Genomic DNA, 57671 nt, shown 5'->3' with positions numbered 1-57671 from the left:
GGACTTCCCCATGGATTCCGCCTCATCATACTTCTTCTCATTCAGCCCGTAAGCAAACCCCACGCGCAACCCGCTGTACCAATACAGGTTATCGATTCGGGTTGGGAAATACCTGTCGGCTCCCGCAGAAACATTATAGACGAATGTCCGCGTGTTGGGCACCGCACGGTAATCCGGTATTCCACCGTTTGCCACGTCGCCGGTACCCGGAACGCCGGTATAACCGGGGGTATATGCGAAATGAAGCCCTCCGCCCAGATTCAGTTTCCACGTGTCGCTTACAAACCAGCCGGCTTCGAAACCGACCTGCAGTTTTTTATCGCTCCAATTCGTGGAAAATGCAGCCGTTTCATAGCTATCGAGGGCGCCTTCCGGCGCCTCGATGCTTGCATAGCTGTTGTAACTCACGGTCGCCGAGAGCGTGACATTGCCTTTGGCAGGCCCGTTGCCTGTCTGGGCGAGCACCGTGAAACAAAACAGGGGCATGATGGCTGTCAGTAAAAATTTTATACTATTCATATTCTTAGTTTTAACTTCGTAATTATTGCCATCAACGGATTGTGTCATAGCTCGGCCAACGCATCTTCATATGCTTTCTTGGCGGCGTCGGCTGCTTTCTTGGCGGCGTCGACCACTTTCTCCTGAGCGTCTATTTCTGATGTAAGCGCTTCGATCAATTCTTCCTGAGAAGTGATACCGGAAATATCCGCGTTCGCATTTTCACGGTCTTTAATCCTTTGTTCCCGATCCGCTATTAAAGAATCAATATCACTTGCCCTGTCGTAAATATCCCATAATGCACTATATTCTGCAAATAATTTATTCACATCGGTCTGTGCTTTCTGCCATGCGAAATAGGCTTCCACCACATCGGCAAATTGTGCGTTGTATGTGTCAATAGCCGTTTTTATTTCAGCCAGCTTATCGGCATCGCTCAATACATCATAAGCATTTTGATAGCGATCCAATTGATCTTGGCAATATTGTAAATAAGAACCGGCATTTTCCAAAGAATTCTTCACATTATTTTCATTCTGGATGGCTATCTGATAGTCATTCTGTTTACTCCATTCGTCAGGAGTGCCTTTGGCGTCTTCCCACGCTTCTTTGGCTATTGCCGAATTTTCTATTGCCGTTTCGTATTCTCCTTCCCAGAATTCAAGCGTACTTTGAGCATCGTCCTTCCATGACTCTCTTTCGCGAATTTGTATTTCCAACTGGCGCAGATCTCCCACTTCCGGATAAATGATCTTATAATAATAATACGTCTGGTTCAAGTCCGCGTTTTCTATTTCGACCCATTTATATCCGAGGGAATTCGGAGTATAATCAGCTGAAGGGAAAGAGATGTATTGACTAAAAGTCCAATCATTGATGACATTATAAAAATCGGTATTGAAAACAGGCTGAAGTTTATCACCGGTTTTATTATCTAAATCATAGTATTCTTCACGCAATGAAGTAATATTTCCGTCATTCCAGGCTACAAGATATTCATTGTATTTGGCATTTGCAATTTCATATAGTTCCTGAGGATTGTCGTTATAATCGGCGTACTGTTTATACGTCTCAATTTGCGCTTTGGAAAAAGCTATATCCCTGTTATTCTGTTCGATGTTTTTCGCTTTTGATTCTTCCAGGCTGACCAGGTCATTTTCCGCTAATACTAAGTAACTTTTCATTCCAGAAAGAATTTGTTTAGCAGTATTTAACTCACTCACCTTTTGAGCATATTTGCCGGCCAAAATCTGCAACTTTTGTTTTTCCGCTTCGGCAATGTCATCCTTAAGTCCGGTTAATGCTTGCTGAGCTTCCAACAAAAGCTTTTCGGCTTTGGCCAGGTCAACCTGCAACTGGGTTTCTGCAAGTTGCAAATCATTGGCTATTCGTTTTAACTCAAGTTCATTCTCTTTCTGTTGTAAAACCTGAGCATCGAGCTGGCTTTGCAGTGCAACTTTCGCTTGTTCGTTTTCGGTTTCCTGCAGTTTGGCCTGCAATTTGATAATTTCAGTTTCAGCCGCGATTTTCAATGCGTTGGCCTTTTCGGCTTCCGCCTGCGCGTTTTTTAAGGCAACGTCAGCGGCAGCTAAAATCTTTGTCGCTTCGGCCTCAGCCGCCTTCATCGCTGCTTCCGATTTCAAGAGCTCCGATTTGGATTTTCGCAGTTCTTCCACCGAAAGTGATTCTTCATTTTCCACACACGATGTGAAAATAAATACTCCGAGCAGGAATGCTCCTAATAAAACTTTTCTTTTCATAAATCAAACAATTTTAATAAATTTGTAATACAATAATTTCTATTATTGATAAATAATGCATTGATTTTCCCCTATATATTTCCAACCTATCATACCGGATTGTTGATTTTTTATCCAATTTTGCTTTCCTTCCCCGCATCCTTGCGATGATATACGGGAGCAAAAGTTGTTTTTTCTTTTGCAAAAGTCGGCTGTTCACCCCTATTTTTTCTCACGGGTTCCCGTGATTTTTCACCTTTTTTGTTTTTAATAATGCAAAAGTAGAGAGAAACAAATTACAGCACAAGAGGCGAAAATACTGGAAATGAATATCCTGCAATTTGATATACATATCCTGCAAAATAGATGATTAACCGGTATATTTTTTCCGTATGTGTTGTTTTTCAAAAAAATGGCGTAAATTTGCAATTACAGGATTTCACATTACTTTATCTTCAAAAACAAATATTTCTGAATGGATCGAGCGCGTAAGAACAAAACGGAGCCCCCGTTTACAGGGAAAATTATTCTTTTCCTTATCGTCATTGCCGTTCTTTCGTGCAAGGAAAGGGATGCGCCGGTTATCGGAAAAGAGGATGCAAAGACGGATGCGATCCTATCGGAAGCCGTGGACTCACTTTAGAGCAACCTACCCCATGCGCGCCGCCTGCTGCAAAAAGCCATGGAAGAAGCGCCCGACAGCATCGGTTTCTACGAGGCACTTAACACTTACGGTTTGGCCTGGTTCGTGGCGGATCAACCCGACTCGGCGCGGATGGCTGCCGGCCGGGTACTGACATTTGCGGCACAACAAGAACCGTCTGACCGCATCCATCTCCTTACGGCAATGTCCTATAACTCCATGGGGAACTGCTACGGCCTCACCAGGCAACAAGATTCGGCGCTCTATTGTTTCATGCTGGCCTTACACTACTACGAACTGACGAGCGAGCGTGAAAAAGCCCCCGATGTCTGTATCAATATCGCCGATATGCACATGCGAAAAGGAGATTTCGCCAACAGCGCGTTCTATTACCGGAAAGCACTGTCCATCAGCGATTCACTGGGCATGACGGATCAAACCGGGTTCCCTGTCTATACAGGATTGGGACAACTATATATGGAATTACGGGACTTCGACCTCTCCGACCATTATTTCCGGCTTGCGGAAAATCAATATAAAAGGCAGACGCTGAATGAGCAATTCTTTTACTGCAATACCCGAGGAAATTATTACTTCTTTAAGGAAGAATACGGGAACGCCCTCCCTTGGTTCGAAAAAGGGAAAGCATTGGTCGTCCCCGGCGGATACCGGTTTTCCGAAAACCTGGTCAATGTGAACCTCGGGGAAATTTATTTCCACCTGGACAAGCCCGATTCGGTACGCTATTACCTGGACAAGGCGCATGCCTATTTCTCAGCCATCAATGAACAGACATTCCTTTACCATATCGGGACGATCAGGGCAGGCATGGCCTTGAAAGACAATGACCCGCGACTGGCGCGGCGTTACCTGCAAAACAGCGCCGCCACAGGGATAGAACCAAGCCTTACGGGCATTCGAAACAAGTATATACAAGATTATTTTGCCCGTACGGGCGACTTCAAACAAGCATACTCCTATCTGTTGAAAAACAGGGCGATGGACGATTCAATCCGTTCGGAACGGACCATGATGCGCATCGCCGAAATAGATATGCGCTATGGCCAGGATACCACCCTTATGAAAAAAGAAATGCTTATCCAAACCCAGGCATCCAATATAAGGTCGCTCCGGATGAGGAGCTTCGTATGGGTAACGGTCAGCCTGTTGATCGTGGCTATGGCGGTAATTGTGTCTCTGGTCATGAAAAAGCAGAAAGACCTGCAATCGATGATCTTTCATGACCAGATGACCAAACTCAAATTATCCAATATCCGCAACCGTATATCCCCCCATTTCGTATTCAACGTGCTCAACAGGGAAATAAGTTCCGCGGAAGACGCCGGACACTCCCACCTGAAGGGCCTGGTGATGTTGCTGCGAAGAAGCCTTGAACTGACCGCACAGACTTATGTGACGCTTGCACAGGAACTGGAGTTCGCCCGGGCATATATCAGTCTGGAGCAGGAAAGCCTCGGCGATGGCTTCCGGCTCGAATGGCACATCGATCCGCATATCGACACAACAGCCGTTTTCGTACCTCCGATGATCATCCAGATACCGGTGGAAAACGCCATCAAACATGCTTTACGCCAAAAAGAGGGAGAAAAAAGACTATCCGTCCGTGTGGAAAACGAAGGGAATGGCTTCCGCATCCTCATCCAGGATAACGGTCCCGGTTATTCGCCGGGGAAAAGGGACCCATCGGCGGGCACCGGTACCGGACTAAAAGTATTATACCAGAGTATAGACCTGTTCAACCACAAAAACAAGGAAAAGATACTCTTCCGCATCCTTCGTTCGGACGAAGAGGGGTTGGGTGGAACAAAGGTCTCGGTTTACATACCGAATAATTATAAGTTCGAAAACGTTTGAATAAAACAGTCAGATGACATGATACACAAAATGTACACCGTGGCGGTGGTCGATGATGAACCGGTCTGCATCCGGAACCTGCGCCAATCGTTGGCAGGCTTTCCCGAATTAACCCTCGTGGGGGAATCCCGGAAAGCGGAAGAGGGGATCAAGCTGGTACTGGAAAAAACCCCCGACCTGCTTTTCCTCGACGTGGAACTGCCTGAAATGAGCGGAGTGGAACTGTTACATAACTTGCAATACCGCATTACATGGCCTATGCAGGTGGTGTTTTATACATCCTACCAGAAATATTGGCTCGACGCCTTACGGGAATCCGCTTTCGATTACCTGCTTAAGCCCTATGGGCATGAAGAATTCTCATTGATCATCCGTCGTTTTTTTGAACACGCAACCAGACAAAAGAATCTACAGTTTTTCGACCGGAAATTTTCCGAATTGCTGCCGGCAAACCAGATCTTTATGGTGCCTGATGTTACAGGATACCAATTGCTCCGCATAAACCAGATCGGCTATTTCACTTATATCAATTCGCAACGTCAATGGAATGCTGCTTTGACCGACGGTAAACAGGTTTCGTTAAGAAGAAACACAAAGGCGGGCGATATATTGGAGGCTTCTTCTTCGTTCGTTCAGATCAACCAACGCCAAATCATCAACCTGAATTATCTTTGCACGATCAGGGGAACGAACTGCCACCTGGTCCCTCCGTTCGACGGGGAGGAAAACCTTTGCGTATCACGAAACTATATGAAGACTTTACAGGAAAAGTTTTATCAAATCTGAAACGAGCATCAATTGTCCCTCGTTACTTTTTCTCACGGTTTTGCGTGATTTTTAGCCTTTTATTTTATTTTCGCAATAGAAATTACAAAAAGCTTACGTTTCTTTCCCTATCTTTACAGCCTGGAAATAGGGGGTGAATAGCGGCCGCAACAAGCCGTAAACTATTTTTCACAAAAGTATTTGGATTAAAATGAATACGGATCAGAAGGAGTGCAGGATCTTATTGGTAGATGATCATGAGTTGATTCTTGATGGGCTTAGCCAGATATTAAAAAAAGCTTTTGCCCGGGGGGAAATTATCGGATTTTCAAACGCCTTGCAAGTGTTTGATGAGATAAAAAGAGGGACATACGACCTCTATATTATCGACTTACAATTGAAAGAGATGTCCGGCTTCGAACTGATCACCGCCATCCGTACGACACAACCCAATGCGCGTATTATCGTCGCCACTATGCACGAAGAGGTGTGGACCATCAACCGGCTGGCGGAAATGAACGTGGACGGTATCGTCCTGAAGAGTTCGGCATCCGGACATATCGTACAGGCGGTAAATACAGTATTGTCGGGCGACAGGTATCTTTGTCCCCGTTTTTCGCATTTAAAGAACCAGTATGTTTCGAAATATATGTCCCGGACAAAGAAAAAGACACCGCTCACCGCACAAGAGAAACTTATCCTCAAATATATTGTGGACGGACAAACTTCCCGCGAAATGGCCGAAACGCTTTCGTTGAGCGAGAACACAATAGAAACGCATCGAAAGAACCTGTTCGTCAAGCTCGATGTCCGCAACGCGGCGCAATTGGTGTCCGTGGCTTTATCAACCGGGATTGTGAATGATAAATTTCCAATTTGAAACAAATAAAATCATCATATCAAACGAGCACGATAACTGTTCTCACCCGAGTGCATGATTAAATGCGAGTTCCATACGACACCATTGAAAATAAATAATTTTAATCATATGAAACCGACATGATTAAAATAATCATTAAACACCCAAAGGGAATGATTATTTTAGTCATCAAAGGTTCCATATACCAACAAGAAAAAATAAAATAATCATATGAAACGAGCATGAGAATTGTTCTCACACAAGAACATGACTAAAAGCGAGTTCCATATGACACCATTGAAAATAAATAATTTTAGTCATATGAAAATCTTGTCAACTTTACTGTTTCTATTCCTTGCCATGTTCGTATTCCCGCAGGAGAAACCCACTTTAGATATTTTCCTGGAGCAAATTGCAGATAACAAATTGACAATGGATGAGAAATACGCGTTAATCCAGTCCACTGGTCATCTGGCGCTCACAGAGCAAATAACCATGAAAAAAGCCCTGTTGGAATGGGCGAAAAAAGAAAATGACAAAGCAAAATTGATTACGCTATACAGTATGCTGAACAATCTTTATCACAATTCCAAAGAGCATGAGATCGGGAAGATATATCTGGACAGTGCCATGTTGTACGTAGATAAGACCAACAATGTAGATGCCCTAGGAGCTTTATACTACCAACTGGGAAATTACTATTATACTGTTTCAGATATTACCACTGCCCATACACACTACTACAAAGCGATTGAATACTATGAGCAATCGGAAACCAAGCAGGTACTCCTTTCCATGATATATTACAGGGTCGGGAGTGAATATATTGAAAGGGAGGATACGCTTAGCGCCGGCAGAATAGTGCCTAAAATGCTCGCGATTGAATTGGATGAACCTTTCAAGATATATTATGACAATATCAATTCGTTTGCAGCTTCCTATTTTCATTTGAAAGCCGAAAAAGATCCGCTGAATATAGAAGCATATCTCGACTCATCATTATATTACTTAAGAAAGGCTGTCGATATATACCACAGTCATATTGACATTGCCCCAAATCCAGGTGGAGCCCGCAGGCTCGTATGCCAGAACTATTACAGAATAGCTAAAACCCTACAGGAACGGGGAGATATCGATGGAGCCTGGGAGAATTTAAAAAAAGGCGAACAATTGTTGGTAAACGATCCCTCGACAGAGTCCAAATATCTTGTGGCAAAAGGAATGTTACAGACGAAACGGGGGGAACTGGATGAGGCGGAAGTTTCATTGAAACAAGCGGAAGCATATCATGAAAGTGGTGAATTAAGTGCCCCTGGCCGGGAACTAAGCATTATATATGCCGGGTTAGCTAATCTTTATGCCGCAAAAAAGCAATATGGGGCAGCTTATGAGTACAAACAGAAAGAAAATAGGTTGATAACTCAAATCAACGATACGGAAAGATACAATATCATCAAGGAGTTGGAGACCAAGCATGAAGTGGAGAAAAAAGAAGAGAGTATCCGCCAGTTGACAGAGGTGAACGAGTATCAGCAAAAGGTGAAATGTAAAAGACAACTTAACAAAATAAAATCGGTCAAACAATTGGAGGGATAAATTTTTAGCCCTATATTTGCAGTATTAAAATCAATAATAATGCCGACATTATTTATTATTTTCGGGTTACGGTTTTACTTTTACGCAGACGAACACCTGCCAATACATATTCATATTGAAAATGGGGATGGCAGGGCAAAAATAAATATTGATCCCATTAAAACGGTGTATAACAAAGGAATAAAACCTCAAGATATAAAAAAAGCAATAAGGATTATTGAAACCTATCAAGATGAAATTATTGAAAAGTGGAATGAATTTCACGGGGAATGATCACTAAGAAATATAATAATGATGGAAACAATAAAAAATATATGGTTTGCCGATGGGCGTATTTATGTGCAGACTTCTGCGGGGGATACCTACAGTCGTCCGTTAGAAGCGTTTCCACAATTGAAAGATGCCACCGATAGCCAACGTAGCAATTTCCGTATAGGAAAATTTCTGGATGATGTGCGGTGGGAGGAACTGGACGAGGATATTCACATCAGCAGTTTTTTTGATACGGCAGAGCCGGATACTGACAACGAAATAGCACACATATTCAACCGTTTTCCACAGCTTAACGTGTCGGAAGTGGCACGCAGCATGGGGATAAATAAAAGCCTGTTGGCAAAATATATTTACGGCATAAAAAAACCATCAGCAGAACGCACCAGGCAGATAAAAGCCGCGCTGCATCTTCTGGGTAGAGAACTTACAGCCGTGTAAAAAAGAACTTTGTAACAGGCTTAAAGCTATTGGCATGCGCTATTGATCTGCTCGATATAGCTGAGCAACTCTTCCCTGCCCTGTCCTTTTTCGGATGAAGTGACAAAGACAGGCGGCAACTCCTCCCAGGTTTCCAGCAGCTTTTCCTTATAGGCGTCGATATTCAGTTGCAGACGCCCCGAACCAAGTTTATCGGCTTTGGTAAAGACGATGGCAAACGGTACGCCGTTCTCTCCCAGCCACTCCATAAACTCCAGATCTATCTTCTGCGGTTCGTGGCGTGAGTCTATCAGTACAAAAAGGTTGGTCATCGCTTCCCGCTCCAGGACATAATCCTCGATGATCTTACGGAGTTTATCCCGTCCCTCTTTTCCGCGGCGTGCATAACCGTACCCGGGTAAATCCACCAGATACCATTCATCATTAATCAGAAAATGGTTAATAAGCATCGTCTTCCCCGGAGTAGAAGACGTCATCGCCAGCCCTTTCCGGTTAGTCAACATATTGATCAATGACGACTTCCCCACATTCGACCGGCCGATAAACGCATACTCCGGCTTCCCGTCCTGTGGACATTTCCGGTAGTCGCTGTTACTTATCACGAATTCTGCACTTTTTATAATCATATTATTTTTTATTCAAAGATTCAAAAATTCAAAATTCAAAATTCAAGATTCAAGATTCAAAAATTCAAAATCGTTAAATCAACAAATCCCTTTTCATTTTTCATTCTTCACTCTTCATTCTTCACTCTTCATTCTTCACTCTTCATTTTTCATTCTTCATTCTTCACTCTTCATTCTTCACTCTTCATTCCCTACGTTCCACTCACTTTCCATTGTCAATTGTCCATTCCCCCTTCCCACCTTTTTTCACATGTGAAACCATCCAAAGCCCCAGTCCGGTGAATAGACCGTTCATCAGCAGCAGTTCATAACCTACCTGGTAACTGAATAGCTGTTGCATCACCATTTCAATGATAAAACAGAGTACGGGTGCGGCAATAGCCACATAGGGTACCCATCTGTCCACCGGCTTCACTTTACTGTATAACCCGAAGACATAGAGACCCAGCAATGGCCCGTATGTGTAAGAGGCCAATTTATAGATGGCAGTGATGATACTGTCCGACCCAATTGCTTCGATCAACAGTATGATAAGCACAAATGACGCACTAACCCCCACATGCACCATCCTTCTGGTACGGATATCCTTCTGTTCCTGTGCTTTTGTCTGAGAAACCGCCTTCATATTCAGGATATCCACACAGAATGACGTGGTAAGCGCCGTCAGTGCCGAGTCGGCACTTGAAAAGGCTGCGGCAACAATCCCTACAACAAAAATCCCCAACACCGTCTGACCCAGGTATTCACTGGCAATTACCGGTAAAATATTATCGGATACTTCCGGCAACACAATACCATTCTGTCCTGCATAGGTAATCAACAACACTCCTAAACAAAGAAAAAGGAAATTAATGGGTGCAAACGCCAACCCGTACGACACCACATTCTTCTGTGCATCCTTCAACGTGCGGATCGTCAGGTTCTTCTGCATCTGGTCCTGATCCAGTCCCGTCATCACGATAGTGATAAACATCCCGCTAAAGAACTGTTTGAAGAAATTCTGAGTGCTTGCCCAGTCGTCAAAGATAAAAATGCGTGAATGCGGACTATTCGAGATCGTCGTCACTACACCACTCAGATCCAGATTCAATCGCACAGCTATCTGCCAAACAATCAATATCAATGCTGTAATAAAAAGTATTGTCTGCAGCCAGTCTGTCCATATAATCGTCTTGATGCCGCTCTTGTGGCTGTAAAGCCAGATCACCAGAATAATCCCTATCACCGTCACCACGAAAGGAATTCCCCAGGCGTCAAACACCAGCGTCTGCAGGATAAAAGCCACCAGATAGAGTCGTGCCGCCGCACCCACGATTTTCGAGATCAGGAAAAACCATGCGCCCGTCTTATAGGATTTCGATCCGTACCGTTGATCCAGATAACCATAAATCGTGGTCAGGTTCAACCGGTAATAAAGTGGCAGCAACACATAGGCAATCACCAGATAGCCGAAGAAAAACCCGAACACCATCTGCATATACGACATATCCAGATTTCGCACCATCCCCGGCACTGAAACAAAAGTCACTCCCGAAATCGATGTGCCAACCATCGCGATAGCCACCACATACCATTTGGACGATTTATTGGCACGGAAGAAAGTATCATTGCCCGATCCTTTCCGGCTGGTGAGCCAGGAAATGAGCATCAACACGGCGAAATAAACGAAGATTACAATCAGGATAAAAGTGGATTGCATACAAAAAAGGTGTTGTTCCGAGATAAAATCGTGAATAGGAGTACAAATGTAAAAAACAAAGTGCTAAAGGGCAAATAAAAAGGGTTAAAACAAAATGAAGCGCCGGTTGTTTATAAAATAATATCCTCAGCGGTATCACGCAAGAGACGGCAGGTAGGTCCTGTATGAGTCGCTTGGAGATATATGGAAGGATGGTACAAAGTCAAATCATAATACAGATGGCAAAAGAAAAGATATGTCTCATTATTAACCCTATTTCAGGTACGGACTCCAAGAAAAACATCCCTGAGGAAGTAGCGGCAGCATTTGATCAACGGAAGTATGACCTCTTTATCCGTATCACCGGTTATCCCGATCATGCCACCGAGATAGCCCGCAAAGCAGCAAAGAAGAATTACAAATACGTACTTGTGGCCGGCGGCGACGGTACGGTCAATGAAGTAGCCAAATCGCTGGTGCATACCAATACCACGCTGGGAATTATTCCATCCGGATCGGGTAACGGGCTGGCCAGGGAACTGGGTATTCCACTGGATACCGAGAAGGCCATCAAGATCATCCTCCGGGAACATACGCGTACTATCGATTACGGCATGGCTAACGGCCATATCTTTTTCTGCACCTGCGGTTTCGGCTTCGATGCTTTTATCAGCGACCGGTTTGCAGAAGGCAAAAAGCGGGGCCCACTGGGTTACGTGCGTAATATCCTTGAGAGTGTGGTCGATTTCCGTTCGGAAGAGTACGAGATTACCACCGACAATGGAACTATAACCGAGCGCGCTTTCATACTGACATGTGCCAATGCATCGCAGTATGGCAACGACGCGCATATCGCACCGGGAGCCAGTATGGATGACGGCATGATGAATGTATCCATATTGAAACCTCTCAATGCCATCGAAGTACCTCAAACGACCATCCAGCTCTTTACGAACAATATCGACAAGAACAGTAAGATGACCTCTTTAATCACCCGCAACCTTCTTATTAAACGCTCCCGTGCCGGGATGATGCATGTGGATGGTGAGCCGGTGAGTACCGGCAATGAAATCAAGGTAGAAACTATCCATAAAGGGTTAAAAGTACTTGCTCCTGACAATGGTCTCCGTGGAAAAAAGCGGAGAGAGAGTGAAAATATCTTCAACTCCCTCACCCGCTGGTTTAATTAGACTTTTAGAAACTGTTTAAATTTTACCGAAATATTTTTTATAATTGGACTGTCTATTTTTCTTTGCTACTATTTTGGTCTCTTTTGCGCATCTTTTTCACTTTTTCCTTTTGATTTAGCCCGCTAAATCCGCAAGAAAAAAATAAAAAATCTATCCCAAAATAGAGTCAAAATAGTATAGCAATAAAATTTAAACAGTTTCTTAGAGTAGTACTATTGCAATCACACAATTATCTCTTCTTCCAGATGGTAATCTGCATTAAGCGGTTCTCCGTCAATCGCGACGATCTTTTTATTGCCCGGTTGATCTCCTGGGGATCGGACAAAAGATCAAACTGTGGAGCCAATGTTGCTTTTATGCCGTCGAGCGATGTCACCGGTTCCCCATCCCTTTTAAAACCTCCCGGCCATTTATCCCTTGGCGTCCTGGCCCTGTCCCATTCATAGTCCGACGCCAGTATCAGATAACCATTGTCGTTCAACCGTTCGTGGATGTGTGACAGGAACAGCAGCGGGTCGCTTAACTCTTCCAATAATGCAGGAATAATGATCAGGTCATATCCCGAATAGTTGGGTTTCAGGTTCATCGCATCTGCCTGCATGAATAGGATATTCCCCTTTACTTCCGACAAACCGAAATCAGCCAGTACAATATCGCGGTAGAACACCAGTTCACCTTCATCTTTCGTCGTATACCGCACATAACCCTGTTCCTGCAATTGGATGGGAATTCTTATCATACGTGCAGTAAAGTCGAGGGCGGTCACATCTTTGTATTTTCTTGCCAGTTCAAAGGCAAGCCGTCCCGTATCGGCATTCAGATCCAGAATACGTGCCGTGGCATTCTCCTTGAGCAAGTCATCCGCCAGTTCTGCCAGCCGGATAGTGAAAACGGGTTTATTATTCCAGGTATCACCCCAGTTGTTCTCACAGGATAGCGTCACCTCCTCATCCGTTTCATAATCCGCCTGCTGTATCACCAGTGGCACATCCGATTCTACATACCTGAATCCGGCATGTTGATAGAAATGCCGTCGGAAAGCGTATCTCGAGTGAATGGTAGCTTCGTTACCGGTCGATATCCATGAACCTCCCTTGATCAGATTATGCTTCCCATCGAAAGTCGGCGTGGAGAAATCGTCATACATCGGATGTACCTTAAAGCCGGGAAAACCGGTGATAGGAGTCTCGGTCCATTGCCACACATTACCGACCACATCAAAGAAATCTCCCTGTTCGAATGTATCCACAGGGCATGGCGATGTAAAATATTCCAGATTGATATTGGCCGGTGCTTGCTTCCATTCCGTCACCTCTGTCAATCCGGCCACTGTATGCAGGCGGTACCATTCTGCTTCGGTGGGTAACCTGAAGTTATGGCCTGTCTTCGCACTTTTCCAGTTACAAAAGGCTTTTGCTTCCAGATAGTTCACTTCCACCGGCCAGTTCCACGGCATAGGAATCTCTTCAGCCACAAGCCTCAACCGGTAGCCGTTCCCATCCTTCCTCCAGAATAGCGGCATCTGTGCCTGCTTAAAATTACGCCAGTTCCATCCCTCCTCAGTCCAATAATCCTCCGTTTCATATCCTTTATCGTCTATGAATTGAAGGAACTCCTTGTTGGAAACCAGATATTTCGATGCAGAGAAATCGGCTACCTTTTCCTCATAAGCGCCATATTCATTATCCCATCCATAAAGCGGATGATCTATGGGTTTTCCTAATTTCATTGTGGCACCTGCAACCGGTATCAATTCGTTAACCGGCGCCTCACCACCGGCATCGCACCGTTCGCCGAACCGGCCTTCAACCACCTGGTCCAAGGGCAGCTGACGGATCAACACTGAAGAGGTCTCCAGGTGGATCCGTTCATGCTCGATCCCCATCATCACAATCCAGAAAGGACTCTCCCAATCGATCGGCAACTCAAGCGGGGTATTGTCAATCACGTTCAGGATCAACTCTTTTGCCTGATCACGATAAACCCGTACCTCCGATACCGGCGGCCAGTCGTAATGGTTATTATCCAGATCATCCCAACTCATCTCATCCACCCCTATCGCAAAGGTCGACTCAAACTTAGGATTTATGCGCCGGTCGATGATCTTTGCCAGATAAAGTTTATTGATAAAAAAGACAGCAGTATGCCCCAGATAAAAGAGGATGATATGGCGTAACGGATCACCACGCATATAAAACACATCATCCGACTTCAACTGTGTATATAGTAACTCGTCAATTGCCCAAGTTTTCAGGAAATAATCCCGGATCTCCTGCCGTTTCTCTTCCGGCGAACCGGTTCTAAGATCAATTGTTTTGGTAATTAATTCTTTCATATTTTTTTATTTCAAGATTCAAAGATTCAAAGATTCAAAGATTTAAAGATTTAAAGATTCAAAAATCAAAAATCATTAAATCAACAAATCCCTTTTCATTTTTCATTCTTCATTTTTCATTCTTCATTATCCATTTTCAATTGTCAATTGTCAATTATCTTAACCGCCAGATATAATTTATTCATTACAAATTCCTCTTTGTTGGCACTCAATTTCTGCTGTGAAATTGTGGCAACAGGGAGGAATCCCAACTTTTTATAAAGTTCCAGTGCCGGCATGTTTTTCTCCCATACCCGAATCACGGCATAGGAATAATTCTCCGACTTTTCTTGTAAGTAGGTATTCAGCATCTTCGAAGCGATCCTCCGCCCCCGATAATCAGCATGCACCATTACCTCCGCTATATAGATTGCTTCTCCTACCGGGATATCACGACACGTATCAGCAGGAAAATCGGGATCTCTTTTTAAAGGGAAAGCGGCAAGCAATCCCACAAGCCGATTACCGACGAATGCCATACAACCGGATCCGTCTTGCAGTATATCATCCAATGTAACTTCCACCGTTTCACGGTCAATATGCTGGCTATAATCCCCGGTTGTAAAGGCATGCAGATAAAGCCCTATCAGTTGGCCTCTGAACTTAGGATAATTGTATTCATCCAGATCATAGATCTCAACTGTCCCTTTAATACTGTCCATATTCTTTTTAAACCAGCCGTAAAAGAGAGAACTTCCCGACACAAGATACATCGGTTTTCCCTTCGTAATGAACTTTATTATTCAACAAATTAAAATGAGGGATGTTCAAAAATTGGCGACACTTAACTTAACCACTTAGATATTCAGGTACCGGGCACTTAATCACTTAACCACCCGGGCACTCCCTTCCTTTACCAGCCGCCAACACGGCCACCGCCGCCACCCATACCGGAGAAGCCACCACCAAATGAACCGCTGCTCCAGTTTCCACCTCCTGATGAAGAGGATTTCGGTGGTATAGCCGCATGATTCACCGTATTGGAAAGCGTACTGTTGAGTGCATGGCCAAAAGCCGCAGGGTTAATGTATGTACCGCCATACCATGCGGGACGGTAAGAGTCAGGTTGCATGGAGGCCGAAAGGAAGGTTTTCTCAAACTTCTCACCCCACACTTTCTCCATATCCAGGGCAATCGCATAAGGGAGCAATTGCTCAAAAACGGCCGGTGTCACTGACGGAGGATTAAAAAACTGCAATTGTTTTTCTTCGGCAAAATCAAGGTACATCTTCAATCCCTCTATAGAAGAGCGATAATGTAATTTTCGCTCCCCGGGGCGCACGATCAGCCAGGCATACACCGGATACGCGACCACCATCAGTGGGAGTGTTATATAAAGCGCCATTTTATTCACCCGGAAACCAATCAGATTTTCATTTGCGAAATAGATAAGGATAAACAGATAGGCGATCATCACAAGCCAGGGAATAATATGGAATTTCAGATTGCGTCCTTCTCTCAGGACCGCCCCATATTGATGATTCAGACTTTTCCGATAAGCCTGCATCATATTTTCAATACTTCTATTATACTTCCCATCCAGATAAAAATTATCGCCTGATGAGAACAGGTACTGCATTACCACCCGCTCTTCAGGTGGAAGGGTTGCATCGTCCTTTTTCTTCATGGTAAGCGAATAGCATCTATCCTGCCGTATGCCGAATAACCCCTTTTTCCTGATCACTTCTTCTATAAAGATATAGCCCTTCACAGAAAGATTTACGATGGAAGTAGTAACAAGGTCGTCCAGGTACCACCCTTTGTACAGCATCCCCACACTTGCGGGCGAGAGCCCGTCCGGAGGTGTGAATTGAGGGATAACGACCGGCTTGGGCGGATCGATGCCAAATCGGCGCCAGGTATGGATATAGTAGAAGAAAAGCAATATGACAGTAATGATACTCACTACTGCCAGTCCATTTTTATCGAAGAAGGTCAGTTTCCGCGGTTGGACGGACGGAGGTTGCCGCACCGCTCCTTTAGTGAATCCGACCGAGAGGGTCAGCATTTCCTGTGGCGGCAAATCGACGGTGCCGATAAAGAGCGAACCATCCGCCCTGTTTTCCGCCACACAATTACTTTCAGTAGACCCGTAAGCACCGGCATAACACCGGTAGCTCAGTATCTCCGCCTTTTCCGGCAAATGCACTACAGCACTCACTGAATCGATGGTGCGATCAGATTCACCGTTCACGTTCCAGCTCAGTTCATCGTACTCGTCAAAGAAGCCGACCTGTCCCACTGTTTCATATACAATTTCATAGGAGTAAAATCCGGGCTGCAGCAATACATCTCTTTCACCCACATAAATGGTCATGTCTCCACCTCCGGTCTCGGTAAAAAACCCGACGGGATTGCCATCCTGCCGCACTTCGGTGATCTCATACTCCATCTTTATCCGGTTTCCTTCCCTATCCCGCCTTGTCAGCGGCAGCGAACGGGTGATGCCCCGTTTAAAGAGATCTCCCCGGGCGTAGATACGGATATGTTCACGCACAGTGATGACACCCGAACTATCCACGTTGATATCGGAATGGAACGTGTACACCTTTTCCTCCTGTGCTACCAGTACAGTGAAGGAAAAGAGCAGCAAAAGAGAGGAGATAAGTGACCGCATCAGAATTGTATCCGGGGAACCTCTTTTTCTGCCTCGTTATCAAGTTCGAAAAAGAGTGATTTGGTGAAGTTAAACATACCGGCTATGATATTGCTCGGGAATGAATCGATCACGATATTCTTCTCCCGCACCGTCCCGTTATAATATCGTCTCGATTTTTCGATATCCGACTCAATCACACTCAGCTGATCCTGTAACTGCAGGAAGTTCTGATTGGCTTTCAGTTCGGGATACTGCTCTGCGACAGCCAACAGCCGGATCAACGCAGCATTCAGGTTATTTTCTGCGGCTTCCTGCGATTTTATATCACCAGCCTGCATAGCGTTTGCCCGCGCCTGAGTAACCCGTTCGAAGGTGTCTTTCTCATGGGTGGCATACCCTTTTACTGTTTCCACCAGGTTGGGGATCAGGTCATGCCGTTTCTTCAACTGCACGTTGATACCACTCCACGCCTCTTCCACCATTGTACGTAATTTCACCAGTTTGTTATAGATTGATACGCCCCAAAGCAGCGCTATGACAACCAGTGCAAGAATAACCAATAAAATTCCCATATCTGTACCTTTTATTTGAATTGAAAACGGCATAAAGATACAATATATTTGCTGCTCTCAAAATGAACAGCAAATATATTTTCAGCATAACAGGTTTGATTACCCCTGATCAGATGATCTCTACCAGTGGCATCCCTTCCATTACTGTATCCCCCTGGTGAACGAAAATATGATGTACGGTTCCTGAGGTTTCCGATGCAATATCGTTCTCCATTTTCATGGCTTCGAGCACAAGAAGATCATCACCTTTTTCCACCCTGTCACCCTCTTTCACCATAATCTGAAGAATATTACCCGGCATCGGACACATTACGCAATATCCTTTGGGAGATTGAGTGTCATCGGCTCTCTGTACCTGCACACCCTCATTTTCGGGCGTATGCGGGATAACCTGGCCAAGAAGTGCTCCCCCCTCTTGTTCCGGCATGTGATTTTCAACCTGTGCATTCTCCCACTCTTTTTGCCGTTGTCCTTTCAGGTAATTTGCGGCAACAGCGGGAAATAATTCCAGCAGAAGTTCTTCTTTCTCATCTTTTGCAAGAGAGACGCCTCCATATCCTTCCAGAACGGGGTTTTCCTGACGTTTATAAGTAGAAGTATCATAAGGGACTTCTTCCCGTGTACCGGCAACTTGTAACCGGAATTCCGGATCTACCGGAACAGGTGTTTTTCCGTATTCTCCCTTTACAAGTGCTACAAACTGATTGGAAGGATTGGCATATTTGGGGCGGCCGTTCTTCAGGTTCAACGCCGAGCTCACAGCCTGTACTCCCACAATCTGGCTGGTGGGCGTTACCAGTGGTGGCAGTCCTGCGTCAAGACGGACACTGGGGATCAGTTTCATCGCCTCAGGAAGGATATCGAGCGAATTGACCTGTTTCAACTGTGCGACCATGTTAGTGTACATCCCTCCGGGAATTTCCGCCTCTTTGACACGTTCGTCAGGTTTTGGAAAATTGAAATAGGCTTCAATAGCATGGCAGGCATCCAGCAATGCCATTTCATCATTACGTTTGACCGCTTCAATAGCCAGATCAAACTTCTTGTCGATTTCAACCGGAAGGGTATCGGTCAATGGATTGAATGGCTTGGGGAACTGTTTTACGGCATCATATGCTTCCAATTCCTTCCGGATATCAAACAATTTTTCATTGATCTTCGCCACAGCCTCCATATCCACATCCAGCTCAATCCCCAGTCTCTTACAGAAAATATAAATCAATTCAATAGCCGGGGCTGCCGGCCCGCCTGCGAAATTCCAGATAACGGTATCTACGATATCCGCCCCATGGATGATGGCAGTGAGTACGGCTCCCAGTCCAAATCCCGGCGTACAATGGGTATGGAAATCAACAGGCACCTTCAGTTGTTCCTTAAACAAAGGTATTAGTGTGGCTACCCGTGAAGGTGGGATCAAACCGCTCATGTCTTTTATGGTAATCATATCGGCACCCAGGGCAAGCATCTCTTTTGCTTTATTCAAAAAGTATTCATCCGTAAAAATGGGTGTATGGGAGGAATGTCCGGTTTCTTGCTTCCGGGAAAGAAAACCAAATAATCCTCTTTTCTTCTTTTCGGGAGAAGGAGCCTCATCATATTTCGGATCTATGGTGTAACATACGGCACAATCAGCCATACCTCCATATTTCCTGATCGACGCTACACTCGATTCTATATTGTCCACATCGTTCAAAGCATCAAAAATACGCATGATATCCAACCCCGAAGCTACAGCATTTTTAAAAAATCCGTCGATAATTTCATCGGGATAAGGGACATAGCCGTACAAGTTCCGTCCGCGCGAAAGAGCGGTCAATTTAGAGACTCCCCCAACAACCTGATGGATCTTCTCCAACCTGTCCCAGGGGTTTTCATTCAAGAAACGCATTACCGAGTCAGGCACAGCACCTCCCCATACTTCCATGGCATAAAAATTGGCATCCTTGTAGTAAGGTAATACTCTGTCGACTTGCAATTGGTTCATCCGCGTGGCAAAAGCCGATTGCTGACCGTCACGTAACGTGAGATCTCTGATTAAAAGTTTTTGTGTCATACTAGTGGTTTTTTCTATTAAATAGGTTATACACTGCAAAAGTATAACAATAATAACTCACTTCCTACTTTAATTATGGAAAAATTTCCATAATTTGACCGAATAACTGAAAACAAAGAATTTCTCGAAAAAAAGCTGTAAATTTGACCTCAAAATAACAAATTTATATTTATGAGAAAACTCACTACTCTGATCCTGTCAAGCCTGTTTTTCTTACAGGCTTCGGCAATGGATGACGCACGGATGATGCGCTATCCCGACATCAACGGAAACCTGGTCGCATTTGTTTATGCAGGTGATATCTGGACAGTAAATGCCAATGGTGGTTCCGCAAAAAGAATTACCTCACACCGCGGTATCGAGTTGTTCCCCAAGATCTCACCCGATGGCAAATGGATCGCTTTCTCAGCCGAATATTCAGGAAGTCGACAGATATGGGTAATGCCATCCGGGGGAGGTACCGCGCGGCAACTCACCTTCTACAACCCGGTAGGAGAAATGCCGCCGAGGGGTGGATTCGATAACGTTGTGCTCGACTGGACACCCGATAGCAAACATATCCTCTTCCGGGCCAATCGCACGAGTTTCGGCGACCGTAACGGACGTTACTTCACCGTCAGTATCGACGGCGGATTTGAGGAACCGCTTCCCATCGTCAACGGTGGGTTCGCCACCTTTTCACCCGACGGATCACAACTCTGCTTCACCCCGGTCGACCGCGAGTTCCGCACCTGGAAACGTTATAAGGGAGGACGCGCCACAGACCTGTGGACATACGACCTGTCAAACGACCATTCACAACAGATCACTCAATGGACCGGTTCCGACCAGTGGCCCGTATGGCACGGCAATAATATCTTTTATGCTTCCGACCGCGATACGCGCCTTAATATCTGGCGCCATAACGTAACTACCGGCGAAAATGAGCAAATTACACGCCATAGCGACTTTGATGTGATGTGGCCCTCCGGCCGTAATGGCAAGTTGGTCTATGAAAACGGAGGTTATCTCTATGTGCTCGATCTTGCATCCGGCAGCAGCCGTAAGATAACCGTAGCCATCCATTACGACAATCCCAATCTGCAACCCTATTTCAAAAATGTAAAGGAATTTATTGGCAGTTATAGTCTCTCACCCTCCGGCAAACGGGCACTTTTCGAGGCTCGCGGCGATATCTACAGCGTACCCGTAGAAAAAGGAGAAATACGAAATCTTACCAATACTCAAGGTATCCGTGAAATCTCTCCCGTATGGTCGCCCGACGGTAAACAGATTGCCTACTACTCCGACGCGACCGGAGAGTACGAACTCTACATACTCGAAAATAAGGAAGGAGCAACCCCACGACAAGTCACCCACGGCTCCGCAGCCTGGAAGCATACGGCCGAATGGTCGCCACGCAGCACACACCTCCTCTACAGCGACCGCACTATGAAGCTATGGCTGGTGGATGTCGCCACTGGCAGGCAGACCGCTATCGACGAAGCGACTGCAGAAGAGATCAGAGATTACTCCTTCTCTCCCGATGGTGACTGGATAGCCTATAGCAAATCATCTCCCAACTACCAATCTGCACTCTGGGTATATCAGCTTTCCAGTGGCCGTAAGTATCAACTTACCGATGCCACTTTTTCCGACAGTAACCCGGTATTCAGCCGCGATGGAAAATTCCTCTTTTTCCTCTCCAATCGCGACTTCAACCTCGCTTTCAGCAGTTTCGAGTTCGATTATCTTTATAACAACGCTACCCGTATCTATTCCCTTCCACTACGTGATGACGGCACAACCCTCACTCCCTACAAAGAAGACAAGGAACCCTATGGTGGGGAGAAAGACGATAATGCGAAAAAAAACGGGATAAAAAGTACTGCAAAAGAAAAAGATAGAGATAGTGATAGTAAATTGTCGGAAGAGATAAAAGTAAAGATAGATATAGATAACGCACGAAACCGGATACAGGCGTTACCCCTGCAACCCGGCAACTATCGCATCATTGGTGCTGTAGAAGAGGGGCTCCTGTATGCCACCGGAAATAAGATCATGCGTTACAATATCAACGAAGAAAAAGCTGAAGATATCCTTGACGAGACTGGTTACGGCATCCTTGCGGCAGATGGAAAATCGTTTATTTATCGCCGGGGTAATAACTACGGTGTAGCAAAAAATCAGACAGGACAAGCTGCCGGCACAGGTACGATCAATCTTGACAACCTCAATATGAAAATCGATCCCCGTGCCGAATGGAATCAGATCTATGCCGATGCATTCCGTATTTTTCGTGACTACTTTTACGTGAATAATCTGCATGGCGTGGACTGGAAAGGTATTCGGAAAAGTTACGGAGCATTGCTTCCTTACGTACCCAGCCGATTCGATCTCGACTATATCCTCAACGAAATAGTGAGCGAGACCAATACAGGCCATGCATATGTCGACTGGGGTGATATCGCACGGGTAGACCATATCAATGGAGGACTATTGGGTGCAGAATTAGAAGCTGACCTTTCCACCGGCCGATACAAGATACGGAAAATATATCCCGGCGAAAACTGGAACGAAAGCCGTCGATCTCCTCTTACGGAAAGTGGCATTAACGTAAAAGAAGGTGACTATATCATCCGCATCAACGGGCAGGAGCTGACCACTGCGCAAAATCCTTATGAACTGCTCGAGAATATGGGCGACCGGCATATCGAACTGACAGTCAACAACAGCCCCTCGGCTTCGGGAGCAAAAAGCTATAACGTTAAAACTATCACAAGCGAACAGGAGCTAAGATATATGGACTGGGTGAATCAACGCAGGGAAATGGTCGACCGTCTCTCCGGCGGCAAGATCGGCTACATTCATGTACCCAATACGGCTGTCGAAGGCAATCGCGAACTTTTCAGGGGGATGTATGCCTACCATCATAAAGAGGCGCTTATCATCGATGACCGGTACAATGGCGGTGGCTTTATCCCCGACAGGATGATCGACCTGCTTAACCGTCGCACCTTAGTTTACTGGCACCGTAACGGATTGCCACAACCGATGAAAACGCCCGGTATCGCACATGACGGACCCAAGGCAATGCTTATCAATGGCTATTCCTCTTCCGGCGGTGACGCTTTCCCTTACTTCTTCCGTAAAACCGGAGAAGGCAAGTTGATCGGTACCCGCACCTGGGGCGGACTGGTTGGTATCTCCGGTAACGCCCGCTTAGTGGACGGCGGCTATATCTCCGTTCCCCGCTTCGGTATCTACGATCAAACCGGTGAATGGATTATCGAAGGTATTGGCGTCTATCCCGATATAGAGGTGATTGACCGCCCCGAAGAACTGGCCAAAGGAAACGATCCCTCTATTGAGAAAGCGGTAGAGGTACTGCTTGAAGAACTCAAAACCAATCCCCGTCCTCAGGTCACTGTACCCGCACCACCTAACCGTTCCCAATGGATTGAGGTGGAGATCGAATAGGTTTTGCATGTTAAATATAAAAGATAAAACCAGGGAACAAAGCGATAGTTCCTTTGTTCCCTGGTTTTATACTTATCTGTTATCTATCGTACGGTATTGGTTCGCCACGGGCTGTCAACTCATTATACAGAACCGTTTCCTCACTGTATTTCTTTAATCCTTCTATGGTTACTCCTAAAGCTGCGGCGATTTCTTTTAATCCTTCCCAATGGTTGGAAAGTGAGAAAAACGTATTCTACCACGGCACTATCAGCACTTTTACATAGTAATATACCAATACAACCATTTATGTTAGCTTGTTTTATCAACTTCCTATTTATCAGTACACCTCATTCCTTACACAACATAACTAAACTACGTAAAAGTAAGTGAATATAATCTTTTTAGTAAGATAATTCGCAGATTCTTTCATTTAAAATCCGTATTTTTTCTATCATATCCTCAAAAGGCAGAGATTCGCCATAAATCATTGTTTCCTGCATTGTGGCGTAATCTTTTCGCCATGCTTCTATAATATGGGCAGGAGGAACAATTCGAATACTTTTGGGGAGTAATGTTGAATAATCAAAATCTTTCAACCCGATAAATATCCGGCGATGTTCAATAACTGAGCGATACAGTCTTTCATCTGTCAAAGCCTCTTCCGCTATCTGAGTATTCATTATTTGTACAATATCGTATAAATGACGTGACATACGTTCCGTCCGCATCAAATCGTAGGATTTGGAAAACTCTTCATGCAGTAGGAACACTTTTTCCAAGAATGTACGTTGAGGAACAACCGCCCTTACTTCAAACTCCGCTTCACTAAATGGCGCGTCAGTGAACACTTTATCTATGAATGAATTGAGAAGGACAGGAACAACGGGCTCACTCATTGATCTCCCGCTAACTTCAACAAGTACTTTATGACGGATATAAGGCATTTTATCTTCAAAGACTGAGGAATATTCCACTTCGATAATCTCCGGATCTGTCGTCGTAACCGGAGTGATATTCACGTGAATAGTAAACTTACTTTTATCGACACCGATTTCTACTAACCTTTCACCTAAATCATATTGCAATTTCTCCCTGACAAAAGTGCAGGAAGCACGCCGGAGCTTGTCACTGATTTGTGTTTTAGACAATTTGCCACTGAACCCTAAATATTCACGGTCGATAGCTATATCCGCATCTTCCGAGAATCTACGGATCAGCCCCCAGCATTTACTAAGCGAAGTACCTCCCTTGAAAGAGCAATGTTCCCTGTAAGGTAATGAAAACAAAGCACGCAAAACGGTTGTCACCCACCAATCCTTTTCAATGATTTGCCCGTTTAGTCCGTTTTCAGCTTGCACCCTTTGTATAATATCCTGTTGGTCTTTTTTTGATAAGTCTATGTATTTCATTCTTCCAATAATTTTTTACGCACCCAGGCAGGAGCTAACTGAATATCCTTTTTTATTTCATCGGTAGGCACGTTCCTTAGGTGGGATTTGATAATTCCCATTTGAATATCTGTTACATTTCCTTCTCCGATTTCACGCATGGCGGTAACGATCAGCATCATCAAACGTGATTGATAAGCGAAATTACGCATTTCGGAGGTATGTTTGAACAAAATACCTTTTCCTTTACCGATAGTAACCCGACGGGGTGAACCGTCCGTGATGAATACCGCATTGGCCGGTACTTGAGTAGATAGTCCCAACAAATTAAGAACATACGCCCCCGTCGGAGCTATTCTCACTTTGTCCCGTTTGGCTATCCCATTGGCTATCTCCTCAATGCCGGGGGGTATGATCCCGCTTCCCCATTTAGTATCAATCTTCGGATAATAATAAATGCCGTGCGCCACACGAACAAGAATATCAGAACGGCATAAACGGACCAGTGCGGATCTGATGGCATCAGACGTGCCTATTGCCGCAAAATCATCCGGAAAGAAAAGAGTGCCACGTTCAGCAGATTCTATTTTTTGTTTTATTTCATTATAAGTACTTTGCATAATTAGCTAAGTTTTACTTTGCCACAAATATATAACAAATTTGTGGCAAAGTAAAACCATCTCTCTATACTTTCCCTCTTAGATAGTCTATAACGAATATATTATTTTTTGCAGTCAAAATTTATGTTGTGTTGAAAATGAATAGAATACTTACAGACAATAGGTTAGGATTGGATACCAACATAAATGGCTACGCAACATATGAATTGTTATGTTGTGCACAACATAAGATTTCGACCGCTACCATACATTGGAACCCTCTATGGAAAAAGAGTAAATTTGTATGCAAGAAGAATGTAGAGGACTCTTTCTTCAATGCCTTTACATCCTGATAGTATCTCTAAATGTGATTGTATTTTGTTCATTTCGTATGCCATGGTTATTTGTCTTTTGAATAGTTATATAGGTCTTTAGTTGTATTCGGGTTATCCCATGGAGGTTATTTCCCGGGCCACTTGGCTTATAACTATGTCGGTAAGTGAGATATAATCTTTTTGTTGACTATTTCCGGTCTTTTAACAACTGTTCCAAAAGGGCACTTTTTTCTTTCTCCAGTTCGAGCATCCGTTCATACAGAGCGGTTTTTTCCTTGGTCAGTTCGAGAAATTGTTCAATTGCATTATACGTGTAAGTACAATTTTCACTTGTGGATGCTATATTGCTTACGCTTCCCTCTTCAAATGTATTGTTTTCAATGATATAAGTTACCGGATCTTCTTCGAGTTCCTTGATCAGTTCAGGGGCTACGTTCAACGCTTTGGCAAATTTATCAATCATCTCATCCTCAATTACCTGTTTTTTCTCGTAAAAAGAGACAAGCGTCTGACTGATTCCCATATCGGCGGCCAGCGCTTCCTGTTTTTTCCCCAACGTAGTCCGGAAACGTTTGACGGCGTGCCCATGATGCGTATTTTTATTCCTTGATCTTTGTTCAACTGTTTCCATGCCAGTACATTTTTATAGGGTTTTATATAATATCTTCAAAGATAGTCAAAATTTTTCTTTGTAATAAATACGAATCCCAAATTAATAAATACGAACGCCCTATATTCTTCATACGACTTGCATATCCATATCTTTGTCGAATAATTAAAATTCTCTAAAAAAAAGGATATGAAAACATAACAGCATTTAAATCGAATTATTATCTTTGTGTCGTAAAACTACGGTACGAAATAATATAGCGCTTTTTTGGTCTTCATAACGAATCCGCAAAATTCAAATCTCGAGGCCAAAGAATGGAAGCGCCCTTAGCAATAAGGGCGTGGACATTGTCTTATTCTCGAGATGAGGCCCTTGCGGAGCCTAGTGATTGGAATAACGACAATCGTCCGCGCCTCTTTTTATATCCCCGCATATATACATCAGAGTGTATAAGGGATAAGATTTCAGAAATCCGGCTATCGGCTGTCTTACTCTGTAATCAAAAATCTATACTTCGCCCGCACGATTGCCCGTTACCGCACCGGGTTTCAGTTCTCTGCAAACTCTCTCCTCTCTCAGCCGGCTTTAGCCGGAAATAACCGTTTAATTTTTCAATAAACGCCGACAAGGCATTTGCCGTTTGTAACGGATCAAATCCACCGTCGGCGGGTAAATACATAGCTTATACAGACGTAATGATGATTACGGGCTATAATATGCTGAATATCATTGAAATATATAATTAATCGGTTCGTAATAACATTTACTAACACCTAATCATTTATTAATCAATCTAAAACAAAATCCAGGAATGAAACATGTAATTTTAAGTTTAGTGAAAGGGATGATGTTTCTCTTAATGTGGACATCTTCTGTCTGTTTATCTGCACAAACCGTAACGGTGAAAGGAATGATTACCGACGCAGAGGGTGAATCATTGATCGGGGTATCTGTAATGATACAGGGAACATCAACCGGCACAGTGACCGATTCCGAAGGAAACTTCATTTTAACGAATGTGCCTTCGGACGCGATATTGGAGATCTCTTATGTAGGGATGGTTTCCCAAATTGTAGCCCTCGACGGAAGGACAACACTCGAAATAGTGCTGCAAGAGGATGTGGAAACTTTGGAAGAGGTGGTAGTAGTCGGTTACGGTGTGCAAAAGAAAGTGAATGTCACGGGGGCTGTGGACGTCATCTCTGATGAGAAACTTAAGAATCGACAGTCCCCTAATGTCTCGCAACTATTACAAGGTGCCGCACCTGGTTTAAATTTATCCATTGGGAACAATTATGGGTTTCAGCCTGGTGCGACTATGGATGTCACAATTCGGGGAATGGGATCTTTGAATGGGGGAAGCCCGTTAATTTTAATTGATGGATCACCGGGTGATATGAATTTACTAAACCCGGAAGATATAGAAACAATATCAATCTTAAAAGATGCGTCTTCATCTGCGATCTATGGAGCACGGGCCCCTTACGGTGTAATTCTTATAACTACAAAGAAAGGTAACCGTAAAGAGAAAGTCACTATTAATTTATCCTCGAACTTAATGATTGAGAATCCCATGCCGCTACCAACAATGTTAGATTCATGGACACATGCACGTGTCTTAAATGAAGCGGGAAGAAATGGCGGCGGGAGTCCTATTGGAAATGAAACAATCGATCGGATGATCGCATTCCAAAATAAGGATTGGGATTATTTACGGGAGTCAATGCCAAATTGGCCTGAAGGAGCAACGAACTTTGGGGCGTACCCTGAAGGGAATGTTTGGAACAATGCAAATTTAAACTATGCAAATACGAACTGGTGGGATATTTATTTTGGTAGCGCAATTAATCATAAACACAACTTAAGTATTTCAGGAGGTGCCGAACGTTCATCTTATTATCTTTCCCTTGGTTATTTGAATCAAAATAGCGTTATCCAATATGGAACAGACTATTATAACAGGTTTAATCTCATGGGTAAATTTGAATTCGATATAACCGACTGGTGGAGCGTTAGCTACGAACCCCGGTATAGCAATAGTGTCAGGGAAAGGCCGAATATGACACAAGCGGAAACTGGTGATTATGATCACATGTTTAGACATCTATTGAGATCGTACCCATGGACACCCATGTATAATGGATGGGGATCGCCGGAAGAAGGAGGGGGTTATATTATGGAATCTCATATCCCGACAATACTGTCGGGTACGGATAAATCAGATATAAGAGATTATTGGAATACTTTAAAAACCGAAATAAATTTCATGGAAGGCCTCAAGCTGAATGCCGACTTTACTTATAACGATTACTCACGAGTATATACCCGAGTGCATAAGACAGTTTACCTTCAGAACGTGGATAAAACATATTATCCCTTTGGTAATACCACGCCAAACCAATATGAACAGACGCATTACAGGAACAATTTTTGGACTTCAAATATCTATGCTACGTATAATTTGAATATTAATCAGCAACACAATTTTTTATTTTTAGTAGGATCTCAATTTGAAAAAGGCAATAACATTACTTTGAATGGTTTTAAAACTGACATGATATTTCAGGATGTACCTTCTCTACAAACTGCCACAGGAGAAGCAATCGTCAATCAGTATTTATCAAACAACGCAACACAGGGATATTTCTCCCGATTGGGATATAATTTCTCGGATCGCTATATGCTTGAAGCAAATTTCAGATATGATGGGTCCTACGTATTTACGAAAGGAAATCGCTGGGGATTTTTCCCTTCCTTATCAATAGGATGGAATATGCATAATGAGACATTTTGGAATGTTCCTCAAGAATATATCACTACTTTAAAAATAAGAGGATCTTGGGGACAATTAGGGAATCAAAACATATCTCCATACAGTGATCTGGCTTTAATGCCTATAAATACAGGAAAATTGAATTGGATTTTTCAACCGGGAGGAACCCGGCAAATTGGTTATACAAGCGCGCCGGGGATAATTAATAGAAATCTGACTTGGGAAACTTCTACTACTACAAACATGGGACTAAATGTAGGGTTATTTAACAATAAACTTCAGGTTGACTTTGATTTATTTGAAAGACTTACTACGGATATGGTCGGGCCGTCGGAGCCTAAACCAGGCGTTTTAGGAGCCAATGTACCCCAGTCAAATAATGCAACATTAAGGACCAGAGGGTGGGAATTAAATATAAATTGGAGACAGAGTATAGGAAAAGACCTATCTTATTTTGTCAATGCAAACTTGTCAGACTATAAATCTGTCGTCACACAATATTATAACCCCAACAATACACTTTCTACCTGGTATGAAGGAAGGGTTGTTGGTGAAATTTGGGGATACACAGTAAATGATTTATTTCGATCCCAGGATGAAGTTGATTCATATTTATCAAAAATTGACCCTTCATTTATCGCTGTAAACTGGAGACCTGGTGATATAAGATATGAAGATATCAACGGTGATGATATTATTGACAATGGGAAAAACACATTAGATGACCATGGTGATTTATCGATTATTGGAAATTCTGAACCCCGATTACAATTTGGCGTAAATTTAGGAGTCTCATATAAAAACTTTGATTTCTCGATGCTATGGAAAGGTGTAGGTAAAAGAGATTATTATTTCAATCAGAATGCAGTATTTTATTGGGGTATTATGCGATCATGGTGGGATTCAAATATTGACGCGAAAGGTAAACATTTGGACTATTTTAGGGATGAACCTGGTACAAAATATTATGGACTATATGAAGGCGATGCAAATATTAACACTGATGCTTTCTTTCCACGTACATATCTGGATAGTACGAATGATATTAAAAATAGAGGACATGCAAATACCAGGTATCTTGTAAATGCAGCATATCTGAGGTTACAAAATATACAATTAGGATATACTCTTCCCGCCAGAATTACTTCAAAATTACATCTACGTGATGTGCGATTATTTTTCTCCGGGGAAAATCTACTTACAATTGATAATCTTCCCAAATTGATTGATCCCGCAGCTATAGTCGGTTTTAACGAAATAGCAGGTGCTGCAACCTATGGGGCAGACAGAATTTATTCGTTTGGATTTTCAATTACCTATTAAAACATTACAATTATGATTAAAATGAATAACATAAGAAACAAGTCGATGATTGTTGTAGCTCTTTCAATCTCATTTTTGCTTTCATGTGAAGATTTTATAGATTTAAAACCATTAGATCAAATCACAGAAGAAAATTATTGGAAAAGCAGTTCAGATTTAAGAAACTATATGTATCAATTTTATCCAAGGGCATTCCCAAACTCTGCAATGATTGTAGATTTAGCCACCAACTCTGACGAAATGATCCATGGAGGTTCCCCTAGTGTGATTTTGAACGGACAAAGAACCATAAGAACAGGTAGATGGACGGGTGAATGGAGGCAAATCCGGGATATTAACATATTCTTTAAAAACTATGAAAAATGTGAAGATGATTTCTATTCCTATAAACATTATGTTGGAGAAGCACATTTTTTTAGAGCTTGGTTCTATTTCGAACTTCTTAAAATGTATGGTGACATTCCATGGTATGATGAAGTTTTAGAACTTGATAATGATGAAAAACTTATGCAGCCCAGAGATCCTCGAACTGAAATCATTGACAACATATTGGACGATTTAGACAAAGCTGTTCTTTTCTTGGATTATAGAAAAGATGTGGGAAATTGTGTCATTAATAAAGAAGTAGCATTGGCTTTCCAGACAAGGGTTGCATTATTTGAAGGAAGCTGGCAAAAGTATCACTCAGGAACACAATTCTCAACACCTGGCATTGACCCGGATAAATACTTTCTCAAATGTGTTGAAGCTGCAGAAGAACTAATTGGAGGTAATTATTTAGTGGGTATATATGAAACGGGAAAACCAGACAGTGATTACTACACAATGTTTGGTTTAGAAAATATGGGTGACATTAATGAAGTATTATTATATAAATCTTTTAATTTAGCCGAAGGTTTTGGTAACACTGTGGAAGGATACCTTAGCTATAATGCAGAACAAAAGGGTGCTACATGGGACTTGATTTCCTCATATCTTGGTAAAAATGGAAAACCTTTCGATTATCTGAATTTATCCGGAACTTCAAAAGGTAATGACTTTTTAATACAAATAGCACAAAATTGCGACGTAAGGCTAAAGTCAACTATATATATACCTGGAGATTATAGAAGTGTTGAAAGAAATTTAATCTTTGATAAACCGACAATTGATGCAGGCGTACTCCAATTATGTCCTACAGGATTTCAAATAAAAAAAACTACAAATCCCTACTCAAGTGGCGCAGCACAATCATGGGAAGCAGGAAGTCAAACTGGTTTAATTATATTTCGTTTTGGAGAAGTTCTTTTAAATTATGCTGAAGCAAAATATGAACTTGACAACTCAATTGTTTATGAACAATTAAATCTTCTGAGAGCAAGGGTAGGTATGCCCAATTTCACTGTCAACAAACAAACAGAAGACCCAAACTTAATTGATTACGGATATCCAATTCCAGATGAACTCTATGAAATACGGAGGGAAAGAAGAGTGGAATTAGCACTGGAAGGAATGCGTGATGAAGATTTAAATAGATGGGCTGCACATTCACTATTTAAAAATAAAAGGCCTAAAGGTTATCCGTTAAATGTTGCTGAATTTCCTGATTATAACGGGAATGTAGACGATAATGGCTTAATTGACCACTACAGGCAACAACTGCCCAACGGATATCAATTTAAAGAAAACAGAGATTATTTGTACTCTATTCCACAAGATGAATTGACACTTAACCCAAATTTGACCCAAAATCCGGGTTGGTAATTTAGAACGATTTGCTTAGAAACTGTTTTGAATTTTACGAGTAATTATTTTACACTTATTTTTTCACTCTTTCATCTTGTTTTTTGCCCTTTTTTGCGCCTTCGAATTTTCATTTCTTTCTAGTAGCCCGCTACATTTCAATAAATGAAAATCCAAATCCATCAAAAAATTACTAAAAAACAATTGATGAAAAAATTCAAAACAGTTTCTTATCATATGTGCATTTTGTATTATTTTTGGGATTGGATGCCTCTGAAAAGTAAGATAGATAATTATATAACATTACTCGATTAATAAAAGCAATTATGAAAAAGAATGAAATTTGTATTGGTTTACTTATATTGGTCGGATTTATTTGGGGAAATATCTTCGAAACTCAATCACAACCAGTAGATCAGGAAATTAAAAATGAATATTATGTTGCGGCTTACATCTGGCCATCATGTCACGATGACCCATTGGCAAGGGAAAAATTATGGACAGAGGGTATAGGTGAATGGGAAGTGATAAAAAAAGGGAATCCCAGATATGAAGGCCATTATCAACCACGTCAACCACTGTGGGGATACGAGATGGATAACAACCCAAAGGTAGTTGAACGCTGGATAGATGTAGCCATTGACCATGGTGTGAATGTATTTGTTTATGACTGGTATTGGTATGAAGAGGGTCCATACCTGGAAAGTGCTTTGAATGACGGGTTTCTGAAAGCCAACAACAGTCATAAAATGCAGTTCTATATTATGTGGGCCAACCATGATGTAAAACATAACTATTGGAATTATCACCGTTATGGAGATGATGCTTCCATTTTATGGGATGCTAAAGTTGATTGGGAAAATTACAAAATTATTGTCGACAGGGTTATTAACCAATATTTTAAACAACCCAACTACTTTAAGATTAATGGTGAACCTGTTTTCTCCATTTTTAGCATCGACAAGTTGAAGGAAAGTTTCGGCGGTAGCATAGAAGAAACCCGAAAGGCCCTGGATTATTTCAGGGATGAAGTACAAAAGGCCGGATTCCCGGGACTTCATATCCAATGGAATCAAGGCGGGGGATCGCTTATGTCGGAAGAAAAAGCCCGGGAGTTTAAAAAAAATGTAGATTCCATGGGGTTTAACAGTGTGGCTATGTATAACATGGGAGGAATGGCAGAAGATTATCTTGTCTATGGAGCCAATTCAGTCAAAATAAGGGAACAAATGAACGAAATATTAGATGTTCCCGTTTTCCCGTGCGTCTCAATCGGGTGGGATGATACACCTAGATTTCCCAAAAAAGGGATAAAGGATATAGTGCATTATCATAATACACCCAAAAGTTTTGCCACGCTGCTTTCAAAAGCAAAAGAATATGCTGACCAACACCCGGGACAAACAAAACTGATAACAATTAATGCCTGGAACGAATGGGTAGAAGGTAGCTACCTGCTACCGGATATGTTACATGGCTTCGATTACTTGGAGGCAGTGAAAGATGTTTTTATTGACAAAAAATACGATCGATATTAATTCTATTCTGACCCGCACCACCCGATCGTTCGCAGTGGATTGAAGTGGAAGTCAAGTAAGTATTGGAGACTAAATATAAAAAGTAAAAACCGGGGAATAAAGTGGTCTTCTTTATTCCCCGGTTTTTTATGTTTAATTGAATTATCTATACGTAATCCCGGCTTGCTTTAAAATTGCAAAGAATGTTCCTTTTTTTAAGTCCTTATTTCCGTGCATTGGAACAATGACTGTTTTATTTGTTTGGGAATTATAGTACAATCTATGCGAGCCTTTTGACCTTTTGAAAATAAATCCATTTTGTTCCAAGAGATCAATAAGATATTTGGGGCTTAAATTCATACAGCTTCAACATGTATAGAAAGTTCAAGAGTATGAGTATCGTCCGGTATTGGTTCACCGCGATCTGTAAGTTCATCAATATATAATTCCACGGCTTCCTTTACCATCGCAATGGCCTCATCCACCGTCTCACCATAGGTAATACAGCCGGGAAGAGCCGGAACAATCGCTGTATATCCGCCTTCCTCTTCTTTTCTTAGTTGAACGTTGTACGTAAGCATAAATTTTAAAGTTACAGAAATACTATGATATGATAAGAACAAAGATACATTAAAATAGTTTACAGCCAATTATGTATCTCATGATATTGAACAATTGCGATTTACGCGTTGTTAAAGGAAATGAGCCGGCCGGATCACAATCAACAACAGCATACGGTAACTACCGGATCCGGTTTGGCTTTCTATTCAAAACAATCAGATTACAATAAATCACAGTCCTATGAACTATTTAAAGATTACAGCACTTTTTTTATCGGCTTTTGTGTTGCTTTCGGCTTCATGTGAAGCACCGAAAACAAGCGAACAAGAACCGAACGAAGAGACTCTGCCCCCGGTAGAGACCGAAAAGCCCAACAACCCCGATTTTAAACCCGCTTTCGAGGGACAAACCCGCGTTGCAGGCGTGAAAACGACAACTCCTTACGAAGCGACTGTTATCGCCGACGGATTAGTGAAGCCATGGGCGGTCACACCACTGCCTGACGGCCGGCTGGCCATCACAGAAAAGGCCGGTACTATGCGTATCGCCACCACCGACGGCAATGTAAGTGCTCCCATTACAGGATTTCCTGAAGTAGACGACCGGAGTCAGGGGGGATTGCTGGATGTGGCACCGGCACCCGATTTCAGTAGCAGCAGGATGCTCTATTTTACTTTTGCTGAGCGGACTGCGCAAGGCTCCCTCACAGCAGTGGGCAAAGGAAAACTCTCCGACGATGAAACAAACATAGAGGATTTCCGCATCATCTACCGCGCCATCCCCTATTTCGACAATAGCATGCACTTCGGCAGCCGTCTATTGTTTGATAAGAACGGACATATCTTCGCCACTACCGGTGAACGGTCTGATCTCGCCACCCGTCCCAACGCCCAAAAGCTCAATACCGGTCACGGTAAAGTAATATACATCACCACAGAAGGTGAACCTGTTCCGGGCAACCCGTTTATCGGTACCGAGGGAGCACTGCCGGAAATATACAGCTACGGACACCGTAATCCGCAGGGCCTGGATATCCATCCTGTTACAGGTGAACTCTGGCTCAGTGAGATGGGGCCGCGCGGCGGTGATGAAGTCAACCTTATTAAACCGGGTAAAAACTACGGATGGCCTACCATCACCTATGGCATCGAGTACAGCGGCAATATCATCGGTGAAGGAATTACACAAAAAGAAGGTATGGAGCAACCTGTTTACTACTGGGATCCTGTCTTTTCACCCAGTGGCATGGCTTTCTATAGTTCCAACGCCATTCCCGAATGGGAAAATAACCTCTTCATTGGCGGGCTCAATACTAAACATATTGTCCGGCTTGTAATCAAAGATAACAAAGTAACAGGCGAAGAACGCCTGCTCGCCAATGAAGGGCAACGCTTCCGTGATGTGGCCGACGGTAACGACGGTGCACTCTATGCCGTAACGGATGAAGGACGATTATATAAGATAAGTAAAAAGTAAAGTTGGGGGAATTACATCATCTGTTGTCCTGATGGGCTGGAGATCATCCACATTACCCCGAACCGGTCTTTAAGACTGCCGAAGTAATCGCCCCAGAACATATCCTCCATCGGCATCTCAATCTCACCTCCGGCCGATAGTCCGTTGAACAGCCTGTCAGCTTCCTCACGACTGTCGGCTGTGATGCTGATATAGTTATTATTCCCCGCTTGAAAAGGATTGCCCATACCGGGTATCGTATCCGACCCCATCAGCAGATCGTTACCGACAGGCAATGAGACATGCATTACACGGTCTTTAAAAGCCTGGGGCACGTCCATTCCCTCCACATCTTTCATTCTCATGATTCCACCTTTAAACTCTCCGCCAAACACGGATCTGTAGAAATTGAAAGCCTCTTCGCATGTACCGTCAAAATTGAGGTACGGATCTAATTTAAGCATGATTTTTAAATGTTTAAGTGATTATATATAATGAACTATTTCGTTAAGCTAAATGAGCAGAGCCAAGCTTGCTTGAGCTATGCCATAGCGAAAAATAGTCTAATGTAATTGAAATTATTCGGGCGATTCCGCTGCTTCCTTCAGTTTGCCGATATCCATCTTCTTCATTTTCAACATCGCCTCGAATACTTTGGGTGATTTGAGTATCAGTTCTTCGAACTCACTCGGCGTGACCTGCCAACTGACACCATATTTATCCGTCAGCCAGCCGCACATAACTTCCTTGCCGCCATCAGTAGTAAGTCCGTCCCAGTAGTGATCTATCTCTTCCTGGGTATCACATTCTACTACCAGTGAAACCCCTTCATTGAAATTAAATGCATGTGGATAAGAGCTATCCATAGCCATCATCAGGTAACCATTCACTACAAATTCGGCATGCTGGATGTTTCCCCTGATCTCACCTTCCTCTCCGGTGTATCTCAGTATACCTCTTATTTCCGATTCGGGAAAAAGCGAAGTGTAAAGGCGCATAGCCTCCTCTGCTTTGCCATTGTTATCTCCAGTAAACATCATCGTAGGCACTACTTTCTGAATGATATCCTTTGCTTCACCGGCAATCAGTTGCCACGATACACCGTAGCGGTCCTCCACCCAGGCATATTTCGGACTGAACGGGTAACTGTCGAGTGCCATCAAAGTGCTTCCGCCTTCTGTCAGTTTTGCGTACAGGTCCTCTACCTCCTTTTCCGACGTAGTCATATACATCAGCGAAATAGAAGGATTGGGAGTGGTCTCCGCATTACCGTTCAGCAGCATAATCCTTTGACCGCCTATTGCAATAATATTCACATACTGATTTTCATCCGTTATTTTTGTGTCGGGAAAAACGGATACGTAAAAATCCGCTATCTCGCGGGCATTATTATTCTTACACCAAATGCAAGGGTAAATGGGTTGATGATTTTGCTGTGCCATGATTTTTATTGTTTTAGATTGAGAAACTGTTTAAATTTTATTGCTATACTATTTTGAATCTATTTTGGGATAGATTTTTTATTTTTTTCTTGCGGATTTAGCGGGCTAAATCAAAAGGAAAAAGTGAAAAAGATGCGCAAAAGAGACCAAAATAGTAGCAAAGAAAAATAGACAGTCCAATTATAAAAAATATTTCGGTAAAATTTAAACAGTTTCTGATGTTCTAATCTAATTGAACGATTCCATAATTACAAAAATAGGATGCCGGTTTTTTAAAACACTTATCCTATGACAAGAAAACCTTACAAGTGCACAAATTCAGGTTATACCACAAAATGGCTAACGGAAAAAGTAAGCGGACTTATCCTATGGTTAATTCTTTTCGGATCCGGCTCAAAGACGTGTCCGTGATTCCCAGATAAGTCGCAATCTGCTTTAGTGGGGCTTGCCTGATTACCTGGGGCTTTTCTTTAATCAACTTCAGATACCGTTCTGTCGCTGTTTGGGTGATCATCTCTACCGAACGTTGTTTTGACTGGAAAAGCTGCTCCGACATCCATGCCCGTCCCCATTCATTCAATCCCTGGATGGAGTGGTATAACATCTCAAACCGATCCAGATCGATCTTCCAGCAAATGCAGTCGGTCAGCGCCTGAATATATTCATCCGAAAGGGTTTGTTGAAACAGTGACAATACTTCAATAACAACCTCATGGTTGGAGAAAAAGTCGGTCGTAATCTCATTCCCGTCGTAATCATAGACAAAAGACCGCATCAGCCCGTTTTCAAGGATCAGGTAACTGTCTGATCTCTCACCTCGTTTCAGGAAGAAATCTCCTTTATTGAACATCACTTCGGTATGTACATCCCTAATCACCGTAAGATCCTCTTCCGTCAGTAACGGATGCCGGTATACCTCTCTCAAAGTTTTCTCCTTATCCATTTGGGTCATCGATGCTTTTTCAGTAACAGAGTTATCTTTCACTTTTTCGGATTCTCATCCTTTTCTTTCATTCTCAAGAGAGTAACCTCTATGGCTTCTTTTACCGAAGGATAAGTAAATTCATATCCTGCATCGATCACCTTTTGTGATGAGATGCGACTGCCATACAGTACCATATCGGCTGCCTGTCCCATAAAGAGCCGCAACAGAAAAGCCGGTATCGGCGGCATAAGAAAAGGACGCTTCATTTCTTTGGCCAGCGTCTTCATAAACCCGGCATTGGTGATAAATTCCGGTGCGACCGCATTATAAACACCCTGCATCGCACTATCTTCTACCGCTTTCAAATAGAGGCGGCAAATATCCTCAATATGGATCCAACTCAGATATTGTCTGCCCGAACCCAGTGGTGCTCCTAATCCGAACCGTGTCGGCAGCACCATCTTTCCGAAAGCTTCACTATCTTTAGATATCACAAAGGCCGTTCGCAGCGCCGCCGTACGTACATCCAGTTCATCCCTGAACCTGAAAGCCTCGGCTTCCCATTTCCGGCAGGTACGACTCAGAAAATCACTATCTGCGGGATTATCCTCCTCAGTGAATATCTTCTCTCCCGTCTCCTGTCCGTAAAAACCGACCGCCGAAGCAGATATAAATGCCTCTGGCTTTTTATCCATCTTTTTCACTGTCTCCAGCAACAACTTTGCCGTCTGCACACGGCTCTCTACAATCTTCTGTTTCTTCAACCGCGTCCAGGAGCCATCACCTAAATTTGATCCGGCCAGATGAACGATCATGTCGGCCTGTTCCACAGCCTCCCTGTCGATCTCTCCTTTCCGGTAATCCCAGCGATAGCGCGGAATCTGCGCCTTCACATACCGTTCACGACTTAACCAGATCACCTTGTATCCTTTCCCGATGAGCAGTTCCGATAGCCTTTTGCCCACCATTCCCGATCCGCCTGTAATCAAAATCGTCTTCATTTGTAATCCTTTAATAAAGTTAGAAACAGTTTCTTAGACGCTCCATCAGATAAACAAAAAAAGAGCGCAATTGTTGCCCTCTTCACTATATATAATATCATATTTCACGGCACATTAAACAATTCATACAGAACAGCTGTTATTCCATAAATAATATCAATCAACCAGAATTAATTATGAAAACTATTTATCATTCGGCTTCCTCCCGGGGATACGCCAATCACGGCTGGCTAAGATCTGCACATACATTTAGTTTTGCCAATTATTACAATCGTGCGAGGATGCATTTCGGTGTGCTTCGGGTAATCAATGACGACTATATAGAAGGGGGAGGAGGTTTCGGCACCCATCCCCACAACGACATGGAAATTATTACCATACCGCTGGAAGGCGATTTGGAACATAGGGACAGCATGGGTAACGGCGGTGTGATCCGCAATGGGGATATACAGGTGATGTCTGCCGGTACAGGAGTAACCCACAGCGAGTTCAATGCGAACAGCGACCGGCCTGTGGAACTGTTACAGATATGGGTCTTCCCTCGTGAGAAAGGCATCACGCCAAGGTACGAGCAAATGCATATCGCCGATTCTGCAAAACCCAATGATTTCCAACAGATCATCTCTCCCTACAAAGAAGATGAAGGATTGTGGATCCATCAGGACGCATGGTTTCACCTGGCTCATTTCGACAGTGGTGTGTCAAAAGGATACAATCTCAAAAAACCGGGGAACGGCGTCTATATTTTCGTCATCCGGGGAAAAGCCAAAGTGGGCGATCAAATACTGGACAAGAGGGATGGTTATGGTATTTGGGATACCAACCACTTCCCTCTTGAAGCATTGGAGGATTCAGAAATCCTTTTGATGGAAGTTCCTATAGAACTACCAAAATAAAATTATTTAACTATGGATCATCTTCTGCTCATAGCAATCATGATGTAGTAAAGTAATGTAGCAAGGGAACTGAGTGCTGCCACCACATAAGTGTATCCGGCCCAGCGAAGGGCATCTACCGCCTGATTGTGGTTACTTGCATCGGTAATACCGGCGCTGCTGAGCCAACGGAGAGCACGGTTGGTAGCATTCTTTTCCACCGGCAGTGTGATAAAACTGAAGAGTGTGGAAAGTGCAAACATTGCAATTCCGAACCAGAGAAGCATGGGGAAGGTCTGGATCAGGATAATACCGGCCAGGATCACCCACATGACCCATTTGGAGGTAGACGAAATCACCGGCACCAGTGCCGAACGCATTTTCAAGGGTGCATATCCTTTCGCGTGCTGGACGGCGTGTCCCGTTTCATGGGCTGCCACTGCGGCAGCCGCCACGCTATAAGATCCATATACCGGTTCACTCAAATTGATGGTTTTATTCAACGGGTTATAGTGGTCTGTCAGCCGCCCTCTCACGGAGATCACCTGTACATCGTAGATCCCGTTGTCGTGCAGCATCTTTTCCGCCACCTCCTTCCCCGTCATCCCGTTGCGTAAGGGAATTTTTGAATACTTCTTGAATCGGCTCTGCAGCGTACCCTGTACGATCCATCCGGCCACCGCAATTGTAATAAATATAATCCAGATTGTTGCCATTATTTCATTTGATTTAATAAATATGGTTCACCTTTAATTCCCAATTCTTAATTCTTCACTTTTAATTTTTAATTCTTAATTCTTCACTTTTCACTTCCTAGAACATCTCGGAGACGGTAAAAGTTCATAGCCTCCGCCTCATCCACGAACAGGATTCTTACTATAATAAAACAAAAACCATGCCTAAATTAGCCAAAATAATAAAAGAGCGGTAAGATGAGTTATAAGTAAGTTCAAAAAAAGAGCATCCGATAGGGACGCCCTTATGAAATTCCATATAAAGCAGGAGTCATCTTATAATTGTCTGTGCGCGGTCGGGACCCAGTGATACGATTGCGATGGGCACTCCCAATTCCGTTTCCAAAAAGGTCAGGTAATTGTTGAACTCTTCAGGGAATTCATCTTCCGACTGCATCTTTGTCATATCGGCCTGCCACCCGGGAAGTTCCACATAAACGGGTTCAATTCCATCCGAGATGTCATAAGGCAGGTCTTCGGTCTCTTCACCGTTCACCCTATAGGCTACACAGGCTTTGATTGTCTCAAAGCTGTCCAGCACGTCACTCTTCATCATTACCAATTTCGTAACCCCATTCAGCATAATAGTATACCGCAGCGCTACCAGGTCGATCCATCCACAACGGCGCGGCCGTCCTGTTACAGAACCATATTCGTTACCGTTATCGCGCAACCGTTGCCCGTCCTCATCTGACAGTTCCGTAGGGAAAGGGCCGCTGCCTACCCGTGTGCAATAAGCCTTGAAGATACCGTACACCTCGCCGATCCGTCCGGGAGCTACTCCCATTCCGCTGCAGGCACCGGCACAAATAGTATTGGATGAAGTTACGAAAGGATATGAGCCGAAGTCTATATCCAGCATCGATCCTTGTGCACCCTCGGCCAGCACCGAACCCCCTTCCGCCAGATGTTTATTAATAAAATGTTCGCTGTCAATAATCGTGAACTCCTTCATCTTCTCAATTCCCTCGAACCACGGCTTTTCAAGGGCAGGCAGGTCATATTCCAACTGGTAATGGTCGAGCAGTTCCTTGTGTCGCAGCACCGCGTTGCGGTATTTCTCCTCAAAGTTGTGAAACAGGTCTCCGACCCTCAATCCGTGGCGTCCGACCTTATCGGTATAAGCAGGGCCTATACCCCGTCCCGTCGTACCGATTTTTGCATCGCCCATCGCCTTTTCCGAAGCTGCATCCAGCAGGCGGTGCGTCGGCAGGATCAGGTGCGCCTTTTTAGAGATGAAAAGTCTGTCGGTGAGTGTGTGTCCTGAAGATTCCAACCCTTCCACTTCCTGCTTAAAGAGTGCCGGATCAATCACCACTCCGTTTCCTATGATATTTATTTTTCCATCCTGAAAAATTCCTGACGGGATCGATTTCAGGATATATTTCTCCCCTTCGAATTCCAGCGTGTGTCCTGCATTGGGTCCACCCTGAAACCGCGCCACCACCTCATACTGAGGTGTAAGTACATCAACTACTTTTCCTTTACCTTCGTCGCCCCATTGGAGCCCTAAGAGTACATCAACTTTCATTTTTTATCTTGTTTACCGTTGCTTTTATTCTGTTTTGTATCAGTCTTACGTGCCAGTTTCCTCAGTTCCATCCGTTTGGCATGGATGCACTTGCTGCATGTGCCGTAGATATAAGTGCTATAGTAACTCACTTTGAACTTCCTGATCTTTTTGAGCTGGACAGGCGTCAGCAAATCACCGGTCATCTCACGGACCTCTCCACAAGTTGTACAGATAAGATGGTCATGGTTTTCGTTACCATAAGCACGTTCGTATTTCGATATATTCGCCCCGAACTGGTGTTTCACTACCAGCCCACAATCCAGTAACAGTTGAATGGTATTATAAAGCGTAGCACGACTCACCCGGAAGTTCACTTCAATCATAGAGTTATACAGAGAATCCATATCAAAATGTCCCCGGGTAGAATAGATATGATCGAGAATCGCAAACCGTTCGGGTGTTTTTCTGTGCTTATGGAGTGTCAGATACTCCATAAACTCACTTCTTACCTGTTGCTTCAATTTTTGAGCGCCATCCATAGGTTACAAAATTATTCTATTTTTTCGATTTTCCACCTCTTTTTCAATTCAAAATTTGGCTCCGTCGATTTTCAATTCAGATTCAAAGATTCAAAATTCAAAATTCAAAGATTCAAGATTCAAAGATTCAAAATCGTTAAATCAACAAATCCATTTTCACTCTTCATTCTTCATTCTTCACTTTTAATTTTTAATTCTTAATTCTTCATTCTTAACTCTTAATTTTTCATTTTTAATTTTTAATTCTTCACTTCACCGTTTCCGAGTGGTAGAAGAAAGCCGGAATGCATGGCCCGCTCTCATTATAGTACGCATCCGATGTGGTAATATAGTAGTAATAAGCCTTATCATTGTCTTCCGCCCCGTAGTGGAACCGTGGCTCCCGCAGTCCCACCGCCATCAGTTTTTCCGCATTATCAAGACTCAGTGTATCGCTTTCACTCCGATAGACGTTATAAGTTACTCTCTCTTCCCCGTTTCCTTCCCATGAAAGTTCAAATACCCCGTCCTCATTTCTCTCCGCCCGCAGGTCATAAGGAGTGTCGGGAATGGAATCGCTCAGCCAGGTCATGGGCGGCAATTTCGCCGGGTATTTGTAATACTCCTGCAACTCCCGCAAGATTCCTTTCGTATTGGAGAGCACGTTATCGGCACGGAAATAGGCCTGTCCATGTGTATCCCTCCGGCGGGTATAATCCACCTGGTTCAGTATATCACGGTGTGACCATCCCAGCTCTATCATCTGATACGCTCCCAGTCCCGGCACCACGATCCGGCCGTTGCCATGCTTCAACCAATCGTCCACAAAAGGGTAAAAGAGTCCTTCCTTATAATACATCATCGGATAGATCGCATCATGCTTTCCCATCATCATCCACTTACCGGCATCCTGCGATACCGTCTCCAATGCAGTCCACCCTACCCCGTTGTTTCCCAACGCACGATACCGTCCCAGCGGGGCGCTACTCACCTGCACCCACGGCTTCAACGCCTTCACCTGGTCGTACGCTTTCGTCACAAAGCGGGTAATATTATCCCTGCGCCACTCATCCCGCGTTTTCCCTTTGCCATGCAGCCGGTACATTCCATCGTCGGGGAAGCGTCCCCTGTTATCCGGATAGCGGATATAATCAAAATGGATCCCATCCACATCATAACCGGAGACGATCTCTTTTACGATCGAGAGCAAGTAGTCGTCTGTACGCGGATTTCCCGGGTCGAGAAACCATTCCCTCTGAAATTGTTTGGTGATGGAAGGATTTTTTTTCGTTACAGACCTTGCTCCTAAGCTGCGCACATGCCGGTCATTTCCCAGGGGGTAAGTGACTATCCAGGCATGGCATGCCAATCCCCGCTTGTGGCATTCCTCCACAACAAAGGCAAGAGGATCGAACGCGGAACGTCCCGGCCCGGCAGGAGCAATGAGGGTAGACATTGGTTCGACACGTGAGTTGTAGAGTACTTCCCCTCTGCCTCTCACCTGAAAGAGTACCGTATTGAAATTGTACTTCTTCAGGTTATCCAGTATCTCTGTCAGTTCTCTTTTTTGTACTTCAACACTGGTACGGTTACGCGGCCAGTCCAGCCCGTAATTGGTAGTCAACCAGACCGCTCTCACTTCCGTCGCCGGCGGCCCGGACGAAAACACCCCTGTCGTCCCGGTCAAAAACAAAATCAGCAGGGAAAATATTTTGTACATAGTAGAATTGGCAATCGTCGTTATTATCCTTTCTCCTTTCGCGGAGCGGATGCAAATTTAGTATAAATAGAAAGCCGGAAGAAGTCAATTTTAGAATGTTAACAGTTTTGGATTAAATAGAATGACTCTGTCTTGGCTTTTATTTAAAGGAGAAACGATTTAAATAAGGATAATAGAAATATCTGTTATTTTTTTGAAATCTTTGTCTGATGTTACCAATGGTAATTGTAACGCTTTTGCTGTTGCCGCAATGATTGAATCAGGTGTTTTAATAATATGTTTTTGCCTTAACCGTATAGCAATATCTTTTATTTCTACAAAACTAGCCCCAATCATTTCTTATATCTTTTTGATAAGAAACGGCATCCAACCCCCGTTTTAATTTTCCGAAATGATCACGAAGGGATTTCTTACCCTTGCGACTTTGTATTTTCCCCAACGCATCCTGAACTTTCTGGGGGGGTAATTGGTTTATCTATTTCTATAACCATAATGCAATTAATATTAGCTAATGAAATGTTCTAATGAGAACAATACAAAAATACAAAATTTCTATATATAAAACAAATATGAAAATAGTTAGTCCAAGGATAGCAGCTTAACATTCCACTCCATTCCTTGTTTATTAATAGGAAAAGCACTAATTTCGGGAATAGAAAGTGATGGATTAAAACCGGTAATTATGGCGATATCCTTATTTTGTATATCTTTGTTATAATTAAAACACCTGATATGGCAACACGTGAAGAATATATAAGACTACTGCGTAAATTCATTTCAGAGCATGGCACTGAATACGGAATTTCGCGTATCGGTATTTTCGGTTCAGTAGCACGTGGTCAACAGACAGAAGATAGCGATGTGGATGTTCTGATAGAGGCTCCCGTACTCGACTTGTTATCACTCATAGGCATAAAGCGTCAGTTGGAAGAGATGTTAGGCTCACCGGTTGATATAGTACGCAAAACTGAATATATGCCCACACAGTTCAGGATGCGGGTAGAAAAGGAGGTTATCTATGTATGACCTGGAACTGATAATGAATGGGTTGCGCAACATTGAAAAATCCCTACTGCATATACTGGACCGCACTTCGTGGATCGAAACTGTTGATGATTTCCTTAAAACCCCATTGGGAGTGGATGCACTCGACATTACTGCAATAAGGCTTATGGCAGTCGGCGAAGAGATCAAGAAGATTGAGAAACTTAGCAAAGGAGAACTACTCTCCCAATACTCGGAAATTGAATGGAAGAATATCATGGGTTTTCGAGACTTTATAGCCCATGCCTATTTCTATATCGATGCCGCAGTAGTTTTCGACACCGTACAAAATAACATCCACCCTTTGTTGGCAACCATACAACAAATAATTGCCGATTTGCAAGAGTATGATAAAGAATAACCTATAGGTGGCAAATCCATAATCGCCATCCGCATCCATCAGCTCGGTTGTGCTGAAGTAGAAATGAGTGCTTCCATGGTAGAGAAAATATCCTAATCTTTCAGGTATGCCAGGGGCACCACATGCAATTTTCGACCGTAAAGAAGGAGACCACGCAGGCACATCTTCCACTACAAAATACGCCGTAACACATTCAAATAACTATCCAATGTGCGCTCATAAACACGTGGATAGTATCCTATTGCATCCATTTCAATAAAAATTTAATACACAAAAAATTAAATAAAAACTACAAGAAATGTCTCCATTTTACTACAAAAAATACCCAAATATTACTACAAGAAATGGCAAAGAAATCGACTAAATTCCATACCATTCCTTGTACATGAATGGAAAAAGCACTAATTTCGGGAATAGAAAGTGATGGATTAAAAATAAGGTTACCCGTGATGAGGTTGAGTATTTTCATCCGTGGGGCGATTAGGTAACAGAAAACTGAGAAGCAAATGAACATCAACATTCCACAATTATTAGCCAGAGGAGAAGGGATTTCTGTGAGAATTCCCCTGACACCAAATGCACCGGGTAAGACTGTGGGGAACTTCACCGAAAACTTCACCGAAAACTTCACCGAAAACTCTAAACACATCTTCAATCTCATGAGGAATAATTCCAAAATCACGATAGATCAAATAGCTAATCAAATAGGAATATCCCGAAGAGCAGTCATAAATAACACCAACAAAATGAAAGAGTTAGGATTAATAAGGCGTATAGGCCCTGCCAAAGGAGGTTACTGGGAGGTAATTAAAACAGATAGTAAAGAATAAAATAACCATTAAGTATGACAGAAAAAAGATGGCTGGCATCTTATGTGAAGATGCACCACGAAAAGCGGGTACGTGACCGCCTCACGGCAATGGGTATTGAGAACTTCCTGCCGGTGCAGGAAGAAGTGCGGCAGTGGAGCGACCGTAAGAAGAAGGTGGAGCGGGTACTTATCCCAATGATGATCTTTGTACGTGTCAATACTGAAGAACAACGTGCCGTCATTACCCACCCCTCAATACTGCGCTATCTGACACTACGCGGCGAACATACGCCTACGGAGATACCTGCGGAACAGATGGAACGCTTCCGCTTTATGCTCGACCATTCCGACAGTGCCGTCAGTTTCAGCACCGACGACCTGCAACCGGGCGAGAAGGTGCGAGTGATCAAAGGGCCGCTTGCCGGCCTCGAAGGTGAATTAATCACTGTGGAAGGAAAATCCAAAATTGCCATCCGCATCCATCAGCTTGGTTGTGCGGAAGTGGAAATGAGTGTTTCCATGGTAGAAAAGATATAACCCGTTCAATTTGAACATGTCAAATTATAGGCAAAAAAAATGCACTCCTCATTGAACAATATTAAGAAAAATCATTAACTTTGTAGTGCAATTCTCAAGAAACATGGATTCGCTATATCAAAAACAACAACAGCTGCTTGCCCGTACAAACGTGTCGTTCAAGCGATACATGTACGGTAAAATCCCCTGGAATGACCGTATGGTAGTTTCTTCCGTTGTCGGCGATTTTAAAATAGCGCAATATACATTTGAAGTGGGAGGCAGAAGTAAAACGCAGGAACAAATAAAAAACAGGCCAAACGCTTTCATCGTGAAAGACAATATTGAGTACGGATATAAAAATGTTATTCCCCTGTGGGCTTTTGGGTTAAATTATTGAAGGTTGCGCCGAAGTAGAGATAAATGCTTTCATGGTAGAAAAGATTTTATAGTTTGCCATGACATATCCGGAGATTTATTTGTATTTTTGTAAATGATGCGCAACAAAGATGAAATTAAGTCGTATTTATTGGCCAAATTACAAAAAGAAAATGTTTTTTGGTCTTTTGATAAAAGTTCTTGTCAGAAAATAAGTGATTGGAACCTTATCAAGTATGCGCTTATTCATCTGGATCTTCCCGAAATTGATTTATTATTCAAGGTGTTTCCCAAAGGGAAAATAAAACGGGTTTGGCTTGACGAGGCGGTTATCCAGGGAAATTATTTAAGGAATATGAATATCTGTTTAGCCAATCTGTACTTCGACATCAAACATCCTGTCCAATATCTGAAAAGGATGGAAACCTATTATTTAAACAGAGCTTGAAATCGTTTATGGATAAATCATTAGTCGATAAAACGAAAAAAGTTATCGAATCCATATCCGGAATGGAATCGATCAGGCCCTACATCCTTGTCGGAGGTACAGCCCTCTCTTTACAAATAAAAAACAGGCTTAGTGAAGACCTCGATTTTATGAGATGGCAACAACACAACGGTGAAAAGATGGATATAGACATCAAATCCATTACTAAAGAAGTAGAGTCTGGGCATATCATAGACAAAATAAATATTTTGGACAGCAATCAAGTGGAGTTTTTTATTGACGGTGGAGTTAAACTTTCCTTTTATGCGCCGGAAAGAAAAGCTCCTCGAATAAATAAAGTACATTTTCTTAATAATTTATATCTGGCGGATATAGATACGATAGCATCCCTTAAAATGGAGACGATGCAGCGCAGAAACAGTTTTCGAGATTATTATGACCTTTACTGTATTCTCAAAGAAAAATCGGATGAAGAAATAATCCGGATTATCGACAATTCCCTCAAATATTCGGGCCATTTAATGAAAAGCAAAAACCTATTGGGTAAATTAGGTAATTATGAGCGATTTACAAAAGATGAAGCCTTTAAGCAATTAGAACCTAAATATGATATTTCCTCACGGGAAATTGCCGAATTTATGGATCGCAAGGTAAAGACAGCCTATAAAAGGCAGTAATCACGCATTTTTCTTACCTTTGTTGTCGAAATTGAAACATTCAGGAACATGATCATCGCTATCGACTTCGACGGAACTATTGTGGAACATGCCTACCCCGACATCGGCAAACCCATCCCTTTCGCCATCGACACACTCCTGCAGATGCAGAAAGACGGACACAGGTTGATCCTGTGGACGGTACGCCGCGGCCGCCTCCTGCAGGATGCCATCGACTACTGCGCCCAACGGGGACTCTATTTCTATGCGGAGAATGAGAACTACCGGGGTGAAAACAAGGAGTTGGGAGAAGAGGTTTCACGCAAACTGGGTGTCGATATGTTTATCGACGACCGCAACCTGGGAGGACTTCCCGACTGGGGTACCATTTACAACGCTGTTAAAGCAACTGCCGAAGGAGCGAATGTTCTAAAGATCATGGCAGGTCAATCATCTATGGCAGAACCGAAGAAGAAAAAACGTTGGTTTTTCTGAGCACTACCCAACCACGACTCCCAAGCTGCGTATTTTAAGCCTATGTCTTGACTTTCTCCCGAAAATTCATGATCGTTGCTACATTATACGGCCATAAAACAGATCATCATGGGAACAATAGACCTTTCAAATTTAGCGGATATGTCGGGCAGGATAATTCCAATAGCATTTACCTTAAACCGGGATAAGGAACGAGCCAAGTTTTCACACCATAAAATTTGCAGATTTATTTTTAAATCGTAAATTTGCATGAAAAAAAGATGATACATCGAACCATATCCGAAAAACTAATCGCAATGGGGGCCAAATTTCCTATTGTGACGCTTACCGGGCCCAGGCAATCAGGAAAATCCACGTTACTAAAATCGACATTAGCAGGTTACAAGTATGTTTCCATGGAAGATCCTGACAGTCGGCTGCTCGCGATAGATGATCCGCGGGGCTTTCTTCGCACCTATTCCGATAAAACCATCATCGACGAAGTGCAACGCGTACCCGATTTATTCTCCTATTTGCAAACGCACGTCGACAATGAGAACAGGGAAGGAATGTATTACCTGGCCGGATCACAGAACTTCCTCCTGATGCAGTCCATCAGTCAATCGCTCGCGGGCAGGACCGCCATCCTCACGTTATTACCACTTTCACACGAAGAGTTAAAGCAAGCCGGCATAGTCCCGTCAACGAGCGACGAAGAAATTTTTCATGGAGGATACCCCAGAATTTACGATAAAAGCATTCATCCTGCCGACTTCTACCCAAACTATATTCAAACCTATGTTGAGAAAGACCTGCGGTTGTTGAAAAATATTGAAGACCTGAGCAAATTTATCCGGTTCATCAAACTATGTGCCGGCCGTATCGGACAATTACTTAATCTTTCCTCTCTTGCCAATGAAGCAGGAGTAGCTGTATCTACCGTTCAATCATGGCTATCCACATTGGAAGCCAGCTATATACTCTACCTGTTAAAACCCGATCATCAAAATTACGCCAAACGGTTGGTCAAATCGCCCAAACTCTATTTCTACGATACCGGGTTAGCATGCTCGTTACTGGAGATCGAGGAGGCAGCACAGGTATCTACCCATTTTTTACGGGGAGGCTTGTTCGAGAACATGGTGATCAATGAATTCATAAAAGACTCATCACACGTGGGACAAGTTCCCCGCCTCACATTTTGGCGAGACAGCACGGGCAACGAAGTAGATCTCCTGGTATCTGTCAAAGGCAAACAAAAAGCCTACGAGATAAAATCAGGCGCCACTTACTCTCCCGATGACTTCAAGGGGGTTAAAGTCTGGGCCAAGCTATCACAAACCAAGCCGGAGGATTGCCATGTTATATATAACGGTGACCGCGGTTTTTCCACTTCATCCGGAGAAGTCCTCCCGTGGCCGGAACTTTCAAATACAATAGTATTTACCTGAACTGTCATCCGCGCCCCGATGCGGGTTATCCGGCCGGGATAACAAAAACTTAATCCGATGTCCGTGCTTTTTCCCCGATTTCGTTTTCCAAACAGTCGGAAATATGGTTTTTTATTGTATTTTTGCACGGTATTTCGATTGGAACTGCCTGCACGTATTGTGACAGGTAGTCACGAAGTGTGTTCAAAATAACCGTTTTGCCACAACCGGGGTTTATAACGACAAAACTAAGACTATATGCATAGAGAGACCAGGATTACCGTATTGATTACGTTATTGTTTTTCCTGTCCTGCGGGCTGTTTGCCCAGATGAGCGACCAGCAGGTCATACAGGAGTTGCGAAAATACGAAAACTCAGGCATGTCGCAACAGCAGATACTCACAGAACTGCAAAGAAAGGGTGTCACCACCGCCCAACTGCAACGGCTCCGTGCGCAGTATGAAGAGAGGCAGAATGTTACCGACGGCGGCGTGGAATCTAACTACGACCCTTCGGAGAAAAGCTTCCGGGATATGTCCGAGATACCGGTCATCACGGCACAGACAGTACAGGCAGCACCCGAAGACCGGGTTTACGGTCAGGACTTTTTCACCGCTGGCAACCTCACTTTCGCGCCCAACATGAATATGCCCACCCCGGCCAACTACGTGCTGGGACCCGGTGATGAAGTGATTATCGATGTGTGGGGCAATTCCGAACTCAACGTGCGCTACACCATCACCCCCGACGGCCACATCACCGTACCGGGCCTGGGGCGCATCATGCTCAACGGCCTCAACGTACAACAGGCTGAAGCGAAAATACGCAACGAGTTCTCCTCTATTTATTCCGATCTCGACTCTTCCGCGCCCGGCACTTTCCTTGCCATCTCCGTAGGCAATGTGCGCACCATCAAGGTGAATGTGATGGGAGAAGTGGTTACTCCGGGCACCTATACCCTCTCCTCTTTCGCCTCAGCGTTCCATGCCCTCTATGTATCGGGCGGCCCCTCGAAAATAGGGAGCCTGCGCAATATCCGCATTTTCAGGGCCGGTAGAAACGTGGCAACTGTAGACCTTTATGAGTATCTGATGAAAGGAGATAACACCGGCGACATCAACCTGCATGACGGCGATATTGTGATGGTGGAACCGTATAGTACACTGGCACAAATCACAGGAGAGGTCAGGCGTCCCATGTGGTACGAAATGCGGGAAGATGAAACGCTTGAAGATCTTATCCGTTTTGCCGGCGGGTTTAGCGGCAACGCCTACCGCGCCAATGTGACGTTGCACCGGAAAGGCGTTAACGAGATGGAAGCCCATACCCTCAATCAACCCGAATACGCCTCCTTCAAAATGCAGGACGGTGACCGGATAGAGGTAGGTGACATCTTAGATAAATACTCCAATATGGTAGAGATTACAGGAGCTGTGGAGCGTCCCGGTAAATATGCCGTGGGAGACCGCATCAAAACCGTGCGCGACCTGGTAGAGATCGCCCTCGGGCCTACGGGCGACGCCTACCTTTACCGCGCGCTACTCTACCGTGAGCAGGACGACCTGCGGCAGACCATGGAGTCGTTCGACCTCGACGCCCTGCTCAACAACCGTATTGCCGACATCCCCTTGCGGAAGAACGACCGGCTCCATGTCCCCTCCATTTTTTCCATCGAGGACAGCCTCACCATATCTGTTGGCGGTTCTGTCCGTGCTCCGGGTAACTATCCCTTTGCCTTGAATATGCGTATAGAAGATGCTCTCCTGCGGGCGGGCGGGCTGAGCGAAGAAGCCTCAACGGCGCGGGTCGATATTTACCGGCGCATCAAGGATCCCTCCAGCACCACCGTCCCACGTACGATGAGCGAAGTATATACCTTCACCCTAGAGGAAGGGAAGATCGTCTCCAGCGATCCCACTTTCGTCTTGCAACCGTTCGACCAGATTGTGGTGCGTCGTTCTCCCGGCTACGAAGCCCAGGAAAATGTCACTATTGCCGGAGAAATACTCTTCGGTGGCCGCTATGCCAAGAGAATGCGGAATGAACGACTCTCCTCACTGGTGGAGAGAGCCGGTGGACTGACGGAATATGCATACGTTAAAGGGGCCAAACTACAGCGCAGATCCACTCCCGAAGAGATTGAGAGAAGTCGTAAGGCATTGATGACCCAAGCCCGGATAGGAAGTGATTCCACCTTTGTCGATGAGCTCGATCTCTCGATGCAGTATGTGGGGATCGACCTGGAAAAAGCGTTGAAAAATCCGGGAGGAAGTGATGATATCATCCTCCGTGAGGGTGATGTACTGACCATACCACAGTTCAACAATACCGTCAAAATCTCTGGCGGGGTGATGTATCCCAATACGGTCACCTACCAGAAAAATCTGAAGCTGGGCGGCTATGTTCGGCAGGCGGGCGGCTATTCGCGTCTCGCGATGAAGAGCAAACCATTCGTAATTTACGCCAATGGTAAGGTCGCCACCGGCCGCTGGGCAAGGATCGAGCCAGGCTGTGAGATCGTGGTTCCCGAGAAACCCGATAGGGAACCAATGTCTTTACAGGGAATCCTTGGAATCTCCACTTCCATCGCTTCCATCGCTCTGCTTATCAGTAACCTTGTTAAATAATAAATCAAGAATCTATGACACAAGATAACTATACAGAGGAAAACCAAAACAGGTTTCCGTCTCCCGAAACAACCGATGAAATCGACCTGACCGAGATTCTACGGAAGTTATGGATCAAGCGGAAATTTATCCTGAAGACCACCGGTATCTTTCTCCTGATAGGCCTCTTTATCGCCCTCTTCTCCCCTGTAAAATATACCGCCCACTGCACGGTGGTACCACAGAGCGGTAAAGACGGGGCAAGCAGTAACCTAGGCGGACTTGCCGCCATGATGGGTGTCAATATCGGTACCGGGGCCAGCGGAGGGGAGACCCTCTCTCCTAACGTTTATCCGCAGATCGTAAAGAGTGTGCCTTTTACCCGGGAGATCATGCAAACCCCCATCAAGGTAGAACGATCTGAAGGCAAAGAAATCACACTGTACGACTTCTATACGAATAAAGAATACCAGCCGTTCAATCTTATAGGAAGCGTCAAAAAATATACCATCGGGTTGCCTTTCCTGCTTATAAACGCTATCCGGGAAAGTGGTATACAGGAAGAGATACTTCCCGCCGACAATGTATCTCTGCCCACCCTCAATAAAGAGGAAGAGGAAGTGTATCAGACTATCCAAAATTCGATGCAATTGAACCTGAACCCCAAAGAGGGGTATATCACTATCGATTATACTTTTCCCGAAGCCGAAGCGGCAGCGCGGATCACAGATAAGGTGCGCAAAACATTGGAACAATACGTGATGGCATTCAAGTCGGAGAAGATGGAAGACAACCTCGCGTTCGTGCAACAAAGTTTTGATGAAGCGCAAGAGGATTTTCAACAAAAGCAGGAGCGCCTCGCCATCTTCCAGGACGCCAACCGCGGATTGACCACCGCTTCGGCGCGCGCCACCGAACAGCGGCTCCGCAGCGAATACGATATCGCCTTTACTGTGTACAATGAACTAGCCAAACAGTTAGAACAAGCCAAACTGGCGGTAAAGGAATCCAAACCGGTACTCACGGTTATTGAACCCGTGGTGGTACCAGTACAAAAAAGCGCACCACGTCGCATCATAATACTGGTCGTTTTTATCTTCTTGGGGTTTATAACAGGAATTGGATGGATATTTACGAAGCCTCTCTTTCAGAATATAGTACAAAGTATAAAAGAAGAAGAAGAAATAACCGTATCCCCCATACACGATAACATGATAGGATAGAGTTTGCTATGTCTTTTTATGACCTTCGAAGTGATGACTACCTTTATAGGTTATGTAACTGGTAGTCACGAAGTCTGTTTAAAACTAATCAGATAGTGAGATATCGAAAAATTTTATTCCTGAAGAAATAATATATACTATAAGATTGTATTTAAAAGAAAAACTAAATTCAAAAAGATGCTAGATTTAAACGGTAAAGGTATCTTGATTACTGGAGGTACAGGGTCATTGGGTAAAGCATTGACCAAAACTATTTTTGAAAAATGGCCAAATATAAAAAGATTGGTAATATACTCCCGCGATGAACAAAAGCAGTTTGTCATGGACCAAGAGTATCCTCACTCGCAATATCCGGCTATTCGCTTTTTTGTCGGTGATGTACGTGATAAAGAGCGACTTACGAGAGCTTTAAACGGAATTGAGTATGTTATCCATGCTGCAGCTATGAAGCATGTACATATTGCAGAATACAATCCCACAGAATGCGTAAAAACGAATATTGGAGGGGCTCAAAATGTAATTGATGCTTGCTTAGTCACAGGGGTAAAGAGTGTTGTTGCTCTCTCAACAGATAAAGCTTGTGCTCCAATAAATCTTTACGGAGCAACAAAATTGGCATCAGATAAACTATTTGTAGCAGCCAATAATATAAAAGGTAGTAATCCAATAAAATTTTCGGTTGTAAGATATGGAAATGTGATGGGATCCAACGGTTCTGTAATCCCTTTTTTTATAAAAAAGAAAAAAGAAGGAGTAATCCCCATTACCGAACCGCACATGACTCGCTTCAACATCCCCATTCAAGGAGGAGTAGATATGGTTCTTTATGCATTGGAGAATGCCTGGGGAGGCGAAATTTTCATACCAAAGATACCCTCATATCATATAATGAAATTAGCTGAGGCGATAGCTCCAGAGTGTGAACATCGGGTGATTGGCATACGTCCGGGGGAAAAAATTCATGAAGAAATGATCACACCTTCAGATGCTTTCCACACCTATGATTTAGGTACTTATTATACTATTCTTCCACAAAAACCAGTTTGGAAAATGGAAGAGTACATTGCTTATTTTAACGCAAAAAAAGTACCTGACGGGTTTAGTTACAATTCAGGAGATAATACTGAGTGGGAAACAATAGACTCTCTCAGAAGCAAAATAAAAGAATACGTTGATCCTAATTTTACAGTTTAACAATGTCTAAACAACCTATACCTTACGGACGGCAACATATCACAGACGAGGATATTACCGCTGTAACCGAAGCCCTACAGTCCGACTATCTTACACAAGGGCCTAGAATAGCCGAGTTTGAAAAAGTATTTGCCGAATATATCGGTTGTAGATATGCCGTTGCGGTATCCAATGGAACAGCTGCATTGCACTTATGTGCCATGGCTTTGGGGATAAAACCTGGCGACAAAGTGATTACAACTCCTATTACATTTGTAGCATCTGCAAACTGTATACGCTATTGTGGTGGGGAGGTTGTTTTTGCAGACATTGACCCTGAAACTTACTTATTAAATATCAATTCTGTAAAAGCTTTATTAGAATCTTCGCCAAAAGGAACTTACAAAGGGATTATTCCGGTTGATTTTGCCGGTAGAGCTGTAAATCTGGAAGCATATAAGGAACTGGCGAACGAATATGGCCTTTGGATCATTGAAGATGCCTGTCACGCTCCTGGTGGATTTTTTCTTGACTCAAATAACCATAAGCAATTTTGCGGAAACGGAAATTTTGCAGATTTGTCTATTTTCTCTTTCCATCCGGTAAAACATATTGCCTGTGGAGAAGGAGGCATGGTAACAACAAACGACGAAGAGTTATTCCATAAATTAACATTGCTCCGTACACATGGAATCACAAAGGGTGATAATGTTTACCCATATATAAACTCTATTGAATTGGCCTCCGGAGGATATAAAGATGAAACCGAATATCCCGGATGGTACATGGAAATGCAGCAATTAGGATACAATTACCGGATAACCGATTTCCAAGCCGCCTTGGGTACCAGTCAATTAAAACGTGCGAATAAGGGATTGGAACGGAGACGTGAGATAGCCCATATCTACAGTGAGGCATTCAGGGACAAGCCTTATATTTTAGGTCAATCTGGTGATATAGAAGGACATGCCTATCATCTTTATGTGCTGGAAGTGAAGGATCGATTGAACCTATATCTGTATTTGCGTAAAAACCATATTTTTTCACAGATACACTATATACCCGCTCATCTGATGCCCTATTACCAAGAGTTCGGCTATAAAGAAGGAGATTTTCCTCACGCAGAAAATTATTATTCACATTGCATTAGCTTACCCATGTTCCCTACGCTGACTTCCGAAGAGCAACAATACGTAATAAAGACAATCGACGAATTTTACAGTAACTAAAAGTGAAAAATTTAGCTATTATCCCGGCACGTGGAGGAAGCAAACGAATTCCCCGAAAAAACATTAAAGACTTTCTGGGAAAGCCAATTATTGCCTACTCTATTGAAACAGCATTACAATCCGGATTATTTGAGGAAGTAATGGTGTCGACAGATGACGAAGAGATAGCCGATATTGCAAAAAGATATGGAGCTTCTGTGCCTTTTATGCGAAGTGAAAAAACGGCAAATGATACTGCTTCTCTATCTGATGTGATTGAAGAGGTGAAAAACATCTATGCTTCGCATAAGGTAGAGTTTGAGCATATTTGCTGTATTCTGGCAACTTCGCCACTGCTGACAAAGGAACTTTTGCAGTGCGGGCTTAACGAATTAATAGCAAAAAAAGCCGATTCTGTACGTCCGGTTGTACGTTTTGGCTATCCCGTACAAAGGGCTTTTATGATGGATGCAGAAGGGTCTGTCAGTATGTTTTATCCGGAATGTTACCGGACACGTTCTCAGGACTTAAAACCGGCTTTTCACGATGCAGGTATGTTTTATTGGATGAGATCAGACAAAGGGTTGAAAGGAAACAATAGATTCGGTTTTGAGATATCGGAAATGGAATGTCAGGATATTGACAATGAAACAGATTGGCAAATGGCTGAATTGAAGTTTAAACTTCTGAAAGGATAAAAATGGACTCTTATTTTTTTGTCCCGGGATACAAGTTAGGCAATATTGATAAAATAAAAGCGTTAGGCGTTGATGAAATTATTATTGATTTGGAAGATGCCGTGAAGGCTTCCGACAGACAGATGATTTTATCACGTTTATTATCCGACGATATAAATTATAAAGAATACTATATACGGATACCTCTTTATGATTATCAAGGAAAGATAGATGCTCAACTATTGCTATCCCTTCTTGAGAACGGATTTCGTAAGTTGGTTTTTCCAAAAATATCCTCTTTGGAGGATTTTGAATTCATACACTCTTATTTTGTAAACTTTTCCCCTGCAATCATTCTGTTAGTTGAAACGCCTCGCTTACTCTTGGAGGCAAAAGACTTATTATTGAAATATAAAAAGTTTATTTCGGGCGTAG

The 57671-nt window shown here is 43.4% G+C and carries 52 protein-coding genes (2 of these 52 only partly in view); 28 read left to right on the top strand and 24 right to left on the bottom strand.

Annotated features, from left to right (window positions below; translation table 11 throughout):
• Positions 1–519: the 5' portion of a BT1926 family outer membrane beta-barrel protein gene (locus PSM36_RS07120; RefSeq protein WP_076932113.1), read on the bottom strand. The gene continues 216 nt to the left of window position 1, outside the view; only the first 519 of its 735 coding nucleotides appear in the window; it begins with the start codon at positions 517–519; its stop codon lies off the left edge, out of view.
• Between the two features lie 44 nt (positions 520–563).
• Positions 564–2258: a hypothetical protein gene (locus PSM36_RS07115; protein WP_076930191.1), complete on the bottom strand. Its 1695-nt coding sequence runs from the start codon at positions 2256–2258 to the stop codon at positions 564–566.
• Positions 2259–2712: 454 nt separating this feature from the next.
• Here PSM36_RS07115 and PSM36_RS17325 point away from each other — a divergent pair, with 454 nt between their 5' ends.
• The 7 genes from PSM36_RS17325 (at position 2713) to PSM36_RS07085 (ending at position 8686) form a co-directional block, all read left to right on the top strand.
• Positions 2713–2880, top strand: a complete 168-nt coding sequence (locus PSM36_RS17325; protein ID WP_154670979.1) for a hypothetical protein — start codon at positions 2713–2715, stop codon at positions 2878–2880.
• Positions 2881–2919: 39 nt separating this feature from the next.
• Positions 2920–4755: a tetratricopeptide repeat-containing sensor histidine kinase gene (locus tag PSM36_RS07110; RefSeq protein ID WP_083710967.1), complete on the top strand. Its 1836-nt coding sequence runs from the start codon at positions 2920–2922 to the stop codon at positions 4753–4755.
• 18 nt (positions 4756–4773) lie between these two features.
• A complete protein-coding gene (locus PSM36_RS07105; protein WP_076930188.1) occupies positions 4774–5541 on the top strand; it encodes a LytR/AlgR family response regulator transcription factor in 768 nt (255 codons plus the stop codon).
• 190 nt (positions 5542–5731) lie between these two features.
• Positions 5732–6400 carry a response regulator gene (locus PSM36_RS07100; protein WP_076930186.1) on the top strand — a complete coding sequence of 223 codons (669 nt, stop codon included), beginning with the start codon at positions 5732–5734 and terminating at the stop codon, positions 6398–6400.
• Between the two features lie 300 nt (positions 6401–6700).
• The gene (locus tag PSM36_RS07095) at positions 6701–7975 is read left to right on the top strand and encodes a tetratricopeptide repeat protein (protein ID WP_154670978.1); all 1275 of its coding nucleotides are present in this window, start codon (positions 6701–6703) and stop codon (positions 7973–7975) included.
• A gap of 39 nt (positions 7976–8014) precedes the next feature.
• Positions 8015–8248: a DUF4160 domain-containing protein gene (locus PSM36_RS07090; RefSeq protein WP_076930182.1), complete on the top strand. Its 234-nt coding sequence runs from the start codon at positions 8015–8017 to the stop codon at positions 8246–8248.
• An 18-nt stretch (positions 8249–8266) separates the two neighbouring features.
• On the top strand, positions 8267–8686 hold the full coding sequence (locus tag PSM36_RS07085; protein WP_232001540.1) for a DUF2442 domain-containing protein: 420 nt from the start codon (positions 8267–8269) through the stop codon (positions 8684–8686).
• A 26-nt stretch (positions 8687–8712) separates the two neighbouring features.
• On the opposite strand, the gene yihA is transcribed toward PSM36_RS07085, so the two are convergent.
• Entirely contained in the window at positions 8713–9312 is a 600-nt protein-coding gene (gene yihA / locus PSM36_RS07080; RefSeq protein WP_076930176.1) for a ribosome biogenesis GTP-binding protein YihA/YsxC, read from the bottom strand.
• A gap of 202 nt (positions 9313–9514) precedes the next feature.
• Complete coding sequence (locus tag PSM36_RS07075; RefSeq protein WP_076930173.1) at positions 9515–11011, bottom strand: sodium:solute symporter; 1497 nt, start codon at positions 11009–11011, stop codon at positions 9515–9517.
• 218 nt (positions 11012–11229) lie between these two features.
• On the opposite strand from PSM36_RS07075, the gene PSM36_RS07070 reads away from it, so the two are divergent.
• Positions 11230–12180, top strand: a complete 951-nt coding sequence (locus PSM36_RS07070; RefSeq protein WP_076932112.1) for a diacylglycerol/lipid kinase family protein — start codon at positions 11230–11232, stop codon at positions 12178–12180.
• 229 nt (positions 12181–12409) lie between these two features.
• On the opposite strand, the gene ovoA is transcribed toward PSM36_RS07070, so the two are convergent.
• From ovoA to PSM36_RS07045, 5 genes are all read right to left on the bottom strand, one after another.
• Entirely contained in the window at positions 12410–14515 is a 2106-nt protein-coding gene (gene ovoA, locus PSM36_RS07065) for a 5-histidylcysteine sulfoxide synthase (RefSeq protein ID WP_076930170.1), read from the bottom strand.
• 143 nt (positions 14516–14658) lie between these two features.
• Positions 14659–15216 carry a GNAT family N-acetyltransferase gene (locus PSM36_RS07060; protein WP_161947553.1) on the bottom strand — a complete coding sequence of 186 codons (558 nt, stop codon included), beginning with the start codon at positions 15214–15216 and terminating at the stop codon, positions 14659–14661.
• 191 nt (positions 15217–15407) lie between these two features.
• Positions 15408–17171, bottom strand: a complete 1764-nt coding sequence (locus PSM36_RS07055; RefSeq protein ID WP_076930165.1) for a DUF2207 domain-containing protein — start codon at positions 17169–17171, stop codon at positions 15408–15410.
• On the bottom strand, positions 17171–17725 hold the full coding sequence (locus tag PSM36_RS07050; RefSeq protein ID WP_076932111.1) for a LemA family protein: 555 nt from the start codon (positions 17723–17725) through the stop codon (positions 17171–17173). The genes PSM36_RS07055 and PSM36_RS07050 overlap by 1 nt, the downstream gene beginning before the upstream one ends.
• A 109-nt stretch (positions 17726–17834) precedes the next feature.
• Entirely contained in the window at positions 17835–19778 is a 1944-nt protein-coding gene (locus tag PSM36_RS07045; RefSeq protein ID WP_076930162.1) for a biotin/lipoyl-containing protein, read from the bottom strand.
• Positions 19779–19949: 171 nt separating this feature from the next.
• On the opposite strand from PSM36_RS07045, the gene PSM36_RS07040 reads away from it, so the two are divergent.
• Positions 19950–23237, top strand: coding sequence for a S41 family peptidase (locus PSM36_RS07040; protein ID WP_076930158.1), 3288 nt, complete (start codon positions 19950–19952; stop codon positions 23235–23237).
• Between the two features lie 383 nt (positions 23238–23620).
• On the opposite strand, the gene PSM36_RS07035 is transcribed toward PSM36_RS07040, so the two are convergent.
• The 4 genes from PSM36_RS07035 to PSM36_RS17320 form a co-directional block, all read right to left on the bottom strand.
• On the bottom strand, positions 23621–24628 hold the full coding sequence (locus PSM36_RS07035; RefSeq protein ID WP_076930155.1) for a nucleotidyl transferase AbiEii/AbiGii toxin family protein: 1008 nt from the start codon (positions 24626–24628) through the stop codon (positions 23621–23623).
• Positions 24625–25227 carry a DUF6088 family protein gene (locus PSM36_RS07030; RefSeq protein ID WP_076930153.1) on the bottom strand — a complete coding sequence of 201 codons (603 nt, stop codon included), beginning with the start codon at positions 25225–25227 and terminating at the stop codon, positions 24625–24627. The genes PSM36_RS07035 and PSM36_RS07030 overlap by 4 nt, the downstream gene beginning before the upstream one ends.
• A gap of 501 nt (positions 25228–25728) precedes the next feature.
• Positions 25729–26172, bottom strand: coding sequence for a helix-turn-helix domain-containing protein (locus PSM36_RS07025; protein WP_076930149.1), 444 nt, complete (start codon positions 26170–26172; stop codon positions 25729–25731).
• 478 nt (positions 26173–26650) lie between these two features.
• Entirely contained in the window at positions 26651–26830 is a 180-nt protein-coding gene (locus tag PSM36_RS17320; protein ID WP_154670977.1) for a hypothetical protein, read from the bottom strand.
• Between the two features lie 132 nt (positions 26831–26962).
• On the opposite strand from PSM36_RS17320, the gene PSM36_RS07020 reads away from it, so the two are divergent.
• The 3 genes from PSM36_RS07020 to PSM36_RS07010 all read left to right on the top strand — a co-directional run bounded on the left by PSM36_RS07020 (position 26963) and on the right by PSM36_RS07010 (position 33507).
• Positions 26963–30247, top strand: coding sequence for a SusC/RagA family TonB-linked outer membrane protein (locus PSM36_RS07020; RefSeq protein WP_076930145.1), 3285 nt, complete (start codon positions 26963–26965; stop codon positions 30245–30247).
• Positions 30248–30259: 12 nt separating this feature from the next.
• Positions 30260–31990, top strand: a complete 1731-nt coding sequence (locus PSM36_RS07015) for a RagB/SusD family nutrient uptake outer membrane protein (protein ID WP_076930143.1) — start codon at positions 30260–30262, stop codon at positions 31988–31990.
• 305 nt (positions 31991–32295) lie between these two features.
• Entirely contained in the window at positions 32296–33507 is a 1212-nt protein-coding gene (locus tag PSM36_RS07010; protein ID WP_076930141.1) for a glycosyltransferase WbsX family protein, read from the top strand.
• Between the two features lie 141 nt (positions 33508–33648).
• Here PSM36_RS07010 and PSM36_RS07005 read toward each other — a convergent pair whose 3' ends face one another.
• Together PSM36_RS07005 and PSM36_RS07000 are read right to left on the bottom strand one after the other, a co-directional pair.
• Positions 33649–33846, bottom strand: coding sequence for a type II toxin-antitoxin system HicA family toxin (locus PSM36_RS07005; protein WP_076930139.1), 198 nt, complete (start codon positions 33844–33846; stop codon positions 33649–33651).
• The gene (locus tag PSM36_RS07000) at positions 33843–34067 is read right to left on the bottom strand and encodes a type II toxin-antitoxin system HicB family antitoxin (RefSeq protein WP_076930137.1); all 225 of its coding nucleotides are present in this window, start codon (positions 34065–34067) and stop codon (positions 33843–33845) included. Before PSM36_RS07000 ends, PSM36_RS07005 begins: the two co-directional genes overlap by 4 nt.
• Positions 34068–34287: 220 nt before the next feature.
• Here PSM36_RS07000 and PSM36_RS06995 point away from each other — a divergent pair, with 220 nt between their 5' ends.
• A complete protein-coding gene (locus PSM36_RS06995; protein ID WP_076930135.1) occupies positions 34288–35523 on the top strand; it encodes a PQQ-dependent sugar dehydrogenase in 1236 nt (411 codons plus the stop codon).
• A gap of 11 nt (positions 35524–35534) precedes the next feature.
• Here PSM36_RS06995 and PSM36_RS06990 read toward each other — a convergent pair whose 3' ends face one another.
• The 4 genes from PSM36_RS06990 to PSM36_RS06975 form a co-directional block, all read right to left on the bottom strand.
• Positions 35535–35966, bottom strand: a complete 432-nt coding sequence (locus PSM36_RS06990; protein WP_076930132.1) for a VOC family protein — start codon at positions 35964–35966, stop codon at positions 35535–35537.
• 114 nt (positions 35967–36080) lie between these two features.
• A complete protein-coding gene (locus tag PSM36_RS06985; RefSeq protein WP_076930130.1) occupies positions 36081–36944 on the bottom strand; it encodes a VOC family protein in 864 nt (287 codons plus the stop codon).
• A gap of 361 nt (positions 36945–37305) precedes the next feature.
• Entirely contained in the window at positions 37306–37929 is a 624-nt protein-coding gene (locus PSM36_RS06980; protein ID WP_232001539.1) for a Crp/Fnr family transcriptional regulator, read from the bottom strand.
• Positions 37926–38870 carry a TIGR01777 family oxidoreductase gene (locus PSM36_RS06975; protein WP_076930128.1) on the bottom strand — a complete coding sequence of 315 codons (945 nt, stop codon included), beginning with the start codon at positions 38868–38870 and terminating at the stop codon, positions 37926–37928. The genes PSM36_RS06980 and PSM36_RS06975 overlap by 4 nt, the downstream gene beginning before the upstream one ends.
• 176 nt (positions 38871–39046) lie before the next feature.
• Here PSM36_RS06975 and PSM36_RS06970 point away from each other — a divergent pair, with 176 nt between their 5' ends.
• Positions 39047–39766 carry a pirin family protein gene (locus PSM36_RS06970; protein ID WP_076930126.1) on the top strand — a complete coding sequence of 240 codons (720 nt, stop codon included), beginning with the start codon at positions 39047–39049 and terminating at the stop codon, positions 39764–39766.
• Positions 39767–39783: 17 nt separating this feature from the next.
• Here the strand turns inward: PSM36_RS06970 and PSM36_RS06965 are convergent, their stop codons facing one another.
• The 5 genes from PSM36_RS06965 to PSM36_RS06945 all read right to left on the bottom strand — a co-directional run bounded on the left by PSM36_RS06965 (position 39784) and on the right by PSM36_RS06945 (position 44566).
• The gene (locus PSM36_RS06965; protein WP_076930124.1) at positions 39784–40461 is read right to left on the bottom strand and encodes a zinc metallopeptidase; all 678 of its coding nucleotides are present in this window, start codon (positions 40459–40461) and stop codon (positions 39784–39786) included.
• Positions 40462–40750: 289 nt separating this feature from the next.
• The gene (locus PSM36_RS06960) at positions 40751–42010 is read right to left on the bottom strand and encodes an adenylosuccinate synthase (protein WP_076930122.1); all 1260 of its coding nucleotides are present in this window, start codon (positions 42008–42010) and stop codon (positions 40751–40753) included.
• Positions 42007–42531, bottom strand: a complete 525-nt coding sequence (locus tag PSM36_RS06955; protein WP_076930120.1) for a Fur family transcriptional regulator — start codon at positions 42529–42531, stop codon at positions 42007–42009. Before PSM36_RS06955 ends, PSM36_RS06960 begins: the two co-directional genes overlap by 4 nt.
• A 247-nt stretch (positions 42532–42778) precedes the next feature.
• Positions 42779–44230, bottom strand: coding sequence for a glycoside hydrolase family 10 protein (locus tag PSM36_RS06950; RefSeq protein WP_076930117.1), 1452 nt, complete (start codon positions 44228–44230; stop codon positions 42779–42781).
• A 159-nt stretch (positions 44231–44389) separates the two neighbouring features.
• On the bottom strand, positions 44390–44566 hold the full coding sequence (locus tag PSM36_RS06945) for a PIN domain-containing protein (protein WP_083710965.1): 177 nt from the start codon (positions 44564–44566) through the stop codon (positions 44390–44392).
• Between the two features lie 396 nt (positions 44567–44962).
• Between PSM36_RS06945 and PSM36_RS06940 the strand changes: the two genes are divergently transcribed.
• The 14 genes from PSM36_RS06940 to PSM36_RS06870 all read left to right on the top strand — a co-directional run.
• Positions 44963–45256 carry a nucleotidyltransferase family protein gene (locus tag PSM36_RS06940; RefSeq protein WP_076930115.1) on the top strand — a complete coding sequence of 98 codons (294 nt, stop codon included), beginning with the start codon at positions 44963–44965 and terminating at the stop codon, positions 45254–45256.
• Positions 45249–45635 carry a HepT-like ribonuclease domain-containing protein gene (locus PSM36_RS06935; RefSeq protein WP_076930113.1) on the top strand — a complete coding sequence of 129 codons (387 nt, stop codon included), beginning with the start codon at positions 45249–45251 and terminating at the stop codon, positions 45633–45635. The genes PSM36_RS06940 and PSM36_RS06935 overlap by 8 nt, the downstream gene beginning before the upstream one ends.
• Before the next feature lie 506 nt (positions 45636–46141).
• Positions 46142–46465: a winged helix-turn-helix transcriptional regulator gene (locus PSM36_RS06930; RefSeq protein WP_076930111.1), complete on the top strand. Its 324-nt coding sequence runs from the start codon at positions 46142–46144 to the stop codon at positions 46463–46465.
• A gap of 14 nt (positions 46466–46479) precedes the next feature.
• Positions 46480–46983, top strand: a complete 504-nt coding sequence (locus tag PSM36_RS06925; RefSeq protein WP_076930109.1) for a UpxY family transcription antiterminator — start codon at positions 46480–46482, stop codon at positions 46981–46983.
• 103 nt (positions 46984–47086) lie between these two features.
• Complete coding sequence (locus PSM36_RS06920) at positions 47087–47362, top strand: hypothetical protein (RefSeq protein WP_076930107.1); 276 nt, start codon at positions 47087–47089, stop codon at positions 47360–47362.
• Positions 47363–47796: 434 nt separating this feature from the next.
• Positions 47797–48465 (top strand): nucleotidyl transferase AbiEii/AbiGii toxin family protein, encoded by a 669-nt coding sequence (locus PSM36_RS06910; RefSeq protein WP_076932109.1) that lies wholly within the window; start codon positions 47797–47799, stop codon positions 48463–48465.
• A gap of 48 nt (positions 48466–48513) precedes the next feature.
• The gene (locus tag PSM36_RS06905; RefSeq protein ID WP_076930105.1) at positions 48514–48939 is read left to right on the top strand and encodes a BT0820 family HAD-type phosphatase; all 426 of its coding nucleotides are present in this window, start codon (positions 48514–48516) and stop codon (positions 48937–48939) included.
• Between the two features lie 260 nt (positions 48940–49199).
• Complete coding sequence (locus tag PSM36_RS06900; RefSeq protein ID WP_076930103.1) at positions 49200–50369, top strand: ATP-binding protein; 1170 nt, start codon at positions 49200–49202, stop codon at positions 50367–50369.
• A 237-nt stretch (positions 50370–50606) separates the two neighbouring features.
• Positions 50607–52976, top strand: a complete 2370-nt coding sequence (locus PSM36_RS06895) for an SLBB domain-containing protein (RefSeq protein WP_076930101.1) — start codon at positions 50607–50609, stop codon at positions 52974–52976.
• Between the two features lie 14 nt (positions 52977–52990).
• Positions 52991–54178 (top strand): Wzz/FepE/Etk N-terminal domain-containing protein, encoded by a 1188-nt coding sequence (locus PSM36_RS06890; RefSeq protein ID WP_076930100.1) that lies wholly within the window; start codon positions 52991–52993, stop codon positions 54176–54178.
• A gap of 177 nt (positions 54179–54355) precedes the next feature.
• Complete coding sequence (pseB, locus tag PSM36_RS06885) at positions 54356–55372, top strand: UDP-N-acetylglucosamine 4,6-dehydratase (inverting) (RefSeq protein WP_076930098.1); 1017 nt, start codon at positions 54356–54358, stop codon at positions 55370–55372.
• A gap of 2 nt (positions 55373–55374) precedes the next feature.
• Positions 55375–56580, top strand: coding sequence for a UDP-4-amino-4,6-dideoxy-N-acetyl-beta-L-altrosamine transaminase (gene pseC, locus PSM36_RS06880; protein ID WP_076930096.1), 1206 nt, complete (start codon positions 55375–55377; stop codon positions 56578–56580).
• A 2-nt stretch (positions 56581–56582) separates the two neighbouring features.
• Positions 56583–57257: a pseudaminic acid cytidylyltransferase gene (gene pseF, locus PSM36_RS06875; RefSeq protein WP_076930094.1), complete on the top strand. Its 675-nt coding sequence runs from the start codon at positions 56583–56585 to the stop codon at positions 57255–57257.
• Positions 57258–57259: 2 nt separating this feature from the next.
• A protein-coding gene (locus tag PSM36_RS06870; RefSeq protein WP_076930092.1) for an HpcH/HpaI aldolase/citrate lyase family protein crosses the window boundary here: on the top strand, positions 57260–57671 show its 5' end (the start). 416 nt of this gene lie beyond the right edge of the window; the window shows 412 of its 828 coding nt (coding positions 1–412); it begins with the start codon at positions 57260–57262; the stop codon falls past the right edge of the window.

The organism is Proteiniphilum saccharofermentans (assembly GCF_900095135.1).
GTDB classification, from domain to species: domain Bacteria; phylum Bacteroidota; class Bacteroidia; order Bacteroidales; family Dysgonomonadaceae; genus Proteiniphilum; species Proteiniphilum saccharofermentans.
Note: the sequence above shows the minus strand (reverse complement) of the source record. Positions and strands in the feature narration are given on the sequence as shown.

Coding starts and splice junctions, on each gene's coding strand:
- PSM36_RS07115 (WP_076930191.1), bottom strand. CDS start 2,258: ATGAAAAGAAAAGTTTTATTAGGAGCATTCCTGCTCGGAGTATTTATT.
- PSM36_RS17325 (WP_154670979.1), top strand. CDS start 2,713: ATGGATCGAGCGCGTAAGAACAAAACGGAGCCCCCGTTTACAGGGAAA.
- PSM36_RS07110 (WP_083710967.1), top strand. CDS start 2,920: ATGGAAGAAGCGCCCGACAGCATCGGTTTCTACGAGGCACTTAACACT.
- PSM36_RS07105 (WP_076930188.1), top strand. CDS start 4,774: ATGATACACAAAATGTACACCGTGGCGGTGGTCGATGATGAACCGGTC.
- PSM36_RS07100 (WP_076930186.1), top strand. CDS start 5,732: ATGAATACGGATCAGAAGGAGTGCAGGATCTTATTGGTAGATGATCAT.
- PSM36_RS07095 (WP_154670978.1), top strand. CDS start 6,701: ATGAAAATCTTGTCAACTTTACTGTTTCTATTCCTTGCCATGTTCGTA.
- PSM36_RS07090 (WP_076930182.1), top strand. CDS start 8,015: ATGCCGACATTATTTATTATTTTCGGGTTACGGTTTTACTTTTACGCA.
- PSM36_RS07085 (WP_232001540.1), top strand. CDS start 8,267: ATGATGGAAACAATAAAAAATATATGGTTTGCCGATGGGCGTATTTAT.
- yihA (WP_076930176.1), bottom strand. CDS start 9,312: ATGATTATAAAAAGTGCAGAATTCGTGATAAGTAACAGCGACTACCGG.
- PSM36_RS07075 (WP_076930173.1), bottom strand. CDS start 11,011: ATGCAATCCACTTTTATCCTGATTGTAATCTTCGTTTATTTCGCCGTG.
- PSM36_RS07070 (WP_076932112.1), top strand. CDS start 11,230: ATGGCAAAAGAAAAGATATGTCTCATTATTAACCCTATTTCAGGTACG.
- ovoA (WP_076930170.1), bottom strand. CDS start 14,515: ATGAAAGAATTAATTACCAAAACAATTGATCTTAGAACCGGTTCGCCG.
- PSM36_RS07060 (WP_161947553.1), bottom strand. CDS start 15,216: ATGGACAGTATTAAAGGGACAGTTGAGATCTATGATCTGGATGAATAC.
- PSM36_RS07055 (WP_076930165.1), bottom strand. CDS start 17,171: ATGCGGTCACTTATCTCCTCTCTTTTGCTGCTCTTTTCCTTCACTGTA.
- PSM36_RS07050 (WP_076932111.1), bottom strand. CDS start 17,725: ATGGGAATTTTATTGGTTATTCTTGCACTGGTTGTCATAGCGCTGCTT.
- PSM36_RS07045 (WP_076930162.1), bottom strand. CDS start 19,778: ATGACACAAAAACTTTTAATCAGAGATCTCACGTTACGTGACGGTCAG.
- PSM36_RS07040 (WP_076930158.1), top strand. CDS start 19,950: ATGAGAAAACTCACTACTCTGATCCTGTCAAGCCTGTTTTTCTTACAG.
- PSM36_RS07035 (WP_076930155.1), bottom strand. CDS start 24,628: ATGAAATACATAGACTTATCAAAAAAAGACCAACAGGATATTATACAA.
- PSM36_RS07030 (WP_076930153.1), bottom strand. CDS start 25,227: ATGCAAAGTACTTATAATGAAATAAAACAAAAAATAGAATCTGCTGAA.
- PSM36_RS07025 (WP_076930149.1), bottom strand. CDS start 26,172: ATGGAAACAGTTGAACAAAGATCAAGGAATAAAAATACGCATCATGGG.
- PSM36_RS17320 (WP_154670977.1), bottom strand. CDS start 26,830: ATGTATTTACCCGCCGACGGTGGATTTGATCCGTTACAAACGGCAAAT.
- PSM36_RS07020 (WP_076930145.1), top strand. CDS start 26,963: ATGAAACATGTAATTTTAAGTTTAGTGAAAGGGATGATGTTTCTCTTA.
- PSM36_RS07015 (WP_076930143.1), top strand. CDS start 30,260: ATGATTAAAATGAATAACATAAGAAACAAGTCGATGATTGTTGTAGCT.
- PSM36_RS07010 (WP_076930141.1), top strand. CDS start 32,296: ATGAAAAAGAATGAAATTTGTATTGGTTTACTTATATTGGTCGGATTT.
- PSM36_RS07005 (WP_076930139.1), bottom strand. CDS start 33,846: ATGAATTTAAGCCCCAAATATCTTATTGATCTCTTGGAACAAAATGGA.
- PSM36_RS07000 (WP_076930137.1), bottom strand. CDS start 34,067: ATGCTTACGTACAACGTTCAACTAAGAAAAGAAGAGGAAGGCGGATAT.
- PSM36_RS06995 (WP_076930135.1), top strand. CDS start 34,288: ATGAACTATTTAAAGATTACAGCACTTTTTTTATCGGCTTTTGTGTTG.
- PSM36_RS06990 (WP_076930132.1), bottom strand. CDS start 35,966: ATGCTTAAATTAGATCCGTACCTCAATTTTGACGGTACATGCGAAGAG.
- PSM36_RS06985 (WP_076930130.1), bottom strand. CDS start 36,944: ATGGCACAGCAAAATCATCAACCCATTTACCCTTGCATTTGGTGTAAG.
- PSM36_RS06975 (WP_076930128.1), bottom strand. CDS start 38,870: ATGAAGACGATTTTGATTACAGGCGGATCGGGAATGGTGGGCAAAAGG.
- PSM36_RS06970 (WP_076930126.1), top strand. CDS start 39,047: ATGAAAACTATTTATCATTCGGCTTCCTCCCGGGGATACGCCAATCAC.
- PSM36_RS06965 (WP_076930124.1), bottom strand. CDS start 40,461: ATGGCAACAATCTGGATTATATTTATTACAATTGCGGTGGCCGGATGG.
- PSM36_RS06960 (WP_076930122.1), bottom strand. CDS start 42,010: ATGAAAGTTGATGTACTCTTAGGGCTCCAATGGGGCGACGAAGGTAAA.
- PSM36_RS06955 (WP_076930120.1), bottom strand. CDS start 42,531: ATGGATGGCGCTCAAAAATTGAAGCAACAGGTAAGAAGTGAGTTTATG.
- PSM36_RS06950 (WP_076930117.1), bottom strand. CDS start 44,230: ATGTACAAAATATTTTCCCTGCTGATTTTGTTTTTGACCGGGACGACA.
- PSM36_RS06945 (WP_083710965.1), bottom strand. CDS start 44,566: ATGATTGGGGCTAGTTTTGTAGAAATAAAAGATATTGCTATACGGTTA.
- PSM36_RS06940 (WP_076930115.1), top strand. CDS start 44,963: ATGGCAACACGTGAAGAATATATAAGACTACTGCGTAAATTCATTTCA.
- PSM36_RS06935 (WP_076930113.1), top strand. CDS start 45,249: ATGTATGACCTGGAACTGATAATGAATGGGTTGCGCAACATTGAAAAA.
- PSM36_RS06930 (WP_076930111.1), top strand. CDS start 46,142: ATGAACATCAACATTCCACAATTATTAGCCAGAGGAGAAGGGATTTCT.
- PSM36_RS06925 (WP_076930109.1), top strand. CDS start 46,480: ATGACAGAAAAAAGATGGCTGGCATCTTATGTGAAGATGCACCACGAA.
- PSM36_RS06920 (WP_076930107.1), top strand. CDS start 47,087: ATGGATTCGCTATATCAAAAACAACAACAGCTGCTTGCCCGTACAAAC.
- PSM36_RS06910 (WP_076932109.1), top strand. CDS start 47,797: ATGGATAAATCATTAGTCGATAAAACGAAAAAAGTTATCGAATCCATA.
- PSM36_RS06905 (WP_076930105.1), top strand. CDS start 48,514: ATGATCATCGCTATCGACTTCGACGGAACTATTGTGGAACATGCCTAC.
- PSM36_RS06900 (WP_076930103.1), top strand. CDS start 49,200: ATGATACATCGAACCATATCCGAAAAACTAATCGCAATGGGGGCCAAA.
- PSM36_RS06895 (WP_076930101.1), top strand. CDS start 50,607: ATGCATAGAGAGACCAGGATTACCGTATTGATTACGTTATTGTTTTTC.
- PSM36_RS06890 (WP_076930100.1), top strand. CDS start 52,991: ATGACACAAGATAACTATACAGAGGAAAACCAAAACAGGTTTCCGTCT.
- pseB (WP_076930098.1), top strand. CDS start 54,356: ATGCTAGATTTAAACGGTAAAGGTATCTTGATTACTGGAGGTACAGGG.
- pseC (WP_076930096.1), top strand. CDS start 55,375: ATGTCTAAACAACCTATACCTTACGGACGGCAACATATCACAGACGAG.